48 protein-coding genes (2 of these 48 cut by a window edge) are annotated in these 57,671 nt (G+C 75.0%); 35 read left to right on the top strand and 13 right to left on the bottom strand.

Going from position 1 to position 57,671, the window contains the following annotated elements; translation table 11 throughout:
• Nucleotides 1-239, bottom strand: the start of a protein-coding gene (locus tag CP977_RS26175; protein WP_109184195.1) for a flotillin family protein. Its footprint begins 1,198 nt before the window's first position; 239 of the gene's 1,437 nt are visible here — the first part of the coding sequence; its start codon is at nucleotides 237-239; its stop codon lies off the left edge, out of view.
• A gap of 66 nt (nucleotides 240-305) precedes the next feature.
• Entirely contained in the window at nucleotides 306-797 is a 492-nt protein-coding gene (locus CP977_RS26180) for a hypothetical protein (RefSeq protein WP_062751801.1), read from the bottom strand.
• 382 nt (nucleotides 798-1,179) lie between these two features.
• On the opposite strand from CP977_RS26180, the gene CP977_RS26185 reads away from it, so the two are divergent.
• Nucleotides 1,180-1,605, top strand: a complete 426-nt coding sequence (locus CP977_RS26185) for a BlaI/MecI/CopY family transcriptional regulator (protein WP_062751800.1) — start codon at nucleotides 1,180-1,182, stop codon at nucleotides 1,603-1,605.
• 5 nt (nucleotides 1,606-1,610) lie between these two features.
• Nucleotides 1,611-2,567: a M56 family metallopeptidase gene (locus tag CP977_RS26190; RefSeq protein ID WP_152370904.1), complete on the top strand. Its 957-nt coding sequence runs from the start codon at nucleotides 1,611-1,613 to the stop codon at nucleotides 2,565-2,567.
• A 132-nt stretch (nucleotides 2,568-2,699) separates the two neighbouring features.
• Here the strand turns inward: CP977_RS26190 and CP977_RS26195 are convergent, their stop codons facing one another.
• Nucleotides 2,700-3,155, bottom strand: a complete 456-nt coding sequence (locus CP977_RS26195; RefSeq protein WP_062751798.1) for a tellurite resistance TerB family protein — start codon at nucleotides 3,153-3,155, stop codon at nucleotides 2,700-2,702.
• An 87-nt stretch (nucleotides 3,156-3,242) separates the two neighbouring features.
• On the bottom strand, nucleotides 3,243-4,490 hold the full coding sequence (locus tag CP977_RS26200; protein WP_152370905.1) for an SLC13 family permease: 1,248 nt from the start codon (nucleotides 4,488-4,490) through the stop codon (nucleotides 3,243-3,245).
• A gap of 293 nt (nucleotides 4,491-4,783) precedes the next feature.
• Between CP977_RS26200 and CP977_RS26205 the strand changes: the two genes are divergently transcribed.
• The 22 genes from CP977_RS26205 to CP977_RS26310 all read left to right on the top strand — a co-directional run bounded on the left by CP977_RS26205 (nucleotide 4,784) and on the right by CP977_RS26310 (nucleotide 31,984).
• Nucleotides 4,784-7,093 carry a collagenase gene (locus CP977_RS26205; protein ID WP_229991683.1) on the top strand — a complete coding sequence of 770 codons (2,310 nt, stop codon included), beginning with the start codon at nucleotides 4,784-4,786 and terminating at the stop codon, nucleotides 7,091-7,093.
• A gap of 113 nt (nucleotides 7,094-7,206) precedes the next feature.
• Entirely contained in the window at nucleotides 7,207-8,385 is a 1,179-nt protein-coding gene (locus CP977_RS26210) for an NAD(P)/FAD-dependent oxidoreductase (protein WP_062751796.1), read from the top strand.
• Nucleotides 8,382-8,702: a (2Fe-2S)-binding protein gene (locus CP977_RS26215; protein WP_062751795.1), complete on the top strand. Its 321-nt coding sequence runs from the start codon at nucleotides 8,382-8,384 to the stop codon at nucleotides 8,700-8,702. The genes CP977_RS26210 and CP977_RS26215 overlap by 4 nt, the downstream gene beginning before the upstream one ends.
• Nucleotides 8,683-10,161, top strand: coding sequence for an FAD/NAD(P)-dependent oxidoreductase (locus CP977_RS26220; RefSeq protein WP_152370907.1), 1,479 nt, complete (start codon nucleotides 8,683-8,685; stop codon nucleotides 10,159-10,161). Before CP977_RS26215 ends, CP977_RS26220 begins: the two co-directional genes overlap by 20 nt.
• A gap of 83 nt (nucleotides 10,162-10,244) precedes the next feature.
• Nucleotides 10,245-11,159, top strand: coding sequence for a dihydrodipicolinate synthase family protein (locus tag CP977_RS26225; RefSeq protein WP_152370908.1), 915 nt, complete (start codon nucleotides 10,245-10,247; stop codon nucleotides 11,157-11,159).
• A 45-nt stretch (nucleotides 11,160-11,204) separates the two neighbouring features.
• Nucleotides 11,205-12,209, top strand: coding sequence for a proline racemase family protein (locus CP977_RS26230; protein WP_109184201.1), 1,005 nt, complete (start codon nucleotides 11,205-11,207; stop codon nucleotides 12,207-12,209).
• Between the two features lie 80 nt (nucleotides 12,210-12,289).
• Nucleotides 12,290-12,976 carry a GntR family transcriptional regulator gene (locus CP977_RS26235; protein WP_062751791.1) on the top strand — a complete coding sequence of 229 codons (687 nt, stop codon included), beginning with the start codon at nucleotides 12,290-12,292 and terminating at the stop codon, nucleotides 12,974-12,976.
• A 143-nt stretch (nucleotides 12,977-13,119) separates the two neighbouring features.
• Entirely contained in the window at nucleotides 13,120-14,346 is a 1,227-nt protein-coding gene (locus tag CP977_RS26240; protein ID WP_183953360.1) for an aminotransferase-like domain-containing protein, read from the top strand.
• A 148-nt stretch (nucleotides 14,347-14,494) separates the two neighbouring features.
• Entirely contained in the window at nucleotides 14,495-14,926 is a 432-nt protein-coding gene (locus tag CP977_RS26245) for a cell division protein SepF (protein WP_062751790.1), read from the top strand.
• A gap of 55 nt (nucleotides 14,927-14,981) precedes the next feature.
• The gene (locus CP977_RS26250; RefSeq protein ID WP_062751789.1) at nucleotides 14,982-16,397 is read left to right on the top strand and encodes a hypothetical protein; all 1,416 of its coding nucleotides are present in this window, start codon (nucleotides 14,982-14,984) and stop codon (nucleotides 16,395-16,397) included.
• Nucleotides 16,394-16,804: a nucleotide pyrophosphohydrolase gene (locus tag CP977_RS26255; RefSeq protein ID WP_372460728.1), complete on the top strand. Its 411-nt coding sequence runs from the start codon at nucleotides 16,394-16,396 to the stop codon at nucleotides 16,802-16,804. The genes CP977_RS26250 and CP977_RS26255 overlap by 4 nt, the downstream gene beginning before the upstream one ends.
• 181 nt (nucleotides 16,805-16,985) lie before the next feature.
• A complete protein-coding gene (locus CP977_RS26260) occupies nucleotides 16,986-17,477 on the top strand; it encodes a DUF6099 family protein (protein WP_183953363.1) in 492 nt (163 codons plus the stop codon).
• Nucleotides 17,478-17,598: 121 nt separating this feature from the next.
• A complete protein-coding gene (locus CP977_RS26265; RefSeq protein WP_152370909.1) occupies nucleotides 17,599-18,522 on the top strand; it encodes an LLM class F420-dependent oxidoreductase in 924 nt (307 codons plus the stop codon).
• Nucleotides 18,523-18,539: 17 nt separating this feature from the next.
• Entirely contained in the window at nucleotides 18,540-19,454 is a 915-nt protein-coding gene (mmuM, locus tag CP977_RS26270) for a homocysteine S-methyltransferase (RefSeq protein ID WP_152370910.1), read from the top strand.
• A 143-nt stretch (nucleotides 19,455-19,597) separates the two neighbouring features.
• Complete coding sequence (locus tag CP977_RS26275; RefSeq protein WP_152370911.1) at nucleotides 19,598-21,088, top strand: 3' terminal RNA ribose 2'-O-methyltransferase Hen1; 1,491 nt, start codon at nucleotides 19,598-19,600, stop codon at nucleotides 21,086-21,088.
• Entirely contained in the window at nucleotides 21,085-23,652 is a 2,568-nt protein-coding gene (locus CP977_RS26280; RefSeq protein ID WP_062751780.1) for a polynucleotide kinase-phosphatase, read from the top strand. Before CP977_RS26275 ends, CP977_RS26280 begins: the two co-directional genes overlap by 4 nt.
• A 294-nt stretch (nucleotides 23,653-23,946) precedes the next feature.
• Nucleotides 23,947-24,612: a nucleotidyl cyclase domain-containing protein gene (locus CP977_RS26285; RefSeq protein ID WP_183953359.1), complete on the top strand. Its 666-nt coding sequence runs from the start codon at nucleotides 23,947-23,949 to the stop codon at nucleotides 24,610-24,612.
• A gap of 219 nt (nucleotides 24,613-24,831) precedes the next feature.
• Nucleotides 24,832-26,064 carry an arginine deiminase gene (locus CP977_RS26290; protein ID WP_062751776.1) on the top strand — a complete coding sequence of 411 codons (1,233 nt, stop codon included), beginning with the start codon at nucleotides 24,832-24,834 and terminating at the stop codon, nucleotides 26,062-26,064.
• A 141-nt stretch (nucleotides 26,065-26,205) separates the two neighbouring features.
• Nucleotides 26,206-27,246, top strand: coding sequence for an ornithine carbamoyltransferase (gene argF / locus CP977_RS26295; RefSeq protein ID WP_109184206.1), 1,041 nt, complete (start codon nucleotides 26,206-26,208; stop codon nucleotides 27,244-27,246).
• 121 nt (nucleotides 27,247-27,367) lie between these two features.
• On the top strand, nucleotides 27,368-28,771 hold the full coding sequence (locus CP977_RS26300) for an amino acid permease (protein ID WP_152370912.1): 1,404 nt from the start codon (nucleotides 27,368-27,370) through the stop codon (nucleotides 28,769-28,771).
• Nucleotides 28,772-28,862: 91 nt separating this feature from the next.
• A complete protein-coding gene (locus CP977_RS26305) occupies nucleotides 28,863-29,690 on the top strand; it encodes an enoyl-CoA hydratase family protein (RefSeq protein WP_062751771.1) in 828 nt (275 codons plus the stop codon).
• Nucleotides 29,675-31,984 carry a bifunctional salicylyl-CoA 5-hydroxylase/oxidoreductase gene (locus CP977_RS26310; protein WP_062751769.1) on the top strand — a complete coding sequence of 770 codons (2,310 nt, stop codon included), beginning with the start codon at nucleotides 29,675-29,677 and terminating at the stop codon, nucleotides 31,982-31,984. The genes CP977_RS26305 and CP977_RS26310 overlap by 16 nt, the downstream gene beginning before the upstream one ends.
• A 19-nt stretch (nucleotides 31,985-32,003) precedes the next feature.
• Here the strand turns inward: CP977_RS26310 and CP977_RS26315 are convergent, their stop codons facing one another.
• Together CP977_RS26315 and CP977_RS26320 are read right to left on the bottom strand one after the other, a co-directional pair.
• Nucleotides 32,004-33,512, bottom strand: coding sequence for a DUF4246 domain-containing protein (locus CP977_RS26315; RefSeq protein WP_062751767.1), 1,509 nt, complete (start codon nucleotides 33,510-33,512; stop codon nucleotides 32,004-32,006).
• 89 nt (nucleotides 33,513-33,601) lie between these two features.
• Nucleotides 33,602-34,165, bottom strand: coding sequence for a dihydrofolate reductase family protein (locus tag CP977_RS26320; RefSeq protein WP_109184209.1), 564 nt, complete (start codon nucleotides 34,163-34,165; stop codon nucleotides 33,602-33,604).
• A 260-nt stretch (nucleotides 34,166-34,425) separates the two neighbouring features.
• Between CP977_RS26320 and CP977_RS26325 the strand changes: the two genes are divergently transcribed.
• The 4 genes from CP977_RS26325 (at nucleotide 34,426) to CP977_RS26340 (ending at nucleotide 40,210) form a co-directional block, all read left to right on the top strand.
• The gene (locus CP977_RS26325) at nucleotides 34,426-36,219 is read left to right on the top strand and encodes a CoA transferase (protein WP_152370913.1); all 1,794 of its coding nucleotides are present in this window, start codon (nucleotides 34,426-34,428) and stop codon (nucleotides 36,217-36,219) included.
• On the top strand, nucleotides 36,216-38,045 hold the full coding sequence (locus CP977_RS26330; RefSeq protein WP_152370914.1) for a class I adenylate-forming enzyme family protein: 1,830 nt from the start codon (nucleotides 36,216-36,218) through the stop codon (nucleotides 38,043-38,045). Before CP977_RS26325 ends, CP977_RS26330 begins: the two co-directional genes overlap by 4 nt.
• A 247-nt stretch (nucleotides 38,046-38,292) precedes the next feature.
• The gene (locus CP977_RS26335; RefSeq protein ID WP_062751761.1) at nucleotides 38,293-39,549 is read left to right on the top strand and encodes a nucleotide sugar dehydrogenase; all 1,257 of its coding nucleotides are present in this window, start codon (nucleotides 38,293-38,295) and stop codon (nucleotides 39,547-39,549) included.
• Between the two features lie 121 nt (nucleotides 39,550-39,670).
• Nucleotides 39,671-40,210, top strand: coding sequence for an EF-hand domain-containing protein (locus CP977_RS26340; protein ID WP_062751759.1), 540 nt, complete (start codon nucleotides 39,671-39,673; stop codon nucleotides 40,208-40,210).
• 78 nt (nucleotides 40,211-40,288) lie between these two features.
• On the opposite strand, the gene CP977_RS26345 is transcribed toward CP977_RS26340, so the two are convergent.
• The 5 genes from CP977_RS26345 to CP977_RS26365 are packed head-to-tail and all read right to left on the bottom strand — an operon-like array spanning nucleotide 40,289 to nucleotide 46,310.
• On the bottom strand, nucleotides 40,289-40,741 hold the full coding sequence (locus CP977_RS26345) for a DUF6917 domain-containing protein (RefSeq protein ID WP_062751757.1): 453 nt from the start codon (nucleotides 40,739-40,741) through the stop codon (nucleotides 40,289-40,291).
• Nucleotides 40,738-41,820, bottom strand: a complete 1,083-nt coding sequence (locus CP977_RS26350) for a Gfo/Idh/MocA family protein (RefSeq protein ID WP_152370915.1) — start codon at nucleotides 41,818-41,820, stop codon at nucleotides 40,738-40,740. The genes CP977_RS26345 and CP977_RS26350 overlap by 4 nt, the downstream gene beginning before the upstream one ends.
• On the bottom strand, nucleotides 41,817-43,004 hold the full coding sequence (locus CP977_RS26355) for an Ldh family oxidoreductase (protein ID WP_152370916.1): 1,188 nt from the start codon (nucleotides 43,002-43,004) through the stop codon (nucleotides 41,817-41,819). The genes CP977_RS26350 and CP977_RS26355 overlap by 4 nt, the downstream gene beginning before the upstream one ends.
• A complete protein-coding gene (locus tag CP977_RS35365; RefSeq protein WP_308017214.1) occupies nucleotides 43,001-45,280 on the bottom strand; it encodes a M20/M25/M40 family metallo-hydrolase in 2,280 nt (759 codons plus the stop codon). Before CP977_RS35365 ends, CP977_RS26355 begins: the two co-directional genes overlap by 4 nt.
• Nucleotides 45,264-46,310 carry a Gfo/Idh/MocA family protein gene (locus tag CP977_RS26365; protein WP_204116694.1) on the bottom strand — a complete coding sequence of 349 codons (1,047 nt, stop codon included), beginning with the start codon at nucleotides 46,308-46,310 and terminating at the stop codon, nucleotides 45,264-45,266. Before CP977_RS26365 ends, CP977_RS35365 begins: the two co-directional genes overlap by 17 nt.
• Nucleotides 46,311-46,678: 368 nt before the next feature.
• Between CP977_RS26365 and CP977_RS26370 the strand changes: the two genes are divergently transcribed.
• Genes CP977_RS26370 through CP977_RS26395 form a run of 6 tightly spaced genes read left to right on the top strand, consistent with a single transcriptional unit; the run spans nucleotide 46,679 to nucleotide 53,852 of the window.
• Complete coding sequence (locus CP977_RS26370) at nucleotides 46,679-47,758, top strand: DegT/DnrJ/EryC1/StrS family aminotransferase (RefSeq protein WP_229991684.1); 1,080 nt, start codon at nucleotides 46,679-46,681, stop codon at nucleotides 47,756-47,758.
• Nucleotides 47,755-48,963, top strand: a complete 1,209-nt coding sequence (locus CP977_RS26375) for a DegT/DnrJ/EryC1/StrS family aminotransferase (RefSeq protein ID WP_109184217.1) — start codon at nucleotides 47,755-47,757, stop codon at nucleotides 48,961-48,963. The genes CP977_RS26370 and CP977_RS26375 overlap by 4 nt, the downstream gene beginning before the upstream one ends.
• A gap of 35 nt (nucleotides 48,964-48,998) precedes the next feature.
• Nucleotides 48,999-50,351, top strand: a complete 1,353-nt coding sequence (locus tag CP977_RS26380; RefSeq protein ID WP_062751753.1) for a protoporphyrinogen/coproporphyrinogen oxidase — start codon at nucleotides 48,999-49,001, stop codon at nucleotides 50,349-50,351.
• Nucleotides 50,348-51,961, top strand: coding sequence for an AMP-binding protein (locus tag CP977_RS26385; RefSeq protein WP_183953358.1), 1,614 nt, complete (start codon nucleotides 50,348-50,350; stop codon nucleotides 51,959-51,961). The genes CP977_RS26380 and CP977_RS26385 overlap by 4 nt, the downstream gene beginning before the upstream one ends.
• Entirely contained in the window at nucleotides 51,952-52,869 is a 918-nt protein-coding gene (locus CP977_RS26390; protein WP_229991685.1) for a class I SAM-dependent methyltransferase, read from the top strand. The genes CP977_RS26385 and CP977_RS26390 overlap by 10 nt, the downstream gene beginning before the upstream one ends.
• Nucleotides 52,866-53,852, top strand: coding sequence for a UbiA family prenyltransferase (locus tag CP977_RS26395; protein ID WP_062751751.1), 987 nt, complete (start codon nucleotides 52,866-52,868; stop codon nucleotides 53,850-53,852). The genes CP977_RS26390 and CP977_RS26395 overlap by 4 nt, the downstream gene beginning before the upstream one ends.
• Nucleotides 53,853-53,865: 13 nt before the next feature.
• On the opposite strand, the gene CP977_RS26400 is transcribed toward CP977_RS26395, so the two are convergent.
• Together CP977_RS26400 and CP977_RS26405 are read right to left on the bottom strand one after the other, a co-directional pair.
• A complete protein-coding gene (locus CP977_RS26400; protein ID WP_062751749.1) occupies nucleotides 53,866-54,693 on the bottom strand; it encodes a PaaX family transcriptional regulator in 828 nt (275 codons plus the stop codon).
• Between the two features lie 137 nt (nucleotides 54,694-54,830).
• Complete coding sequence (locus CP977_RS26405; RefSeq protein WP_152370918.1) at nucleotides 54,831-56,456, bottom strand: AMP-binding protein; 1,626 nt, start codon at nucleotides 56,454-56,456, stop codon at nucleotides 54,831-54,833.
• A gap of 192 nt (nucleotides 56,457-56,648) precedes the next feature.
• Between CP977_RS26405 and CP977_RS26410 the strand changes: the two genes are divergently transcribed.
• Nucleotides 56,649-57,671, top strand: partial view of an acyl-CoA dehydrogenase family protein gene (locus tag CP977_RS26410; RefSeq protein WP_062751745.1) — the 5' portion only. 168 nt of this gene lie beyond the right edge of the window; 1,023 of the gene's 1,191 nt are visible here — the first part of the coding sequence; it begins with the start codon at nucleotides 56,649-56,651; its stop codon lies off the right edge, out of view.

Here is a 57,671-nt window from a genome sequence, read left to right on the forward strand (position 1 = left end):
AGGGTGAACTTCTGCTGCACGAACGGCACGACGAACACGCCGCCGCCGACCACGACCTTCTGGCCGCTGTTGTCGGTGAAGACGCGCCCGGTGGCGGGATCGGTGGCCTTCTTGCCGCGCCGGCCGGTGATGATGAACGCCTCGCTGGGGCCCGCGACCTTGTAGCGCGTGACGACGACGAGACCGAGCAGAACGACGAGGACGACGATCCCGAGGACCGCTGTCAGTACAGGACTCATGGCGAAATCCCCTTGAGTGGAACGTGGGTGAAAAAGAAGCGGAACGAAAAAGGGAGACGGCCCGGGTCAGCGTTCGACGGGGCGGACGGTGACCGACGTCGAGGAGAGGACGGACTCGACCCACACCTCGGCGCCCCGGGCCACCGGCGCGGCGGCCTTCGCCGCGTACTTCACCGGCTGCCCGCCCAGATACAGCAGGACCTCGCCGTAGCCGACGGCCGGAATCGCCGTGACGACCGTGCCCGACGTCCCGGTCAGATCCTCGCCCCGGGGCGCGGGCGCGTCGTCCCGGAGCAGGGCCCGGCTGAACCGCCAGGTCAGCCAGCCGACCAGGGCGCCCGCCACGGCCCCGACGACGGTCGCGGTGACGACGCCCGCACCGGTGGCGCCGGTGGCGATGGCCCCGGTGAATCCGAGGGCCGAGACGAAACCGGCGATCACCGGGAGGGACAGGAATCCGTCCACCCCGATGCCGATGCTTTCCAGGACGCCGTCGAAAACCAGGGAGAGGGCCAGGACGACCAGTCCGGCGATTCCGAATCCGAGAAACCAAACCATGTCGCTGTGCCCCCTCGGCCCCCGTGATCGGCTCGCGCCTCCGCGCCCGCGGTTTCTCGCGTGCGCGTCCTCGCGCCGAGCCGTGAAATCATGTTCCCGCGTCGGGAAAGTACCCCATTGTCCCATGGCGTGGACCGGTGGAACATGGGTGTCGGTACCCATTGACGCCCCCGTGACGCCCCGCCGGTATTGCGGTGGCGAATTCTCCGATCTCTGCGAGGCTACCCGAATTCCTTTCCGCCGGGGAGAGTCGGGACGCCCCGGTACGACACGGGACGCACGGCTCCCCGCGTACGGTTCCCCCGCCCCCTCAGTACGATGGTCTGCCGGCCGGGCGGGCGGCGGAAGGGACCGCCGGGCGCGGCGGCGGAAGGGTGGCGGCATGGTGGACCGGAGCGGCGACGGGGCGGAGCCCTCGGCCCGCAGGCGCGGGCAGGGCGAGCTGGAGGCCCAGGTGCTCGCCGTCCTGCGCGAGGCCTCCGAGCCGGTGCCCGTGGCCTGGGTGCGCGAACGCCTCGGCGGCGGCCTCGCCTACACCACCGTGATCACCATCCTGACCCGCCTGCGGGCGAAGGGCGCCGTGGAACGCGAGCGCGACGGCCGGTCCTTCCGGTGGACGGCGGTCGCGGACGAGGCGGGGCTCGCCGCGCTGCGGATGCGGAAGGTCCTGGACGCGGAGGCGGACCGCCAGGCGGTCCTGGCCAGCTTCGTGACCGCACTCTCGCCGAACGACGAGCGACTCCTTCGTGAACTCCTCTCCCCGGAGGCCGAACTCCCCTCCCCGGAGGCCGGGGAGGAGGAAGGCTGACCGTCATGGGAGTCTTCGTCTTCCTTCCCCTGGTCCTTCCGCTGACCGCGTGGCCGGTCGCCCGCCTCGCCGAACAGCGGCTCCATCCCCGCACCGCGACCCGGCTGCTCGCCGCCGTCGCCGGTGTCTCCGCCGTGTGCAGCACGCTCTGCCTCGGCCTGCTCGTGATCGTGGGCACCGCGCAGCTCCCCGGCAACCCGCTCCCCGACAGCTGGTCGGACCCCGACGTGCGCGCGGCCGTCCCGTACGACGAGATCGCGGGCCGGGCGGCGATCCCCGCGCTCCTCGCCGTCCTGGTCTCCTGCGCCGTCGCCGCGTGGCGGCAGGCGCGGGTGCGCCGCCGGGCGGTGGGCGCGCTCGCCGGACTGCCGCCGACGTCCGTCGCGGTGCTGCCGGACCGCACCCCGTACGCGTACGCGCTCCCCGGCGGTCGCGGGAGCGGGCTTGCGCACGGCCGCGGGCGGGTCGTGGTCAGCACCGGCATGCTCGCCGGGCTCGGGTCCGCCGAGCGCCGGGCGCTCTTCGCCCACGAGCGGGCCCATCTGGACGGGCGTCACCACCGGCACCTGCTCACGGTCCACCTGGCGGCCCGGGCCAACCCGTTCCTGCGCCCGCTGCGGACCGCCGTCGCGTACACCGCCGAGCGCTGGGCCGACGAGGAGGCGGCGGCCGAGGTCGGCAGCCGCCGCACCGTGGCCCGGGCGATCGGCAAGGCCGCGCTGCTCGCCCCGCGCGCGCCCGCCGCCACGCTCCCGGCCCTGGCGGCGGTGGGGCCGGTGCCCCGGCGGGTCGCGGCCCTGATGCGCCCGGCCCCGATGGGCCGTGCCTGGCCGCCGGTGTGCACGGCCGCCGGCCTGGCCGCCTGGGGCGCCGCCTTCGGCACGACGGTGTCGGCGCTGTCCTCGGCCAACTCGGCGGTCACGCTGTACCTCGTCCTGCACGCGGCCACGACGTCGGTGTAGCCGGGCCCCGGCCCACCGGGGCCAGGGCCTGTCCGGCGGATCATGGCCGGGGCCGCGACGCCCGGCACGGCACCTTGCGAGGCACCGCACCAGACGCCGCGGCCTGTCCGACCCTGATCCGCCGGACAGGCCCTAGAGGTCGAACTCGTGCGGCGGCAGGTCGAGGGTGAAGCACGCCTCGCGCACCACGGCCTGCTCCGTCTTGTCGAAGTCGCCGTCGGCGCCGCCGATGACGATGCCGATCTGGACGACGGCGCGGGCCTCGGCCGGCTTCTTCTTCGCCTTGGCGATCTCCTGGAGGACGCCGACCTTGCCGAAGTCGAAGTCGGCGGTGAGCTTGTCCAGGTTGGCGTCGAAGCGGCGCTGGAGGTCGAGCGCGTCGAAGTTCTGCAGCACCTCGTTGGTCGCGATGAGCTGGGCGACCCGGCGCCGCTCGGCGGGGTCGATCGTGCCGTCGGCGGCGGCGACGAGGGCGCACATGGCCATGCTCGCGTCCCGGAACGCGCCGCTCTTCAGGTCGTTCTTCTTCGCCACCAGCTGGGTCTGCATCGTCGATGCGGATTCCTTGATGCGGTCCCACAGGGCCATGAGCACTCCAGACGTCGATTGCGTACTTCTACGTACGTGTAGAACTTAGCAGTGCCGCCGGAAGTTCCCGGGCCCGTGGGGAACCGGTCACGGGCCCAGGACCAGCAGCGAGAGCCACAGGGCCGCCGTCGAGGCGACCAGGGCGGCGGGGACGGTGAGCAGGCCGAGGCGGGTGAACTCCCCGAGGTCCACGGGATGGCGGTGGTGGTGGGCGATGCGGCGCCAGAGGAGGGTGGCGAGGGAGCCCGCGTACGTGAGGTTGGGGCCGATGTTCACGCCGATCAGGACGGCGAGCACCGCGCCGGGCCCTGACCCGGCCGCCAGCGGCACCAGGGCCAGGGTCGCGGGCAGGTTGTTGATGAGGTTGGCGAGGACGGCGGCGAGCGCGGCGGCGCCGAGCAGGGCCGGTAGCGAGGTGCCGTCGGGCAGGAGGTGGGCGAGGATGGTGCCGAGGCCGTTGTCGACGACGGCGCGGACGACGACGCCCAGGGCCAGGACGAACGCGAGGAAGGGCAGCGAGGCCGAGCGGACGAGGGCGCGCGGGGTGGTGTGACGGCGCGCCAGGGCCCGTACGGCGAGGACGGCGGCGCCCGCCGCGGCCGCCCAGGCCGGGTCCGCGCCGGTGGCCGAGGCGACGGCGAAGCCGGCGAGGGTCGCGGCCACGGTGGCCAGGGCGAAGAGCGGGAGTTCGACGGGCTCCGGCGGCTCGGCGGCCTCGGCGGGGGTGGCGAGGTCGCGGGCGAAGAAGCGGCGGAAGACCGCGTACTCGACCGCGACGGCGGTGAGCCAGGGGAGCAGCATCAGGAGCGCGAACCGGGTGAAGCCGAGGCCGGTGGCGGTGAAGGCGAGCAGGTTGGTCAGGTTCGAGACGGGCAGCAGCAGCGAGGCCGTGTTCGACAGGTGGGCGCTCGCGTAGACGTGGGGTTTGGGGCGGGCGCCCATCCGGGCGGCCGTCGCGAAGACCACCGGGGTCAGCAGGACGACCGTCGCGTCCAGGCTCAGTACGGCGGTGATCAGCGAGGCGAGGCCGAAGACGGCGCCGAGCAGCCGCTGGGGCCGGCGGCGGGACCAGCGGGCCATCCAGGCGCCGCAGGCGTGGAAGAGGCCTTCGTCGTCGCAGAGTTTGGCGAGGACGAGGACGGCCGCGAGGAAGCCGATCACCGGCCCGAGCCGCTCGGCCTCCTCGCGCACGGCGTCGGGCGTGACCGCCCCCACCGCGAGGACGGCACCGGCGGCGGGCAGCGCGAAGACCGCCTCGGGCAGGCGGAAGGGACGGGCGACGGCGCAGAAGAGCACCACGGCCAGGGCGAGCACGGACACGAACGAGACGAGCATGTGCCCGATCATCCGGGGTGGCGGGGGGCGCGGCGGCGCGAGGGTCCGACGGGCCCCGCCGGGTCGCGGGAGGCGCCGGGGCCGTCCGGCCCCGCCGGCCGGCTCCTCGGCGCCCGCGCCGGCCTGCGGCGGGGGAGGAATCTCGCCCGGTTTCCGCCCACCTCTTGTCAGTGCAATTTCACATTACTATGGTACTGCTCGCACCGCAGTTACCCTCGACGTCAACTCAGCGATCAGGCAAGCGAGTTGACTGGGAACCACCCCCACATCCCCCTCCCGACACAGGAGTTCCGGTGTCCCAGCACAGATCCGTGCGCACCACCCTGCTCGCCGCCGTACTGGCGGCCGGCCTGCTCGTACCGCTCGGGCAGACCGTCAGTCAGGCCGCGACCGCGGGAAGCGCGCCGCCCGCCGCCGAGGCGCGTCCCCACCCGTACGACGAGGTCGACCGCCTCGCCGTCGCGCCCCCGGCCGCCGCCGCCCCCGCACCCGCCCCCGGTGGCGCAGCCGCCGGCCGGACACCCGGGCCCGCCGAGACCGGCGCCGTACCGCGCAAGGCCGAACGGCGGGCCGCCGCCGCGCCCTGCACCCTCGACGGGGTCACCGGCCTGGCCCCCGAGCGGTTCGCCGACTTCCTCGCCGACCCCGCCGTGACCGCCGAGGACTGTCTGCGCGACCTCATATGGACCTGGGACACCCGGCTCGCCCCGGTCATGTCCGACGCCCACGTCCAGGCCGTCGCCCGGCGCGCCTCCTCGCTCGCCGCGAGCCACGACGGACGCAACTCCACCCACCTGGAGGAGATGTTCACCTACCTCCACGCGGTGGCCTACCACGACTTCTCGCGCGACGAGATCGACACCACCGACGCCCCGACCGTCGACGCCGTGCGCCGCGCCGTCGCCGACTACGGCACGGCCGCCCGCACCTTCGACGCCACCCCGGCCAACGCCGCCACCCTCCGCGAAGCCCTCTACGCGGCCAGCGCGCCCGGCCTGCGCCAGCACCAACTCGCCCTGATACCCAAGGTCCTGGCGACCATGGGCGCCGACCGCACCGCGACCCGCCTCGACCCGGCCTGGGCGAACGCCGCGCTCGCCGCCCTCTCCGTCAACTACCTCGGCGTCTACCCGGGCAACCGGGACGCCGCCTTCCACGCGGCCGTCGCCGCCGACCCCGCGTACCGCGCCGCCTTCAAGGCCTTCTCCGGCCACGGACACCTCAAGGGGACCGCCAACGCCTGGGTCGCCCGCGACGCGCTGAGCGAGTACGGCCGCTTCGGCCAGGTCGACGGCCTGCGCACGGGCGTCGTCGCCGACCTCGGCGCCCTGCTCGGCCCCGTCGAGACCACCTTCGGCACCGCGAGCGCGCAGTGGGCCTCGCTCGCCTCCTGGCTCAACTTCTACGACGCCTGCGCCCCCTACGGGGTCTGCAAGGAGGACATCGAGCGCCGGATCTTCCCGTACACCTACACGTACGACAACGGGGCCATCAAGGTCCGCACCGGCCTCCCGCGCACGACCGTCGACACGCTCTACTACGCCAGCAAGCGGGTCAAGGCGCAGTTCCACCGGGTCCTCGGCACCCAGGAGCCCCTGGCCGGCGACCCCAACACCACCCTGAACATCGTCCTGTACGCCTCGCGCGCCGACTACGAGCAGTACCACCCCATCCTGACCGGGATGGACACCAACAACGGCGGCATCTACATCGAGCGCGGCGCCACCTTCTACACCTACGAGCGGCGCGTCCCGCAGGACTCCACGCTCACCCTCGAAGAGCTCTTCCGGCACGAGTACACGCACTACCTGAACGGCCGGTTCGCGGTGCCCGGCTTCTTCGGCGAGGGCCCCTGGTACCAGAACGACCGCACCACCGCCATGGACGAGGGAACGGCCGAGTTCTTCGCCGGCGCCACCCGCGACAACGGCGTCGCCGTCCGCAAGTCGCTCGTCAGCAGCGTCATCTCCGACACGGCCGGCGGCGGACCGCGCATGACGGTGCGCCAGATCCTCAACGCCACGTACGACGGCGACGGATTCCGCTTCTACTCCTACGCCGGCACCCTCTTCGAGTACCTCTGGACCGAGAAGCCGTCCCTGCTGCGCGAGATGTACGGACACCTGCGCGGCAACAACGTCTCCGCGTACGACGCCTGGCGCGCGCGGCTCGGCTCCGACACGGCGCTCCAGCGCGGCTACGACGCCTTCCTCGACGCCCGGATCGCCGAGGTGGACCGCCTGTACGTGCCGGTCACCACGTTCACGCCCAACGACCGGCTGCGGGACTCCCGGGTCTCCGACGTCGCCGCCTCCTTCGCCGCCGCGACCTCCAACACCCCCGTCTGCGCGGAGACCGGCGCGCCCGGCGGACGCCGCTTCACCTGCACCGGCCGCATCACGGCCAACCTCGCGAACGCGGCCAGCGCGGACCAGGTCTTCAAGGACATGTCCGAGACCGTCGACTACTTCCTCCTCGACCGGGCGGGCGCGGCCTCGAACAACCTGGCCGACATGAACTGCTCCTTCGGTCCCGTCGACATCTGGACCGGCGGACGCGCGGGAACCTCCGGCTACAGCTGCGAGGGACCGCTGCGCGGCTGAGCCGCGCGCACCGGGCCCGGAGGGCGCGCGGTCGGGCGAACCCCGACCCCCGACGCCCTCCGGGCCCGGCCCCGGTCCTGTTCCTCCTCAAGGGAAGGTGGCACCTTACTTCCGTGTCCAAGAGCCAGAGCCCGGACGCCGTGATCATCGGCGCGGGCGTCGTCGGAGCCGCCTGCGCGTACTACGCCGGCCGCGCGGGACTCTCCGTCGCCGTCGTCGACCGGGGCCCCGTCGCGGGCGGCACCACCGGCGCCGGCGAGGGCAACCTCCTCGTCTCCGACAAGGAACCCGGACCCGAACTCGACCTCGCCCTGCTCTCCGTACGCCTCTGGCGCGACCTCGCCGTACTCCTCCCGCCCGACGTCGAGTACGAGGCCAAGGGCGGCCTCGTCGTGGCGTCCGACCCGACCTCCCTCAAGGCCCTGCGCGCCTTCGCGGAGGGACAGCGGGCGGCCGGCGTCGAGACCGCCGAGGTCCCCGGCGACGGGCTGCGTTCCCTCGAACCGCACCTCGCCGCCGGACTCGCGGGCGGCTTCCACTACCCGCAGGACTCCCAGGTCCAGCCCGCCCGCGCGGCGGCCCGCCTCCTCGCCGCCTCCGGCGCCGCCGTCCACCTCGGCGAGGAGGTCACCGGCATCCTCCGCACCCCCTCCGGCGCGGTGCGCGGAGTCCGCACGGCCCGCCGCGACCTCACTGCCCCCGCCGTCGTCAACGCGGCCGGGACCTGGGGCGGCGCGGTCGCCGCCCTCGCCGGTACGGAGCTTCCGGTACGGCCCCGGCGCGGCTTCGTGCTCGTGACCGAACCCCTCCCCAGGGTCGTACGGCACAAGGTGTACGCCGCCGACTACATCGCGGACGTGGCCAGCGGCTCGGCCGCGCTCCAGTCCTCGGCCGTCGTGGAGGGCACCCCCGCCGGGCCCGTGCTCATCGGCGCCACCCGCGAGCGCGTCGGCTTCGACCGCTCCCTGTCCACCGAGGCCCTGCGCCGGCTCGCCGCCCAGGCCGCCGCGCTCTTCCCGGTCCTCGCGGACGTGCGGGTGCTGCGCGCCTACCACGGCTTCCGCCCCTACCTGCCGGACCACCTGCCGGCGATCGGGCCCGACCCGCGCGTCCCCGGGCTGCTGCACGCCTGCGGCCACGAGGGCGCGGGCATCGGCCTCGCCCCGGCCACGGGGCTCCTGATCGCCGCCGCGCTCACCGGCGGCGCGGGGGAGGGCGTGGACCCGGCGCCCTTCCGGCCCGAACGGTTCGACGACACACCCGGCCCCGGACGACGGGAGAACACCCCATGAGACGACGCCGCACCCCGCGCGCCCTGGTCGGCGGCCGGGCCGAGGCCGCCTTCACCGTCACGTTCGACGGACGCCCGATCCCCGCGCTCGACGGCCAGTCCGTCGCCGCCGTCCTGTGGAGCGCGGGCATCCTGACCTGGCGCACCACCAGGAACGCCGGGGCGCCGCGCGGGGTCTTCTGCGGCATGGGCAGCTGCTTCGACTGCCTCGTCACGGTCAACGGGCGCCCCAACCGGCGCGCCTGCCTCACCCCGGCCCGCCCCGGCGACGCCGTCACGACCCAGGAGGGAACGGGCCGTGCCGACCTCGCCGTCTGAGCCGCCCGTGCCCGTCAGGGCCGCAGGACCGGGGTCGTACGACTCCGACCTCGCCGTCGTCGGTGCCGGGCCCGCCGGGCTCGCCGCCGCCGTGGAGGCGGCCCGGCGCGGACTCCGGGTGGTCCTGGTCGACGCCGGTGACCGGCCCGGCGGCCAGTACCACCGGCACCCCGCGCCCGGCCTCGGCGCCCGGCGGCCCGGGGCGCTCCACCACGACTGGCGCGAGTTCACCCGCCGTACGGCCGCCCTGGACGGCCTCGTCCGGGCGGGCCGGGTCGTCCACCTGCCCGGACACCACGTCTGGACGATGGTCCCCGAGGGCACCGGCCGGCGGCTGCACGCCGTGGCGGCCGGTGACGACGGCGACGCCGCCGCGACCGTCCGGGCCCGCGCGGTGCTCCTGGCCACCGGCTCCCACGAGCGCCAACTCCCCTTCCCCGGCTGGACGCTGCCGGGCGTGGCGGGCGCCGGGGGAGCGCAGGCGATGCTCAAGGGCGGGCTCGTCCTGCCCGGCCGCCGGGTCGTCGTGGCCGGCAGCGGCCCCCTGCTCCTGGCCGTCGCCGGCTCCCTCGCGGCGGCGGGCGCCCACGTCCCCGCCGTGGTCGAAGCCGGCACGTACCTCGGCTACTCCGGCTTCGCCCCGGCGCTCCTCCGCAACCCCGCCAAGCTCGCCGAAGGCGCTCTCCACGGAGGCGCGTTGCTGCGGCACGGCGCCAGGCTCCTCACCCGGCACGCGGTCGTCGCGGCCCACGGCTCCGCGCGCGTCGAGGCGGTGACCGTGTCGCGGCTCGGCCCCGACTGGCGCCCCCTGCCGGGCACCGGCCGCCGGATCCCCTGCGACGCGCTGGCCGTCGGCCACGGCCTCGTACCGCAGCTGGAACTCGCCACGGCCCTCGGCTGCGCGACCCGCACGGCCGCCGACGGGACGGCCGCCCTCGTCCTCGACGCCGAGCAGGCGACCTCGGTCCCCGGCGTCTGGGCCGCCGGGGAGACGGGCGGCATCGGCGGCGCCCGACTCGCGGTCGTGGAGGGGACGCTGGCGGCCGTCTCCGTCGCCCGCGCCCTCCTCGGCGGCGGGGCTCCGGGGCCGCGCGAGGCCGCGCTCCGGCGCCGCCGCGACCGGCTGCGCGCGTTCGCGGAGGCGATGGGCGCCGTGCACCGGCCCGGACCCGGCTGGACCGGGTGGCTGCGGCCGGACACCGAGGTCTGCCGCTGCGAGGAGGTGCCGGTCGCCCGCGTGACGGAGGCCGTCGACGCCCTGGGCGCGCGGGACGCCCGTACGGTCAAGCTGCTCACCCGCGCCGGCATGGGCTGGTGCCAGGGCCGGATGTGCGGCCCCGCCGTGGTCGCCCTCGCCGGGCACGCCTCCGGGGAAGGGACGGTCCCGGACCGGCGCCCGCTCTCCTGCCCCGTACCGCTCCGGCACCTGGCGGAGCTTCCGGAACCGTCCGCCGACTGAACGTCAGGAGCGGGCGGGCGCGGGCCTCTCGTGGGCCGCGCGCCCATCAATAAAATGTCACACACCACACAAGGGAGTCCTTCATGGCCCACGAACAAGCCCCCGTGCACCGCGACCGCCCCTGGCGCGGAATCATGGTCGCCACCGCCCTCCCCTTCCGCGCCGACGGCTCCGTCGACCACGACGCCTACGCGCGCCACGTGGCCCGGCTGATCGCCGAGGGCTGCGACGGAGTCGTCCCGAACGGCTCCCTCGGCGAGTACCAGACGCTCACCGACGCCGAACGCGCCCGCGTCGTACGGACCGCCGTCGAGGCCGCCGGGGACGGCGCCCGCGTCATGCCGGGCGTCTCCGCGTACGGCGGCGCCGAGGCCCGCCGCTGGGCCGAGCAGGCCGCCGAGGCCGGCGCCGGCTCCGTCCTGCTCCTGCCGCCCAACGCCTACCGGGCCGACGAGGCGGCCGTACGCGACCACTTCGCCGCCGTCGCCGCCGTCGGCCTGCCCGTCGTCGCCTACAACAACCCCCTCGACACCAAGGTCGACCTCACCCCGGCCCTCCTCGCCCGGCTCCACGCCGACGGCAGCGTCGTCGCCGTCAAGGAGTTCAGCGGGGACGTCCGCCGCGCCTACGAGATCGCCGAACTCGCCCCCGGGCTCGACCTGCTGGTCGGCGCCGACGACGTCCTCCTCGAACTCGCCCTCGCCGGCGCGGTCGGCTGGGTCGCCGGCTACCCCAACGCCCTCCCGCGCACCTGCGCCGCCCTCTACCGGGCCGCCGTCGCGGGCGACCTCGACACCGCCCTTCCGCTCTACCGGTCCCTCCACCCGCTCCTCCGCTGGGACTCGAAGACCGAGTTCGTCCAGGCGATCAAGCTCTCCATGGACCTCGCCGGACACCACGGCGGCATCACCCGGCCGCCCCGGCTCCCGCTCGCGCCCGAGCAGGAGGCCGCCGTGCGGGCCGCCACGGAGAAGGCCCTCGCGGGGGGCCACGCGTAACTCCGTACACCTGCTCTCCCTCAAGGCACCGACAGAAGGGGACCCATGCGCACCCGCCACGTCTACCACGCGGTGGACTCCCACACCGAAGGCATGCCCACCCGGGTGATCACCGGCGGCCTCGGGGTGATCCCCGGCGCCACGATGGCCGAGCGGCGGCTCCACTTCGCCGAGCACCTCGACCACGTCCGCACCCTCCTCATGTACGAGCCGCGCGGCCACGCCGCGATGAGCGGCGCGGTCCTCCAGCCGCCCACCCGCCCCGACGCCGACTACGGCGTCCTCTACATCGAGGTCTCCGGACTCCTCCCGATGTGCGGCCACGGCACCATCGGGGTCGCCACGGTCCTCGTCGAGACGGGCATGGTGCCGGTCGTCGAACCGGTCACCACCGTCCGCCTCGACACCCCGGCGGGGCTCGTGAGCGTCGACGTACGGGTCGAGGACGGCGCCGCGAAGGCGGTCACCCTCACCAACGTGCCCTCCTACTGCGTCGGCCTCGACCTCAAGGCCGACGTGCCCGGGTACGGCACCGTCACCTACGACCTCGCCTACGGTGGCAACTTCTACGCCTTCGTGGACCTCGACGCCCTGGGGCTGCCCTTCGACCGCGCCCGCAAGGACGACCTCCTCGCCGCCGGACTCGCCGTCATGGCCGCGATCGACGCCGGGCCCGACCGGCCCGTCCACCCGGAGAACCCCGCCATCGCCGGGGTCAAACACGTCTACCTGGCCGCGCCCGGCTCCGACGCCACCCGCTCGCGCCACGCCATGGCCATCCACCCCGGCTGGTTCGACCGCTCCCCGTGCGGCACCGGCACCAGCGCCCGCATGGCCCAGCTGCACGCCCGGGGACTCCTCGCCCCGGGCGCCGACTTCGTCAACGAGTCCTTCATCGGAACCGAGTTCACCGGCCGGATCGTCGGAGAGACCACCGTGGGCGGCCGGCCCGCCGTCGTCCCCACCGTCACCGGCCGGGCCTGGATCACCGGCACGGCCCAGTACTTCCTCGACCCCGACGACCCGTTCCCCGCGGGCTTCCTGCTCTGAAATCCTTCGGTGACGGTCGGACCGGACGGCGAAACGTGACATTGTACGATGCCCCTCCGTGACTTCTCGGAGGACGCACGATGGGTGACCTGAAGCAGTACGGCCTCGTCAGGGCGCAGGAACGGCTCCGCGACCAGGTCGGGCACGCCCTCCGCGCGGCCCTGATCGCCGGGGAACTGCGCCCCGGCCAGGTCTACTCGGCCCCCGGCCTCGCGGCCGACCTCGGCGTCTCCGCGACCCCGGTCCGCGAGGCCATGCTCGACCTGGCCCGGGAGGGCCTGGTCGAGCCCGTCCGCAACAAGGGCTTCCGCATCACCGAGGTCAGCGAGCGCGACCTCGACCAGTACACCGAACTGCGCACCCTCATCGAGGTCCCCACCGTCGGCCGGGTCACGCGCACGGCCTCGCGGGAGCAGCTGGAGGAACTCCGGCCGGTCGCCGAGGAGATCGTCGCCCGCGCCCGAGCCCACGACCTCATCGGCTACCTGGAGGCGGACCGCCGCTTCCACCTCGCCCTGCTCGGCCTCTCCGGCAACGAGCGGCTCGTGGAGACCGTCGGCGACCTGCGCAAGCGCTCCCGCCTCTACGGTCTGACGGGCCTGGACGAGGCCGGTCTGCTCGTCTCCTCCGCCGAGGAGCACGTCGAACTCCTCGACCTCATGATCGCCGGGAACGCGCGCGGCGCCGAGGCCTGCATGCGCCGCCACCTCGGCCACGTCCGCTCCCTGTGGGCCGAGGGCCGCGACGAGCCGGTGGGACACCGGTAGCCCCACGGAGCCACCCCGCGAAACCGGTCTCGAAACCGGTCCCGGGACCGGCTTCCGGACCGCCCCGGAGCGCGTCAACTCGGCCGATCGCGGCGGGAATCCCACGATCTGGACACCGCCCCGCACGTCTCTATGCTGACAGCATGCTTCCCGCCGACTCCACACCCGCGCACGCCGGTCCCCCCGCCCCCTCCGCGCCCGTGCCGGCCGTCGCCTCCCGCCTGGCGAACGTCGGCTCGTCGCCGGTACGGGACATCCTGGCGCTCACGGCACGGCCCGAGATGATCTCCTTCGCCGGCGGCCTGCCCGCCCCCGAGCTGTTCGACGTCGCCGGGATGCGGACCGCGTACGACCGGGTCCTCGCGGAGAACCCCCGGCAGGCCCTCCAGTACTCGACCACCGAGGGCGACCCGGAGCTGCGCGCCGCCGTCGCCGACCGGCTCACCGCGCGCGGACTGCCCACGGGGGCCGACGACCTGCTCGTCACCACCGGCTCGCAGCAGGCCCTCACGCTCCTCGCCACCGCCCTCCTCGAACCGGGCGCCGTGGTCCTCGTGGAGGACCCCTGCTACCTCGCCGCCCTCCAGACCTTCGCCTTCGCCGGGGCCCGCGTCGTCCCCGTGCCCACCGACGACCAGGGCCTCGTCCCGGAGGCCCTGGAGGAGATCGCGGCCCGCGAGAACCCGACCCTCCTCTACGTCGTCCCCACCTTCCAGAACCCCACGGGCCGCACCCTCCCCGCCGAGCGCCGCACCGCCGTCGCCGAGGCCGCGGCCCGCCACGGCTTCTGGATCGTCGAGGACGACCCGTACGGCGAACTGCGCTACGAGGGCGAGCCCGTTCCCTGGATAGCCGCCGCCCCCGCGGCGGCCGACCGCACCGTCCTGCTCGGCTCCTTCTCCAAGGTGATGGCCCCCGGCCTGCGGCTCGGACACCTGCGCGCCCCCGCCGGCCTCCGCCGCTCCTGCGTCATCGCCAAGCAGGCCGCCGACCTGCACACCTCGACCATCGACCAGGCGGCGGCCGCGCGGTACCTGCGCGACAGCGACCTCGACGCGCACGTGGCGGTGATCCGCGCCGCCTACCGGGAGCGCAGGGACGCCCTGCTCGAAGGCCTGCCGGCCGTGCTGCCCGAGGGCAGCCGGTGGAACAGGCCGGAGGGCGGCATGTTCGTCTGGGCGACCCTGCCCGAGGGGCACGACGCCACGGCCCTCCTGAGGACCGCCGTCGGACACGAGGTGGCGTACGTGCCGGGAGCGCCGTTCTTCTGCGGCGAACCGGACCCGGCCGCCATGCGGTTGTCGTTCACGACGCACTCGCCCGACGAGATCGGGGAAGGCCTCCGCAGACTCGCCAAGAGCTTCGTCTGACACGAACCGGTGATACGGGATCGGGGGACGGGCCCGGCGGGGGAGAGAGTGGGCCGACCGGGTGAGCTTCCGGACCGTCCGCCCGCCGCACCGCCGTCACGCCGTGTCGTTGTTGGGCCGAACGGGTGAGTAGCGGGAGGATGGACCCATGAGTAGGTACGAGAGGTACGACGTCACCGACGAGCAGTGGGAGGGCCTCGCGCAGGTCGTGCCCCTGCGCGGCCGTGACGAATGGCCGTCCAGGGTCGACCACCGCACGATCCCCGAGCAGTACGAGTCCGCCGAGCAGCGCCGCATGGTCGTGCTCCGCGTGCAGGTCTTCGCCGACGCCCGCGAGGTCGCCGAGTACCTCATCGCCCAGATCCCGGTGCTCCTCGATCTGACCGGCGCCGACACCGAGGTCGCCAAGCGGATCCTCGACTTCAGCAGCGGCGTCGTCTTCGGGCTCGGCAGCGGGATGCACCGCGTCGACCGGAACGTCTTCCTCCTCGCCCCGGCGGGCACGGAGGTCGAGGGCGCGGAGGGCGCGGACGAGGAGGAGGTCGTGGGAGGCCGGACCGCCGGCGTCCCCCGATCGTAGGAAGGTCCGCCCGACGTAACGGTTCGTCGGGGAAAGGGCTGCGTACGGTCCGGGCATGGACCTCACCGGCGGCTCCGCGCCCGCCCGCACGTCGAAGAACCGCCCCTCCGACCTCGTACCCGATCCCGACGCCGTCACCCCTTCCGGTTCCGGTTCCCCTTCCCTTCCCGTTTCCGGTGGCGCCGGTCCCTCCAGCGCCGCGCCTTCTCCCGGGCCCCGCGTCCCGGAGGCCCGTACCTCCGCCGCTTCCCGTTCCGGGGCGGGCGCTTCCCTTCCGCGCACCTCCCGGTCCCGTGCCTCCGTCCCCGAGGCACGGGGCCCGGTCGTGCCGGAGGCTCCGGACGCGCGGCCCGACGCCCGGCCCACCGTCACCGAACTGCGCCTCTCCGCGTTCGCCGGACACCGCTCCGCCGCGCACGCGCTCGGCCCCGTGACCCTCTTCACCGGGCCCAGCGGCAGCGGCAAGACCACCACCCTGCGGGCGTACGAGGCACTGGCCCGGCTCGGCGCGGGCGATCCGCTCGACGAGGTGTTCCCGGACGCCGCCGACCTCGTCCCCGAGCGCGCCCGGCCCGACGCGCAGGGCCGGCGCGGGTTCCGCATCGGCTGCACCGTCGACGGACCGTGCGGCCCCGTCCGCCTCGACCTCGCCGTACAGGCCGAACCCCGGCTCCGCATCGTCGGCGAACGGCTCACCGCCCGGGACCGCACCCTGCTCGCCACCGCCCTCCGCGACCCCGGGCGCAGCACCGTCCAGGCCGAGTGGCACACGGCGGGCGCCACCCCCGTGACCAGGGCCCCGCTCCCCGACGACCTGCTCGGTACGGCCCTGCTGCCGCTGCGGGTCGCCGGCAGGACCCCCGGGCAGCTGGAGGTCCTGGCCGCCGCCGAGCAGGTGGTCGTCGGGCTGCGGTCCGCCTTCGCCTGCGACCCCCGGCCCGAACGGATGCGGGCCCCCGTGCCGCCGGGCGAGGGGCGGCTGCGGCGCGACTGCGCCAACCTCGCCGAGGTCCTGCACCGCACCCACAACGACTGCCCGCGCCGCCACCACCGCCTGGCGGCCGTGGCGGGAGCGGGCTGCGCGGGGACCGTCACGGGCCTCGGGGTGCGGGAGCTGCGCGAGGGCACCGTCCGGGCGGTGCTCGAACGGGCCGGCCGGACGGCGACCCCGCTCGGCCGCCTCGGCGACGGCGAACTGCGCTACCTGGCGCTCGCGCTCACCCTGCTCACGGGCCCCGGGGTCCTGGAGATGGACCGCGTCGCCGAGGTGCCCGACGCCATGCAGGGCCTGACGCTGCTCGCCGACGGCCTCGACCGGGGCCTCGACCGGCGCCAGTCGGCCGAACTGCTGCGGCTCGCCGTGGAGATCGCCGGGGACGGGCACATCCGGGTGGCGGGCTCGGTGGGCGACCGGACGGCGGCGGAGGCGCGCCGGACGCCCGGGGTGACGGTGGTAGACCTGGGCGCGTGACGCACGAAGAGACGACGCGCGAAGAGACGACGGACGACGGTGTGACGGACGACGGTGTGGCGGGGCTCCGGCGCAGGCTGGTCGCGTTCGCGGCCGCCCGTGACTGGCAGCCCTACCACACGCCCAAGAACCTGGCGGCGGCCCTCAGCGTGGAGGCGGCCGAACTCCTGGAGATCTTCCAGTGGTTGACCCCCGAGCAGGCCGAGCGCGTGATGGAGGACCCGGAGTCGGCCCACCGGGTCGCCGACGAGGTGGCGGACGTGTTCGCCTACCTCCTCCAGTTCTGCGAGGCGCTCGGGATCGATCCGCTGGCGGCGCTCGCGGCCAAGATCGACCGCAACGAGCTCCGGTTCCCCGCCACACGGCGGGACGGAGGGGACGAGAGGGGAGGGAAGCGCGGGGAGTGAGGTGAAGAAGCGGCGAGAAAAGGCCCACGAACGAAGATCGTCACTCTTCGGAGTGATCGACTTTTCCCCATCAGGCCTCCTGTCCACAGATTTCCGAATTCCCCTGGTGTTTGGGCTCAGGTCGCCTCACTCTGGGTAATGACTGAGTGGGCGGCAAGTCGTAGGAACGGGGGCGGTGTTGATGGAAGCGGAGCGACTGATCGCGCTCGGCCGGCACGCGCTGGCGGAGAGCGGGACGGCACAGGACGTCGTGGCGGAGGCCTGGCAGACCCAGGCCCTCGCCCAGGCCGTGGGGAGCCGTCTCGCGCTCTGCGGGCCGCAGGAGCTGCGCGGCGAGGCGCGGGGACTGAGCGAGCTCGGGGAGTATCCGGCGGTGTGGGGCCCCGGAGGGCCGCGCGCGGCCCGGCTGACCGAGGTCGCGGACCCCCACCGGGCGCTGACCGCGCTGGGGGAGCTGCTGGGCGAAGTGGGGATCGCGCTGGTGGGCGTGGCCTGCGCCACCGACGAGGAGGGGTTGTACTGGCAGTGCATCGAGGCGATCGACGCCACCGACGAGTCGGGCGACCGGGTGCGCGGGCTGTTACGGCGTCTCGCCGTCCGCGACGGCGAGCGGGCCCGCCCGCCCGACCCCGCCCGGGACCGCGCGACCCCGCGACGGGAGCCGTCGTGCTGACGCCCCCGATCCGACCGGTCTTCCCGGAGCGCCGGGCGCGGGTCCGGCGGACGCGGCCGGGGCGGGCGGCCCGGGTGTCGGCCGGGAGGTTGACCCGCACCCGACGGTGCAGGATGGAGGCATGGATCTTCGCATCTTCACCGAGCCCCAGCAGGGGGCCGACTACGACACCCTCCTCATCGTGGCCCGTGCCACCGAGGAGCTCGGATTCGACGCCTTCTTCCGCTCCGACCACTACCTCAGCATGGGGTCCGCCGACGGCCTGCCCGGCCCGACGGACGCCTGGATCACCCTGGCCGGCCTGGCCCGGGAGACGAAGAGGATCCGTCTCGGCACGCTGATGACGGCCGGCACCTTCCGGCTCCCCGGGGTCCTCGCCATCCAGGTCGCCCAGGTGGACCGGATGTCCGGCGGCCGGGTCGAACTGGGCCTGGGCGCGGGCTGGTTCGAGGAGGAGCACAAGGCCTACGGCATTCCCTTCCCGAAGGAGAAGTTCGGCCGCCTCGAAGAGCAGCTGGCGATCGTCACCGGACTGTGGGAGACCGAGGTCGGCAAGACGTTCACCCACGAGGGGGAGTTCTACCGGCTCACCGACTCCCCGGCGCTGCCCAAGCCCCTCCAGGACAAGATCCCGGTCCTGATCGGCGGCCACGGCGCGACCCGCACGCCGAGGCTCGCCGCGCGGTACGCGGACGAGTTCAACATCCCGTTCGCCTCCCTGGAGGACAGCGAGAAGCAGTTCGGCCGGGTGCGGGCCGCCGCCGAGGCCATCGGCCGGTCGGCCGACGACCTGGTGTACTCCAACGCGCTGGTCGTCTGCGTCGGCCGGGACGACGCCGAGGTGGCCCGCCGGGCCGCCGCCATCGGACGGGACGTGGACGAGCTCAAGGCCAACGGCCTGGCCGGCTCGCCCGCCGAGGTCGTCGACAAGCTCGGACGGTACGCGGCCATCGGCTCCTCCCGGGTCTACCTCCAGGTCCTGGACCTGCACGACCTGGACCACCTGGAGCTGATCTCCGCCCAGGTCCAGTCCCAGCTGGACTGAGCGGGAGGTGCGACCCGATGCGACCGGCCCGCACGCTCGCCGACGCCCTCCGGGCGCAGGTCCTCGTCCTCGACGGCGGGCTCTCCCACCAGCTGGAGGCACAGGGCTGCGACCTCTCGGACGCGCTCTGGTCCGCCCGGCTCCTCGCCGACGGACCCGAGCGGATCGAGGAGGCGCACACGGCGTACGTACGGGCCGGGGCACGGGTCCTCATCACCTCCGGGTACCAGGCCACCTTCGAGGGCTTCGCCCGGCGGGGCCTGGACCGGAAGGAGGCGGCGCGGCTGCTCGCCCGGAGCGTGGAGCTCGCGCGGTCGGCGGCGGACGGCGCGGCGGAGGAGGTCTGGGTCGCCGCGTCCGTCGGGCCGTACGGCGCGATGCTGGCGGACGGCAGCGAGTACCGGGGCCGGTACGGGCTCTCCGTGCGGGAGCTCGAAGCGTTCCACCGGCCCAGGATCGAGGTGTTCGCGGCGGCCGGGCCCGACGTCCTGGCCCTGGAGACGGTGCCGGACGCGGCGGAGGCGGAGGCGCTGCTGCGGGCGGCCGAGGGGTGCGGGGTGCCCGTGTGGCTGTCGTACACGGTCGAGGGCGGGCGGACCCGGGCCGGACAGGACCTGGCGGAGGCGTTCGCGGTCGCCGCCGGGAACGAGCAGGTGGTGGCGGTCGGGATCAACTGCTGCGATCCCGCCGACGCGGGACCTGCCGTGGAGACGGCCGTCGCCGTGACCGGGAAACCGGCCGTGGTCTACCCCAACAGCGGGGAGCACTGGGACGCCCGGGCGCGGGACTGGCGCGGCGGGTCCGCCTTCGACCCGGGGCGGGCCGCCGCCTGGGTCCGCTCCGGCGCCCGGCTCGTCGGCGGCTGCTGCCGGGTCGGCCCGGACGCGATCACCGCCCTGGCCGAGACCTTGGCCGCCGATGGCAGGGACTGAGCCGGGGGCTTCCGGCGCGTCCGGTTCACGCGCCCGGCCCGTGTGCCCGGCTTGCGTGACCGGTCCGCACGCCCGGCCCGCGCGTCCGGGCCGTGCGGAAAATGCCTGGTGGGGCCGGTGCGGGCGGCACCATACTCGAAGACGTGTTCCTGACGATCAGTACGACCGGCACCCCGGAGCGACCCGCGACCGACCTCGGATTCCTGCTGCACAAGCATCCCGAGCGGGCGCAGTCGTTCTCGACCTCGCACGGCACCGCGCACGTCCTCTATCCCGAGGCGAGCGCCGAGCGGTGCACGGCGGCGCTCCTCCTGGAGGTGGACCCCGTGGCGCTCGTGCGCCGCGGCAAGGGCAAGGGCCGGGGCGGCGCCCCGGACCCCGCGCTCGCGCAGTACGTGAACGACCGGCCCTACGCCGCGTCCTCGCTGCTCGCCGTCGCGCTCGCCAAGGTCTTCAAGACCGCGCTGCACGGCGACTGCAAGGCGATGCCCGAGCGGGCCGCCGCGCCGCTGCCGCTGCGGATCGAGGTCCCCGCGCTCCCCGCCCGGGGCGGCGCCGCGCTGGTGCGCGCGCTGTTCGGCCCGCTGGGCTGGTCCGTGGTGGCGGCCGAACCGGTCGCGCTGGACGCCGAGTTCCCCGAGTGGGGCGACTCGCGGTACGTGCGGCTCGTCCTGGAGGGCGAGCTGCGGCTCGCGGACGCCCTCAACCACCTGTACGTCCTGCTGCCCGTCCTCGACGACGCCAAGCACTACTGGGTCGCGCCCGACGAGGTCGACAAGCTGCTGCGCGCCGGTGACGGCTGGCTCGCCGGACACCCCGAGCGGAAGCTGATCACCGAGCGCTACCTCTCCCGCCGTCGGGGCCTGGCCCGGGAGGCGACGGAACGGCTCGAACTGGTCCGGCTCGCCGAGGCCGAGGGCCTGGACGTCGAGGACGTCGACAACGCCGTGGACGAGACCACCGACACCGAGGAACGCCCGGTGCCGCTCGCCCAGCAGCGGCGGGACGCGATCCTGTCCGCGCTGGCGGAGGCCGGGGCGGCGCGCGTACTCGACCTGGGCTGCGGACAGGGCCAGCTGGTGCAGGCCCTGCTCAAGGACCCGCGCTTCACCGAGGTCGTCGGCGTCGACGTGTCCGTCCGCGCCCTGACCGTCGCCGCGCGCCGGCTGCGGCTCGACCGCATGGGGGAGCGGCAGGCCGCCCGCGTGAAACTGGTCCAGGGCTCCCTCGCGTACACCGACAAGCGGCTGTCCGGCTACGACGCGGCCGTGCTCAGCGAGGTGATCGAGCACCTGGACCTGCCGAGGCTGCCGGCCCTGGAGTACGCGGTGTTCGGCTCGGCCCGGCCCCGCACGGTCCTCGTGACCACGCCGAACGTCGAGTACAACGTGCGCTGGGAGACCCTGCCCGCCGGGCGCGTCCGGCACAGCGACCACCGCTTCGAGTGGACCCGCGAGGAGTTCCGGAGCTGGGCGGCCCGGGTGGCGGGGGAGTACGGGTACGAGACCGGGTTCGTCCCCGTCGGCCCCGACGACCCCGAGGTCGGCCCGCCCACCCAGATGGCCGTCTTCACCCGCACCACCACCGGAAACGACGAGAACACCGACAAGAACGAGAAGGAGGGGCAGGCATGACCACCGTCATCGAGGGCACCACCGACACCACCACCGGCCGCCGGACCCTGCCCGTCACCGACCTCTCCCTCGTCGTGCTCGTCGGCGCCACCGGCTCCGGCAAGTCCACCTTCGCCCGGCGCCACTTCAAGCCGACCGAGGTCGTCTCCTCCGACTTCTGCCGGGGGCTCGTCGCCGACGACGAGAACGACCAGTCCGCCAGCCGGGACGCCTTCGACGTCCTCCACTACATCGCCGGCAAGCGCCTGGCCGCCGGCCGGCTCACCGTGGTCGACGCCACCAACGTGCAGCAGGAGGCCCGGCGCCAACTCGTGCAGCTGGCCAGGACGTACGACGTGCTGCCGATCGCGATCGTCCTCGACCTGCCCGAGCAGGTGTGCCGCGAGCGCAACGCGGCCCGCCCCGACCGGGCCGACATGCCCGCGCACGTCATCCAGCGCCACCGCCGCGAGCTGCGGCGCTCCCTGCGCGGCCTGGAGCGCGAGGGCTTCCGCAAGGTCCACGTGCTGCGCTCCGTCGAGGAGGTCGAGGCCGCCGAGGTCGTCCGGGAGCGCCGCTTCAACGACCTGCGCCACCTCACCGGCCCCTTCGACATCGTCGGCGACGTCCACGGATGCAGCTCCGAGCTGGAGACCCTGCTCGGCAGGCTCGGCTACGTCGACGGCCGCCACCCCGAGGGGCGCACGGCCGTCTTCGTCGGCGACCTGGTCGACCGGGGGCCCGACTCCCCGGGCGTCCTGCGCCGCGTGATGTCCATGGTGGCCTCCGGCGACGCCCTGTGCGTCCCCGGCAACCACGAGAACAAGCTCGGCCGCTGGCTGAAGGGCCGCAAGGTCCAGCGGACCCACGGACTCGCCGAGACCATCGAGCAGCTGGAGGGCGAGAGCGCGGAGTTCCGGGCCGAGGTGGAGAAGTTCATCGACGGGCTCGTCAGCCACTACGTCCTCGACGGCGGCGACCTCGTCGTCTGCCACGCCGGACTGCCGGAGAAGTACCACGGCCGCACCTCCGGCCGGGTGCGCTCGCACGCGCTGTACGGGGACACCACCGGCGAGACCGACGAGTTCGGGCTGCCCGTGCGCTACCCGTGGGCGGAGGAGTACCGGGGCCGGGCCACCGTCGTCTACGGGCACACCCCCGTGCCGAACACCTCCTGGATCAACAACACCCTCTGCCTCGACACCGGAGCCGTCTTCGGCGGGAGGATGACCGCGCTGCGCTGGCCCGAGCGCGAACTGGTCGACGTGCCGGCCGAGCGGGTCTGGTACGAGCCGGCCCGGCCGCTCGCGACCGACGCGCCCGGCGGGCACCAGGGACGCCCCCTGGACCTGGCCGACGTGCACGGGCGGCGGACCGTCGAGACCCGGCACCACGGCAACGTCGCCGTGCGCGAGGAGAACGCGGCGGCGGCCCTGGAGGTCATGAGCCGGTTCGCGGTCGATCCGCGCCTGCTCGCCCACCTGCCGCCGACGATGGCGCCGACCGCCACCTCCAAGGAGGACGGCTACCTGGAGCACCCGGCCGAGGCCTTCGCCCAGTACCGGACCGACGGCGTCGAACGGGTCGTGTGCGAGGAGAAGCACATGGGCTCCCGGGCCGTGGCCCTGGTCTGCCGGGACGCCGACGCGGCCCGCGAGCGCTTCGGCGCCGACGGGGTGACGGGCGCCCTGCACACCCGTACCGGACGCCCCTTCTTCGACGACCCCGCCGTCACCGAGGAGGTCCTCGCACGGCTGCGGGCGGCGATCGGCGCCGCCGGGCTCTGGGAGGAACTCGACACGGACTGGCTGCTGCTCGACGGCGAGCTGATGCCGTGGTCGCTCAAGTCGGCCGGTCTGCTCCGCGCCCAGTACGCGGCGGTCGGCGCCGCCTCGGGCGCCGTGCTGCCCGGCGCGGTCGACGCCCTGCGACGGGCGGTGGAGCGCGGGGTCGAAGGGCTCGACGGACTGCTCGACCGGCAGCGGGAGCGGACGGCGGACGCGGAGGCCTTCACGGCCGCCTACCGTCGTTACTGCTGGCCGACCGAGGGCCTGGAGGGGGTGCGGTTCGCGCCCTTCCAGCTCCTGGCGGCGCGCGGGCGCTCGCTCGCGGCCGTGCCGCACGACGAACAGCTCGCGTGGCTCGACCGGCTCGTGGAGCACGACCCCACCGGGCTGCTCCAGGTCACCCGCCGGCTCGTCGTGGACACGGGCGACGAGGCCTCGGTCCGCGCCGGCACCGACTGGTGGCTGGAGCTGACCGGCGCGGGCGGCGAGGGCATGGTCGTCAAGCCGCTCGCCGCGCTCGTCCGCGACGCCAAGGGCCGGCTCGTCCAGCCGGGCGTGAAGGTCCGGGGCCGGGAGTACCTGCGGATCATCTACGGCCCCGAGTACACCCGCCCGGAGAACCTGGAGCGGCTGCGGCAGCGCTTCCTCGGCCACAAGCGGTCCCTCGCCCTGCGCGAGTACGCGCTCGGCCTGGAGGCGCTCGACCGGCTCGCGGACGGCGAACCGCTCTGGCGGGTCCACGAGGCCGTCTTCGCGGTCCTCGCCCTGGAATCGGAGCCGGTGGACCCGAGGCTCTGACCCGAAGCTCCGGGCCGGGCCTCCGACCCGGGCCCCGACCTCGCGGGCCCGGCGACGCACGGGGTCCGGGGCGGCGACGTACAGCCTCCGGGACAGGGGGCGCACGGGCCCGCGACAGGGGCGCAGGGGTGCCGGAAACGGCGCTCCCCTGCGCCCCCCGTGCTCGTTGACGCGTTTCTTCCGCACCCCCTAGCGTTCATCACCCCGTCACGTGACGGAACGTCAATCCCCTTGTTCGAAAAGGCGGACGACGTGCCCCTCCGGCCGGTGGCGGGGCATCGCGAGGGAGTCCGAGTGAGCAGTGCGGGAGCGAACGGGGCGGCGGACGGAGTCGTGGGCGGGATCCACCGGTTCGTCGTCTTCGGCGGCGTCTGCGGCTCCGGGTGCCCGGACGCGGCCGGGAGGGAACCGCACCGCGCGGCGCTGTACGCCGCCTTCGACGAGGCGTACGGCTCCGTCGGCGTCGAACCCGGCACGTACCACCAGGAGGACCGGGGCGACGGCGTCCTCGCCGCGCTGCGCCCCGGTACGCCGCCGTCCCTCATGGTCGGACGGTGGATCGACACCCTCCACGAGAGCCTGCGCGCCCACAACACGGGCCGCGACCGGCGGCTGCGGCTGCGGATCGGCATGGACGCCGGGCCCGTCGCCCGGGGCGGCCGGGGGGAGGGGCACGGGCTCGTCGGGCGCGCGGTCGACCGCGCCACCCGGCTCTGCGACAGCGCCCCGGCCCGGCGGATCATGGCGGAGGCGCCCGACGTCGACCTCCTCGTCGTCGTCTCCGACTGGCTGTACGGGAACGTGGTCGCCGAGGGCGGGCGGTACGTGGAACCGGCCCACTACCGGCCGGCCCGCGTCCGGTCCGGGGCGGCCGACGGGACCGACGGGACCGCCTGGTTCCACGTGCCGCGCAGGACCGCGCCGCCACTGCCGGAGCCGTACGGCAGACCGGTGGGCTGACGGCGGGGGCCACGGACCGGCGTCGGGCCGTCGCGGGGGGGACGGCCCGACGCCCCGGACCGGGGAGGAAGCCGTACCGCCGCACGCGCCGTCGCCGTACCGCGCCGCACGCGTCGGCCACGGCCGCACCCGCCGCACCGCGCCCACCGTGACCGCACCCGCGCCCCCTCCCGTGCCGAAACACGGGCCGCGCGGGTCCCCCTCCGTCAGGATGGACCCATGGGATTCCATGTCGATTCCGAGACCGGGCGGCTGCGCCGCGTCATCCTCCACCGCCCCGATCTGGAGCTGAAGCGGCTCACCCCGACCAACAAGGACGCCCTCCTCTTCGACGACGTCCTCTGGGTGCGGCGGGCCCGGCAGGAGCACGACGGCTTCGCCGACGTGCTGCGCGACCGGGGGGTGGAGGTGCACCTCTTCGCGGACCTCCTGAGCGAGTCGCTCAAGGTGCCGGCCGCCCGCGCGCTCGTCCTGGACCGGGTCTTCGACGAGAAGGAGTACGGTCCGCTCGCCGCCGACCACCTCCGGGCGGCCTTCGACTCGCTCGACGCCGTCGCGCTCGGCGAGGTGCTCGTCGGCGGGATGACGAAGCGGGAGTTCCTGGCGGCGCACCGGGAGCCGACCTCGGTCCGCTTCCACGCCCTCGACCTGGACGACTTCCTCCTCGGCCCGCTGCCCAACCACCTCTTCACCCGGGACACCTCGGCCTGGATCTACGACGGCGTCTCCATCAACGCCATGCGCTGGCCGGCCCGGCAGCGCGAGACGGTCCACTTCGAGGCGATCTACAAGCACCACCCGCTCTTCACCGGGCCCGAGGCGGGCCCCTTCCACCACTGGTCGGAGGGGCAGGCGGACTACCCGTCGACGATCGAGGGCGGCGACGTCCTGGTCATCGGCAACGGCGCCGTGCTCATCGGGATGAGCGAGCGCACCACCCCGCAGGCGGTGGAGATGCTGGCCCGGGGCATGTTCGCGGCCGGTTCGGCGCGCACGATCGTCGCGCTCGACATGCCGAAGCGGCGCGCGTTCATGCACCTGGACACGGTGATGACGATGGTGGACCAGGACACGTTCACCCAGTACGCGGGGCTCGGCATGCTCCGCTCGTACACGATCGAGCCCGGGGACGAGGGGCAGCCGCTGCGGGTGACCGACCACCCGCCGGAGCGGATGCACGACGCGATCGCGTCGGCCCTGGGGCTGCCGGAGATCCGGGTCCTCACCGCCACCCAGGACGTGCACGCGGCCGAGCGCGAGCAGTGGGACGACGGGTGCAACGTGCTCGCCGTGGAGCCGGGGGTGGTCGTCGCGTACGAGCGGAACGCCACCACCAACACGCACCTGCGCAAGCAGGGCATCGAGGTGATCGAGATCCCCGGCAGCGAGCTGGGCCGGGGGAGGGGCGGCCCGCGCTGCATGAGCTGTCCGGTGGAGCGGGACGCCGTCTGAGGGGCGCGGGGGACCACCGGGCGGCCCGGCCTCCGTACGGGAGGGGGCTGTATATAAATGTTGAAGTGCGTATAGACTTCCAGGGTCCCCGATCGTCGTCCCCGATCGCCGTCCCCGACCGTACCCACAGGAGCGCGACCCATGGCCACAGACCTCATCGGCCGCCACTTCCTCAAGGAGCTGGACTTCACCGCCGAGGAGTTCCGCGGTCTGGTCGCGCTCGCCGCCGAGCTCAAGGCCGCCAAGAAGGCGGGCGCGGAGGTGCGGCGGCTGCGCGGCCGGAACATCGCCCTGATCTTCGAGAAGACCTCGACCCGCACCCGCTGCGCCTTCGAGGTCGCCGCCGCGGACCAGGGCGCCTCCACGACCTACCTGGACCCCTCGGGCTCCCAGATGGGCCACAAGGAGTCCGTCAAGGACACGGCCCGCGTCCTCGGCCGGATGTTCGACGGCATCGAGTACCGGGGGGACAGCCAGGCCGCCGTCGAGGAGCTGGCCGCCTTCGCGGGCGTGCCCGTCTTCAACGGCCTCACCGACGACTGGCACCCCACGCAGATGCTCGCCGACGTGCTCACCGTGACCGAGCACACGGACAAGCCGCTGGACGCGGTCTCCTTCGCCTATCTCGGCGACGCCCGCTTCAACATGGGCAACTCCTACCTGGTCACCGGCGCCCTGCTCGGCATGGACGTCCGGATCGTCGCCCCGAAGACGTACTGGCCGGCCGAGGAGGTCGTCGAGCGGGCCCGCGAGCTCGCCGAGAAGAGCGGCGCCGTCGTCACCCTCACCGAGGACGTGGCCGAGGGGGTCCGGGGCGCCGACTTCGTGGCCACCGACGTGTGGGTCTCCATGGGCGAGCCCAAGGAGGTCTGGGACGAGCGGATCGCCGCCCTCGCCCCGTACTCCGTGACCATGGACGTGCTGCGCGCCACCGGGAACCCGGACGTCCGGTTCCTGCACTGCCTGCCCGCCTTCCACGACCTGGGCACCGCCGTCGGCCGCGACATCCACGCCCGGCACGGCCTGACCGAGCTGGAGGTCTCCGACGAGGTCTTCGAGTCGGCGCACTCGGTCGTCTTCGACCAGGCCGAGAACCGGATGCACACCATCAAGGCGGTCCTGGTCGCCACGATCGCCGGGACCGGAACGGGTGTCGGTACCGGGGTCGAGGCCGGGTCATAGCATTGCGCCCGATTGGGTGAATATGCACGGTGCGGTTTACGATCGCACGGTTCAGGGGGGTCCGGGCGGGTAAGCCCGGACCCCCCTCACGTGTGTCCGCACCAGAAACGAGAACCCCCGCATGCCCCCGTCCGCCCCGCGGATCAAGACGCCGCAGCAGCTCATCGCCGAGTCCGGCGCCGACCTCGAAGGCCACGGCCTCAAGCGCACCATGGGCCTCTTCCAGCTCATCTGCTTCGGCGTCGGCGCGATCGTGGGCACCGGCATCTTCGTCGGCCTCTCCGACAGCGTCGCCGAGGCCGGCCCCGCGGTCGTGGTCTCCTTCGTCCTCGCCGCGATCACCTGCGTCTTCACCGCCTTCTCCTTCGCGGAGCTGGGCAGCGCGATCCCGGTCTCCGGCTCCTCGTACTCCTTCGCCTACGCGAGCCTCGGCGAGCGCGCCGCCTTCCTCGTCGGCTGGTGCCTGCTCCTGGAGTACGGCGTGTCCGTCTCCGCCGTCGCGGTCGGCTGGAGCCAGTACCTCAACGAGCTCCTGGAGAGCCTGACCGGCTGGCAGCTGCCCGCCGCGCTCTCCGCCGGGCCCGGCGAGGGCGGCGTGGTCAACCTGCCCGCCGTGGTCGTGATCCTGCTCGCCGCCACCCTGCTCGTGCGCGGGGTCCGCGAGAGCGCCCGGGCGACCGCCGCCATGGCCGTCCTCAAGATCGGCATCCTGGTCGTCTTCTGCGCCATCGGCTTCTCCGCCTTCCAGGACGGGCACCTCTCGCCGTTCACGGGCAGCGGCGCCGCCGGCATCACCGCCGGCGCCTCCGTGGCCTTCTTCTCGTACATCGGCTTCGACGCGATCACCACGGCCGGCGAGGAGGTGAAGAACCCGCGCCGCAACATCCCGATCGCCATCCTCGTCTGCATCGGGATCGTCACCCTGCTCTACTGCGCGGTCGCCCTCTCCGCGATCGGGGCGATCGGCGCCGACGCCGTCGCGAACAGCCCGGCCGCCCTCTCGGTCGTCGTGGACGAGGTCACCGGCTCGTCGGTCGGCGGCGGGATCGTCGCCTTCGGCGCGGTCGTCGCCATCGCCTCCGTCGTCCTCGCGGTGATGTACGGCCAGACCCGCATCCTGATGTCGATGTCCCGCGACGGGCTCGTCCCCCGGGTCTTCGAGCGGGTCTCCCCGAAGACCTCGACCCCCGTCGCCAACACCTGGATCGTCGCCGCCGTCTTCGCGGTGCCGGCCGCCTTCGCCCCGCTCGACGTGGTGGTCGACCTGACCACCATCGGCACCCTGGCCGTCATGGCGGTCGTCAACCTCGCGGTGATGGTGCTGCGCCGCCGCGCCCCCGAGCTGCCGCGCTCCTTCCGGGTGCCGCTCTTCCCGCTGAGCCCGGTGCTCGGCATCGGCTTCTGCCTGTACCTGATCTGGGGCACGGGCTGGACGACCTGGCTCCAGTTCGCGGTCTTCCTGGTGGCGGGCGCACTGCTGTACGCGGTCTACGGCCGCCGCAACTCGCGGCTCGCCGCGCGGTAGGGGCACCACCGGGCGACCTCCTATCGCGTACTCGTGACGACAGTCACATTACGGTGATACGCTCCGACGCGGAGGAAGGAGGCCGTTCCGGATGAGTCCCTTCACCGGCTCCGCGCCCCGCACCACCCGCTGGCGCCACCTGCGCCTGGACATCGACGAGGGCGTCGCCACCGTCACCCTCGCCCGGCCCGCGAAGCTCAACGCCCTCACCTTCGGCGCCTACGCCGACCTGCGCGACCTCCTCGCCGAGCTCTCCCGCGAGCGGACCGTCCGCGCCCTCGTCCTCGGCGGCGAGGGCCGCGGCTTCTGCTCCGGCGGCGACGTGGACGAGATCATCGGCGCCACCCTCGCCCTCGACACCGCCCGGCTCCTCGACTTCAACCGGATGACCGGCCAGGTCGTCCGCGCCCTGCGCGAATGCCCCTTCCCCGTCGTCGCCGCCCTCCACGGCGTCGCCGCGGGCGCCGGGGCGGTCCTGGCCCTCGCCGCCGACTTCCGGATCGCCGACCCCACCACCCGCTTCGCCTTCCTCTTCACCCGGGTCGGCCTCTCCGGCGGCGACATGGGCGCGGCCTACCTGCTGCCCCGGGTCGTCGGCCTCGGCCACGCCACCCGGCTCCTCATGCTCGGCGAGCACGTCCACGCCGCCGAGGCCGAACGCATCGGCCTCCTGAGCGAGCTCACCGAGGAGGGAGCCGCCGACGCCCGCGCCGCCGCCCTCGCCCGCCGCCTCGCGGACGGCCCCGCCCTCGCCCTCGCCCAGACCAAGGCCCTGCTCACCGCCGAACTCGACATGCCCCTGGCCGCCTCGGTCGAACTGGACGCGGCCACCCAGGCCCTCCTGATGCACGGCGAGGACTACGCCGAGTTCCACGCCGCCTTCACCGAGAAGAGGCCCCCGAAATGGCGGGGCCGGTAACCGCGCGAGGGGCCCGGGGCAGACCCCGCCCCCCGTCCCCCTCCCGCATCGCCGTCGTCGGCGGCGGCCCCGGCGGGCTCTACGCCGCCGCCCTGCTCAAACGGCGCGACCCCCGGCGCGAGGTCACCGTCTGGGAGCGGAACGCGCCCACCGACACCTTCGGCTTCGGCGTCGTCCTCTCCGACGAGACCCTCGGCGGCATCCGGGACGCCGACCCCGTCGCGTACGCGGCGCTCGACCGCGAACTCGTCCGCTGGGACGACATCGACATCGTCCACCGGGGCCGGCGCACCACCTCCACCGGCCACGCCTTCGCCGCCCTCGGCCGCCGCCGGCTCCTGGAGCTCCTGCACGCCCGCTGCGCCGACCTCGGCGTACGGCTCCGCTTCCGCGCCGAGGCCCCGCCCCCCGCCGCACTCGCCGCCGCCCACGACCTGGTCGTCGCCGCCGACGGCGTCCACAGCCGCACCCGCGAGACGTACGCCGCGCACTTCCGCCCCCGGATCACCACCCACCGCTGCCGCTACATCTGGCTCGCCGCCGACTTCGCCCTCGACGCCTTCCGCTTCGAGACCGCCGAGACCGAGCACGGCGTGCTGCAACTCCACGCCTACCCCTACGCGTCCGGCTCCTCCACCGTCATCGTCGAGGCCCGCGAGGAGGTCTGGCGCGCCGCCGGCCTCCACACCCTGGACGAGGCCGCGTCCACCGCCCGCTGCGCCGAACTCTTCGCCGGGGCGCTCGGCGGCCGGAAGCTGCGCGCCAACAACTCCGCCTGGACCGCCTTCCGCACGGTCGTCAACGAGCACTGGTCGTACGGCAACACCGTCCTCATCGGCGACGCCGCCCACACCGCGCACTTCTCCATCGGCTCCGGCACCAAACTGGCCGTCGAGGACGCCCTCGCCCTCGCCGACGGCCTCGACGCGCACCGCACCACGGCCGACGCCCTGGCCGCCTACGAGGCCGGGCGCCGCCCCGCCGTCGCCTCCACCCAGCGCGCGGCCGCCGCCAGCCTGCACTGGTTCGAGGAGCTGGCGGGCCGCGCCGACCGCCCGCCCCGCCGCTTCGCCTTCGACCTCCTCACCCGCAGCCGCCGCGTCACCCACGCCAACCTGCGCCTGCGCGACCCGGCCCTCACCGCCGCCGTCGAGGACGACTTCGGCTGCCCGCCCGGCACCCCGCCCATGTTCACCCCCTTCCGGCTGCGCGGCCTGACCCTGCGCAACCGGATCGTGGTCTCCCCCATGGACCTGTACGTCGCGGAGAACGGCGTCCCCGGCGACTTCCACCTCGTCCACCTGGGCTCCCGGGCCCTCGGCGGCGCCGGACTCGTCATGACCGAGATGGTCTGCGTCAGCCCCACCGGCCGCATCACCCCCGGCTGCACCGGCCTCTGGACCGACGAACAGGCCGCCGCCTGGAGCCGCGTCACCGACTTCGTCCACACCAGCGCGCCCGGCACCGCGATCGGAGTCCAGCTCGGCCACTCCGGCCGCAAGGGCTCCACCCGGCGCATGTGGGAGGGGATCGACCGGCCGCTGCCCGAGGGCAACTGGCCCCTCGTCGCCGCCTCACCCCTCCCGTACCGGCCCGGCGTCAACCAGACCCCGGCCGCCCTCGACCGCGCCGGACTCGCCGCCGTCCGCGAGGAGTTCACGGTCGCCGCCCGGCGCGCCGCCCGCAGCGGCTTCGACCTCCTCGAACTCCACGCCGCCCACGGCTACCTGCTCTCCGGCTTCCTCTCCCCGCTCACCAACCACCGCACCGACGCCTACGGCGGCGACCTCGAAGGACGCCTCCGCTTCCCCCTCGAAGTCCTCGACGCGGTACGGGAGGCCTGGCCCGACGACCGGCCCCTGACCGTCCGCATCTCGGCCACCGACTGGGCCGAGGGCGGCACGACCGCCGAGGACGCCGTCGCGACCGCCCGCGCGCTCGCCGCGCACGGCGCCGACGCCATCGACGTCTCCACCGGCCAGGTCGTCCCCCACGAGACCCCCGCGTACGGCCGCTCCTACCAGACCCCGTACGCCGACCGCATCCGCAACGAGACCGGCGTCCCCGTGATCGCGGTCGGCGCGATCTCCTCCTGGGACGACGTCAACTCCCTGCTCCTGGCGGGCCGCGCCGACCTCTGCGCCCTCGCCCGCCCCCACCTCTACGACCCCCACTGGACCCTCCACGCGGCGGCCGAACAGGGCTACGAGGGCCCGGCGGCCCCCTGGCCCGACCCGTACCGCGCGGGCAGCCGCCGGCCGCCCACCGGCCGCCGCGACCAGGAGGCCCCCTGAGCCGGGGTCGCCGCGACGCTCAGTGCTCGCAGAGGGAGAACTCGCGCTCGTACAGCTGCTCGTTGTGCTCGTCCACGAAGAACTTGCGCTCCTTCATCAGCTCCTCGCGGTACCCCTCGGCCTGCGCGCGCGTCATGGTCGAGGTGTCGGACCACGGCTGCTGCGGCGGCACGTCGGACGTCGAGACGATCCGCTCCGACGGGTCCACCAGGAAGAACGCGAGGATCTTGCGGTGCCCCGGGCGGGCGGGGTCCGCGAGGCGGAACGGGGCGACGCGGTGCTGGAGGACGTTCGGAAACGCCAGGCAGCGGCCCGCCGGGGTCGCCACCGACCCCAGCACCTGGTTCAGCGCGTCCTCGTCCTCCAGGCCGTAGACCTCGCGCAGGCCGTCGTCGTCGTTCTGCTCGTAGTCCGGGTCGTCGAGCGCCGTCCGGAAGCCCAGCCGGCTCTCGGTGATGTTCTCGCTGTCCCAGTAGAAGAGGCCGGTCGAGACGATCCGCTCGTTCAGCATCCCCTCGACGTGCCAGGAACCACCGGCGTACTCGGGCTCCTCCGGCGTCAGGTGGATCGTGGCGAGCTTGACGATCACCTGGAGGCGTCGGCCCCGCAGGTCGACCCGGGCGGACGCGTCGGGCAGCGCGGGCGGGGTGAAGTCCGGGGCGTCCGGGACGACCGGGCGGCGGTTCTCCCACCAGGCCTCGTAGGCCTCCTCCCACGCATTGAGGGCTTCGCGGTGCGCCTCGGCGTCACCGTAGGAGTCCTTGCGCGGGTACTCCGGCTTCGAGCCGTACCACCCGTAGGGGTCGGCCTCGACCCGCGGGGGCCGGGGGTGGCGCAGATCGGTCAGCACGTTCTCGAACAGCGGGCGGAAGCGCGCGAACAGCTCCGGCAGCACGGCGGCCAGCTCGCGATGGGCCTCGGGGTGCAGGTTGTTGACGTACGAGAGGAAGGCGGCGCCGCCTTCCTCATCGACCTCGACGTCCGTGGGAAGCCACTGGAACCGCTCCGAGAACTCGTGCTTCGAGTAGCTGTTCGTCGGGTTCCGCCAGGCCTCCTCCGGACCCCCGCTCACGTCCCTCACCAGGCAGAACAGCGAAGGGTGCACCAGGTCGAGGACCTGGCCGTCCGATCCGGGGTGCCAGTCCCTCTCCGCCTCCGGGACCTCCTCCAGGACCCGGACCGCCTCGCGCAGCCGGGACCGCAGCCCGTCGTCCACCAGCGCGTCCGACTGCCACACGCCGTCGACGCCGGACACCTCGACGCCGGTCCGCCCGTCCCGCAGCGCGGCGTAGTGCGCGAGCTCGGCGAGGACATAGCGGACCTGCGCCTCGGTGAGCCCCTGTGCGACCGCCTCCCGCGACCACCGGGCGGCGATCTCGGGGTCGTTCATCTTCTCGAACCAGTCCGGCTTCTCCCGGATGTGCGCGCTGCACTCGATCATCTGGAGTTCCCGCAGCGTCCGGGGCGTCGCGAACGGTATGGAGCGGGAGGTCTGGAAGGGCAGCGGGAAAGCGGACAGGCCGGACAATGCTCTTGTTCCTCACGGTCGGTGGGCGATGGCGGGAACAATACTTCGACGGTCCGACATCGCGGCCGCGGTCCGGCGGACGGGGCTCCTCAGCGCACCACGCGGTGGCGGAGGTAGACGACCTTCGCCCCGAAGGTACGGGTCTCCACGAGTTCGAGGTCCACCCGCCGTTCGTCCCGGGGGAAGAACGGGATGCCGCCGCCGACCAGCACCGGATGGACCATGGCCCGGTACTCGTCGATCAGCCCCGCCGAGGCCGCCTCGGCCGCCAGCGTCGCGCCCCCGATCGCGATCTCGCCCTCCCCGGGCTCGGCCCGCAGCCGCTCGATCTCCTCCGCCACGCTCCCGGAGGCCAGCCGGGCGTTGCCCCGCACCTCCGTCAGGGTGGTGGAGAACACCACCTTCGGGAGCGGATTCCAGAGCGAGATCCACTCGCGCGTCGGGGCGTCGAGCGACGGGTCCTGGTCGGCGGTCTCCCAGTACAGCATCGTCTCGTACAGCCGCCGCCCCATCAGATGGACGCCGACCCCCCGGATGTCCTCGATCCAGAAGCGGAAGACCTCCTCGTCGGGCCCCGACCAGTCGAAGCCGCCGTCCGGCCCGACGATGTAGCCGTCCAGGGAGACGCCCATGGAATAGGTCACTCTGCGCATCGGAAAGCCTCCTCGGTGACGGGGTTCCGACAGTACGGCCGCCGGACGACGGGGGACGCGACGCGACGCGCGGGAGTCCGCCCGGGACACGCCCGGACCCGCCCGTCCCGTTGAACAACCCTGCGAACCCTCCCCGGTGGGGATGAAGCGCCGTCGCCGCCGTGCCCCCGGTCGCCCTCCCGCTGTTCTTCCGGCGGAAAGATCGTTCCGACGCCGGGAGAGGGCGCGATGCAGCGAGGCGGGGAAGGCGGTCGGCGCACATGAGCCCGTACCAGGAGGCCGGGCCCCGGACGCCGCCCGCCGCCACCCGCACCGCCCGGGCGGTGGCCGGGGACCTGCTCGACCGCACGCTCGACGGCCTGCCCGACCGGGTCCCCACCGTCTGGGAGGTCGGCGGCGCAGGGCCGGTCGGCGTCGACGCGGGCGACGAGCGCGCGGTGCAGGCCGCCTGCGGCGTCATGCACGTGCACGGCCGGGCCACCGGCGCCCCCGCGCCGCTCGCCGCCGACTACGTCTCCACGGTGACCGGCGTCCTCGTCGCCCAGGGCGCCACGGCGGCCCTCCTCGCCCGCCGCCGGGGCCGCCCGCCGCTGCGGACCCGCACCTCGCTCGCCCAGGGGGCGCTCCTCACCGTCACCCAGTACCTCGCCGCCGCCACCGCGGACGACGGCACGGGGACCCGGGTCACGGACGACGGGACGGGGCTCGCCACCCTCACCACCGCCGACGCCGTACGCGTCGAGATCGAGACGCTCGACCCCGAGGCCTGGGCCGGGTTCTGGCACCGGCTCGGCGTGCCGCCCAGGACGGCGGGACGCGGCTGGCAGCCCTTCCAGACCCGCTTCGGCACGGCCGTCTGCCCCCTGCCCCCGGAACTCCGCGCCGTCGTACGGGCCCACCCCCTGGAGGCCGTACGGCGGGCGGGCGCCGAGCACGGCGTGTCGGTCGCCGCGATCGGGGAGGCGACGACGGCCCCGCCCGGCCTCGCCCCCTGGACCCTCGCACCGGCCCCTCCCGCCGGTCGGCCTCCGTACTCCCCGGCCCCGGCCGACCCGTACGCCCTGTTTCCGCGTCCCCCGGCCCCGGCCGACCCGGGCGCCCTGCCGCTGGCCGGCCTGCGGGTGGTCGAGTCCGCCCGCCGCGTCCAGGGACCCGTGGCCGGGCACGTGCTGCGGCTGCTCGGCGCCGAGGTCGTCCGCGTCGAACCCCCCGGCGGCGACCCCATGCGCGGCCTGCCCCCGGTCGCCGGGGGCTGCTCGGTCCGCTTCTCCGCGCTCAACCACGGCAAGTCCGTGACCGAGGCCGACCTCACCACCCGCCCGGGCCGGGAGACCGTACGCGAACTGGTCTCCCGCGCCGACGTCTTCCTGCACAACTGGGCCCCCGGCAAGGCCGGGGCCCTCCGCCTCGACGCCGACGCGCTGCACGCCGTCAACCCCCGTCTGGTGTACGCCTCCGCCTCCGGCTTCGGCACCGCCCTCGGCCCCGTCCCGCCGATCGGCACCGACTACCTGGCCCAGGTCCACGGCGGCCTCGCCGCCGCGCTGCGCCCCGCCGGGGAGCCGCCCGCGCCCTCCCTGATGACCGTCACCGACGTGCTCGGCGGCCTGGTCCTCGCCCAGGCCGTGCTCGCCGGCCTCCTCGCGCGCCAGGAGACCGGCCGGGGCTGCCGGGCCGCGTCGTCGCTGCTCTCCGCGGCGGCCCTGGTCCCGCGCCCCGGCCGGCGCACGGCCCTCTCCCCGCTGGACCGCCCGCTGCCCACCGCCGACGGACTGCTGTACCTGGGGGCCGAGGCGCGGGCCCTGCCCCGGGAGGTGGCCCGGACCGTCGGTGCCACCGGACCCGCCACGGCGGGGGAGCGGCTGCGGGCCCGTACGACGGACGCGTGGCTGGCCGAGCTGCGGGCGGCCGGACTGCCGTCCGTCGCCGTCCGCACCGACCTGGCGGACCTCGCGACGGACCCGGCCTTCGCCCGCGCCGTCCTGCCGCCGGACGAGCGCCTCCCGTACGCGCGTCCCGCCGCGCCCTGGGAGTTCACGGAGGAGATCCGATGACCACGGCCCCCACCACCCACCGGGCCCCCTGGCGCTCCCGCAACGGCCTGGAGTTACCCGACAGGGTCCCCCGCGCCGACCGCGCGGCCTGGGAGGCCCGGGGCCTCTGTCCCGACGCCGACCTCTTCACCCTCTTCCGGGAACACGCGCTCGCCGCCCCCGGCCGCGACGCGGTGGTGGACGAGCGGGGGGCCCTCTCCTACGGCGAGCTGTACGCGGAAGTGCTGCGCGTCGCGGGCCTGTTCGCGGAGGCGGGGCTCGGCCCCCGGGACGTGATCGCGCTCCGGCTCCCCAACGGGCGCCTCGCGGCGGCGGCGGAACTGGCCGTCTACGCCCTCGGCGCGGTCGCCCTGCCGTACCCGCTCGGCGGCGGCGTCCGGGACACCCTCTCGCTCCTCGCCCGCTCCCGGGCGGGCGGAGCCGTACTGAGCGAATCCGAGGACCTCGCGGCGACAGCTGAACTCCCCTGGTTACGAGCGGTGTTCACGACCGGCCCGGACGCCGCGCCCGGGGTGCGGCGACTGGACCGCGCACCGGAGGACGGACCGTTCCGCCCGTCCGGCCCGCCCGCCGAGTCCACCGCCCCGGCCCGCATCCTGGTCTCCTCCGGCTCCGAGACCGAACCGAAGATGATCGCCTACAGCCACCAGGCCATGGCGGGCGGCCGAGCCGCCTACGTACGAGCCCTCGCCGACGCTCCGGCCCGTACTGGGCCCAGGACCCCCGCCGACTCTTCGGCCCGTGCCGGCGCCCCGGCCTTCACCGGCTCCCCGGCCGGCCCCGCGACCCCGCCCGGATTCCCGGTCGTTCCCGGCCCTTCGGCGGAGCCCGAGCCCCCGGTCGCGCCGCCCCGGCTCCTCGTTCTCGTCCCGCTCGCCTCCTCGTACGGCTCCCTGGGCGTTCCGGTCGGGCTCGCGGCGCTCGGGGGGACCCTGATCGTGCGCGGGCGGTTCGACGCCGCCGACGCGCTCCGGGCGACCGTCGAGCACCGGCCCACGCACCTCTTCGGGGTGCCGACCATGCTGCGGCGGATGGCGGACCTGCCGCGCCTCCCGGGCGAGGACACCTCGTCGCTGCGGGCCGTGGTCTCCAGCGGCGCCGCGCTCCCCGCCTCCACCGCGGCCGCCTGCCTCGAGCGGTTCGGCGTACCGGTCGTCACCGTGTACGGCTCGTCGGACGGCGTCAACTGCCACACCGCCGCCCCAGGCGCCCCCGCCGGGGACACGGCGGGCACCCCCGACCCCGCCGTGGCCGTCCTCCGGATCGTCCGGCCCGACGGCACCCCGGCGGACACCGGGGAACCCGGGGAGATCCAGGCCAAGGGCCCCATGACCCCGCTCTGCTACGTGGCCGCCCCCGACCTCGACGCCCGCTACCGCACCGCCGACGGCTGGGTCCGCACCGGCGACCTGGGGGCGCTCGACGGGAAGGGGCGGCTGCAGGTCCTCGGACGGCTCAGGAACGTGGTGATCCGGGGCGGCCACACCATCAGCCCGGCCGAGGTGGAACAGGAGCTGGGCACCCATCCGGGGATCGCGGAGGCGGTCTGCGTACCGGTGCCGGACGAGGAGTTCGGGGAGCGGCTGTGCGCCTGCGTACGGCCGGTGCCCGGGGCGCCCGCGCCCGCGCTGGGCGACGTGACCGCGCACCTCGCCGCCCGGGGCCTGGAGCGGCGGAAGTTCCCCGAGTACCTGCTCGTCCTCGACCGGATGCCGCTGCGCCCCACCGGCAAGGTCTGCCGCCGCACCGCCGCCGCCCGCGCGGCGGCCGCCCTTGGCGTCGATACGCCACCGGGTGCCACGGTTTTCGCCGAACGAAGCAGATGATTTCACTCGTCCAGGCGAAATGGTTCATCTATGGCGCCAAGGCGTCGAAACGCGTGCAATCCTGTCACCAGCAAGCGGAATCCCTGATTCAACTTCCTTTGCGGCAGAGGCCCTTCGACGGGCCCGCCCCCGTTCACGGAGAACTCTCTTGCGCCGTTCCCTCGTCGTCCTCGCCCCCGTCCGCAGCGGCTCCCGCACCTGACGGACCGGATCACGAGGGAACCCACACCGGACACATGGGGGAAACATGTTCACAGAACTCGCCGTGGTCGGCCTCGGCTACGTCGGTCTCCCGCTGGCCCGCCGGGCCTGCGAGGCGGGCCTGACGACCGTCGGCCACGACATCGACGCCGCCGTCGTCGCGGGCCTGGAGGGGGGCCGCTCCCACATCGGGGACGTCCACGACGCGGACGTCGGGGCGATGCGGGCCGCGGGCTTCCGCGCGAGCACCGACCCCGGCGTCCTCGCCGGCGCCCACACCGTCGTCGTCTGCGTGCCGACCGGCCTCACCCCGGCCGGCGAACCGGACCTGGAACCGCTGCTCGCGGCCGTCCGGACCGTCGCCCGCCACCTCGAACCGGGCACGCTGGTCTGCGTCGAGTCCACCAGCCACCCGGGGACCACGGAGGAGATCGTCCGGCCCCTCCTCGAAGCGAGCGGGCTGCGCGCCGGCGAGGACTTCCACCTGGCGTACTCGCCCGAGCGCATCGACCCCGGCAACCGCCACCACACCCTGCGCACCACGCCGAAGGTCGTCAGCGGCTCCACCGAACTCTGCGCCAAGCACGCCGCCGCCTTCTACGAACGCCTCGTGGACGAGGTCGTCGTCGCCGCCGGGACCCGGGAGGCGGAGATGGCCAAGATCCTGGAGAACGCCTACCGGTACGTGAACATCGCCCTGGTCAACGAGGCCGCGGTCTACTGCGACCGGGTCGGCATCGACATCTGGGACGTGCTGCGCTGCGCGGACACCAAGCCCTTCGGGTTCTCCGCGTTCCGCCCAGGCCCCGGCGTCGGCGGCCACTGCATCCCCGTCGACCCCCGCTACCTGATGACCCGCGCCGCCGAACAGGGCTTCACCTTCCACACCCTGGGCGCCGCCCGCGCCGTGCTCGACGCGATGCCGGAGCACGTCGCGGGGCGCGCCCGCGACCTGCTCGCCGCCACGGGCAAGGACCCCGCGCGGGCCCGGGTGACGCTGCTCGGCGTCGCCTACAAGGCCGACGTCGCCGACACCAGGGAGTCGCCCGCCTACCCCGTGGCCCGCGCCCTGCGCGCCCTCGGGGCCCGGCTCGCCCACCACGACCCGCACGTCGAGCGGTTCGAGGTGGACGGCGACCCCGTGCCCCGGCAGCCGTCGCCGGAACGGGCCCTCGCCGACAGCGACCTGGTGGTGCTGCTCCAGGACCACTCCGCCTACCGGGAGGTCGACTGGGACCGGGCCGCCTGCCCGGTCCTCGACACCCGGGGAACGGCGGAGGGCCGGCGCGTGGTGCGCCTCTGACGCCGCACCGCGCCCCCACGGACTCCCGGCCCGGGACGCGCCCGCGCGTCCCGGCCGCGGGACAAGCGCGTCCGGACGCCGTCCGGACGTCACACGAGGAAAGAAACAAGGAGAACGACCCATGACCATGGCCATCGACAACGTCGCCCAGGAGCGCCTGTCGAAGCGTTTCGACAAGTGGGACGCGGACGGCAACGGCCTGCTGGAGCCCTCGGACTTCACCGCCGAGGCCGCCGGCATCGCCCGTGCGTTCGGCGAGTCCCCCGAGTCGCCGAAGGCCACCGCGCTGCGCGACGGCTTCGTCGCCATGTTCGAGGAGCTGGCCCGTCGGGCGGGCGTCGCGCCGCAGGGCTCGATCGACCGCGCGCAGTTCCTCCAGGCCGCCGGTGAGGTCGTCCAGGGTGGCGCCGCCACCTTCGACCCGGTGTTCTCCCCGGTCGCCAAGGGCATCGTCGGCCTGGCCGACCGCAACGGCGACGGCGTCATCGACGGCACCGAGTTCGCCACCTGGCTCAAGGCCCTCGGCCTCGGCGAGGCGCAGGCCCGCGAGGCCTTCAAGCAGATCGACGCCGACGGCGACGGCACCCTGTCCGAGCAGGAACTGCTCGCCGCCGTACGCAAGTTCCACCTCGGTGAGCTCGACGTCGAGCTGCTCGGCTGAGACCGGCGCCTGACCCGACAGCGGCCGGCCGGCGTCCCCTCCAGGGGCGCCGGCCGGCCGTCGTGGTGTGCCGCGTCGTCAGTCGGCGGGCGTGAAGACCACCGGGGTCTCCGGCGCGAGCGCCAGGGACCGGCCGGTCAGCAGCCGGGGCGCGTGGATCACGATGTTGTAGTGGTTGGGCAGGTGGCAGCCGTCGAAACCGAGTACGGTCCCCACCGGCTCCCCGCCGATCAGGACCGTGTCCCCCCGGTCCACGACCCCGCCGAGGTCCAGCTCCACGAAGCCGAGGAAGCCGACCCGGTCCACCCGGGCGCCCGGCTCGTCGGTCCACCGGTCGGTGGTCAGCAGCTCGTGCACCTCGCCCCGGCGCACACAGCGGGCCGCGAACGGCTCCAACTCCATGCCCCGGTCGGTGCGTTCGTGCAGCAGCACCTTCACCAGGGTTCCGCGCACCGCCCGCTTGGCGCCGTTCTCGTGCAGCCCGGAGTCGAGGGAGGGCGGGGCCGCGGGGAGCGCGGGGGAGGAGGTCATCGGGACTCCGATCGACGGACGGCGCGCGGCTCGTGCGGTTCACGCGGCCTGTGCGGTTCGTTCGGCTCGTGAGGGGTACGGGGCCGGGGCGGGCCGGGCGCCGCCGCCTCCGCCGCGTACACGGCGGCGACCAGTTCGAGCGCGGCGAGGCCGCCCTCGACGGCCCGGGAGGGGTCGGGCAGGGAGCGCAGCCGGGCGAGGTCGCGCAGGACGCCCTCGTACTCGTGCCACAGCGACTCCTTGAAGCCGGGGCGGCCGTCCAGCATGTCCGCGTACAGCTCGGTGCCGTCGTCGAGGCGTACGAGCACGTCCTTCACCTCCCCGGGGTACGACCAGTCCAGCTCCACCCGGCCCCGTCCCCGCCCGTCCGGACCGGCCAGCTCGACCACGGCCTGCCGGTCGGTGCCGGAAGCGTCCCGGACCACCTCGGCGGCGACGACCTCCGAAGGCCGCTCGCCAAGGACCAGCCGTACCAGGTCGAAGGCGTTGGGCCCGTTGTCCGCGACGCAGCCGCCGCCGCAGCGGGCCGGGTCCAGGTACCAGGTGTCCGCGCCGATGTGCTCCTCGATCCGCTCCAGGTACCGCACCCGCACGGACTCCACCCGCACCTGGCCGCCCGGCGGGGGAAGCCGGTCCAGGAGGTCCAGGACGCGGTCGTTGTAGCGGCGGTGGAACGCCGTGAAGAGGGGGACGCCGTGCTCCCGGGACAGCGCGGCGAGCCGCCGCCCGTCCGCCGGGTCCAGGGCGAGCGGCTTCTCCACGCACACCGGGACGCCGGCCCGCAGCGCGTCCGCGCACACCTCCGCGTGCGCGTGGTTGGGCACCGCCACGACCAGGGCGTCCAGGCCCCCGGCGGCGAGCAGGACCCGGTGGTCGGTGTGGCAGGCGACCCGGCCGCGGTGCGGGGCGAGGGCCTCCTCGCGCAGGTCGCAGACCGCGGCCACCTCCCACCCGGGCAGCCGCTCGGCCGCCGCCAGGTAGAAGCGGGAGATCACCCCGAGCCCGGCGATCCCCAGGCGCAGGGGCCGGCCGTCCTCGGTGTGCGGTGCCGCGCCGCCGTCTCCGCCGGCCGGCGTCATCGGCTCTCCTCCCCGGTGGCCGGGGCGGTCGCGGTGACCGGGAGCCGTGGGTCCGGGACCGTCGCGGCGGCCGGGAGGCGCAGGCCGAGAGCGGTCAGTTCGGCGTGCAGCGGGGCGGGCAGCGGAACGCCCGAGGCGCGCCGCTCCTCGGCGCGCTCGGCCTCCGGGTGCCCCGGGTAGCGGACCGGCTCCCCGCCCGGGAGCGGAGGACAGTCCAGTACCGTCCCGAACATCTCCCGGGCGTCCCCGGCGAAGCCGTCGCGCAGCGCGTCGGGGGCGACCGCCAGGACGAGGAAGCCGATGTCGTCGTCGCTGCCGCCCGGCCTGCCGTCCCCCTCCAGGGCTGCCGGGGCGGGCCCGGTGGCCGCCCCGGGCAGCAGGGCGGCAAGGAGTTCCACGGCGAGCCCGAGGCCGAACCCCTTGAACGCGCCGGTCGCCGGGGTGCCGCCCAGCCAGCCGAGCCAGGCCTCGCCCCGGTCGTACGCGGACGCGTCCCGCACCGGGCGCCCGGCGTCGTCGGTGAGCCAGCCCTCGGGGGCCTCGCGCCCGTCCCGGGCGGCCGTGCGGACCCGTCCGGTGGGGACGACGGTGGTGCTCATGTCGAGGACGAACGGGCGCCCCTCGGCCGCCGGGGCCGCCACGCTCAGCGGATTGGTCCCGAGCAGGGCCGCCGCGCCGAGCGGCGGACGGGCGATGCGCTGGCCGCCGCAGTTGGAGGCCACCACGCCGATCATGCCCCGGTCGGCGGCCCGCCGCGCGTGGACGCCCGCGCAGCCGAAGTGGGTGGCGCCCCGCACCGACACCAGGCCGATGCCGTGGCGGGCCGCCCGTTCCGCCGCGAGGTCCATCGCCTCCGACGCGGCCCACAGGCCGAGCGCCCGCCGGTGGTCCAGGAGCACGCAGGCCCCCAGGTCGCGCAGGACCTCCGGCTCGGCGGCCGGGTCGGCGCCGCCGGACTCCAGGAGCGGCCGGTAGAGCCGGCCCAGGTTGAACACGCCGTGCGAGTCCATGCCGGTCAGGTCGCCGTAGCAGAGGGCTTCGGCGGCGAGCCGGGCCCGGGCCTCCGGGACCCCGAGCCGTACGAAACAGGTGGCGGTCTCGCCGAGCAGCGTCTCGTACGGGACCGTCACCTCCCTCCGTACGTCGCTCCGGGGTGCGGCGCCGTCGGGCAGCGTGGACGTCATGCGGTTCCTGCTTTCTCGGTGAGGTCGGTCGGTACGGGCGTGGGTGCGGGCACGGGGTGACGGGCCTCGTCCCGCCGCCGTACGTCGTCGGCGAAGGCGGTGAGCAGCGCGGCGGTGCGGTCCGCGAACGCCTCCAGGTCGGCCAGGTCGACGAACTCGCCCGCCGCGTGGGCCCGGTTGGCGTCGAGGGAGCCCGGTCCGAACACCGTGGTGAAGGAGTCCGGCAGGCCCTCCGCCCAGATCGCGTCGCAGGTGAAGGCCGGTTCGTCGTCCGGCCACCGGTCGACGCCCGCCTCCGCGAAGAGCTTGTCGCCCCACTCCGGCTGGGGGCCGAGCGCGGGCAGGCCGTGCTTCTCCCACTCCAGGCGGGTGATCCGGGCGGCGTCTTCGGCGGTCCGCGCGAACGGCGGCGTGCCGGAGAACCGGGCGGTGAACTCCCGCAGTCCCGCGTCGAGGGCCCGGACGAGCGCCCGCTCGGCGGCGGCCCCGGCCTCCGCGGTCGCGTACGCCAGGTTGAGCAGCAGGCTGCCGGTGCCGTGCACCTTGTTGTGCAGGGTGCCGGTGTGCAGCCCCGCCACGCAGACCGTGAACGGCGGTGCGCCGGACGCGTCCCGGCCGAGGGCGGCCGCGAGGTGCTGGGCGAGGAAGCCGAGCAGGACGGTGGCGTTGTGCCCGGCCTCCGGCCGGTCGTCCACGGCGTCCTCGCCGGCGACCGTGATCCGGGCGGTGGCGGCGGCGGTCGCGCGGGGCAGGTGGCGCAGGCCGGTCGGCTCGCAGAACACGTTGAGCCGGCCCGTCCACCCCGCCTCCACGAGCGGCCGGGTGCCGAAGGTGCCGAGCGCCCCGCCCTCCTCGCCCGCCACCGCCTGTACGAGCACCGCGACGTCCCGGCCGATGTCCGGGCGGGCCCGGGCGGCGGCCGCGACACCGGCGAGCAGCGCCACCGCGGGCCCCTTCGCGTCCACCGCGCCCCGGCCGGTGAACCGGGTCCCGTCGAACGCGGGGGGCTCGCCGCCGGCGACGGTGTCCAGGTGCACGTTGAACATCACCGTGCGCTCCCGGGGAAGTTCGGGCCCCAGCCGCAGCACCAGGCTCGGCTGGTCCGCCAGGAACGCCGGGTCGGCGGCGACCGCGCGCCGCACGGGCGCCGGGGTGTCCTCGCGCAGGACCGCCGAGGGGTCCGGGGCGCCGAGGCGCACGGCCCCGAACCCGAGCCGCTGCGCCGCCGTCGCGTACGACCGCAGGGCGGCGGCCGTCAGACGAGGCGCGCCGGGGCCGGTCTCCAGCGGCCCGGCGGTGGGCGTGTGCAGTAGATGCAGCAGCAGGCCCGTGTCGACGGCGGGGCGCGCCGGGGTCTCCGGGACGGCGGTCGGGGCGGGAAGCGGCAGGGCCGCCAGGCGGCGGGCCGCCCGTACGAAGGGACCGGCCGCGTCCTCGCCCCGCACCCCCTCGTGCGGGACCACCGCCAGGTGCGGTTCCAGTGAGTACGCGCCCCGGTAGCCGTACTCCTCCAGCAGGCGTACGCAGTCGGCGACCCGGGCGGTGCCCTCGCCGGGCAGGGTGTAGACGGCCTCGCCGGGCCGGTCGCCGGGCAGCGCGTCCTTGACGTGCACGTGGGCGACGTACGGCAGCAGCTCTGCGAGGAGGGCGTGGGCGTCGTACCCGTACGGGACGCCGTTTCCGGTGTCGAACAGGACGCGCAGCGCCGGGCTGTCCACCTCGGCGAGGAGCCGGAGCGTCCGGGCGGCGTCGGAGCCCGCCCAGCCCGCGCAGTTCTCGTGCAGCAGCTCGACGCCGAGGGATTCCGCCCGGCGGGCGAGCCGGCGCATCCGGTCGATCGCCCCGGCCGCCCACTCCTCCTCGGGGAGCCCGCCGTCGGTCCACGACATGACGCGCAGGCTGCGGCAGCCGAGGATCCTGCCGTACGCGGCGAGCCGTTCCAGCTCCTCCAGGTCGGCGGAGAAGGGGCCGGTGACCGGGCGGGCCCAGTTGCCGATCCGGGAGTCGAGGCAGACCACGCCGAGGCCCGCCGCGTGCAGCCGACCGGCGGCCTCCCGTACGGCCGGCTCGGGCAGGTCGGCGAGGGCCGTGCCGTCCAGGGAGCGCAACTCCAGCGAATTCCAGCCCAGTTCGCGGGCGACGGCGATCTGCCCGGCCAGGCCGGGGGCGGCCTCGTCGCCGATGCCGGTGATCCGGCCGGTCAGGTCGAGGGGACGGGTGTACGCGGGGGAGTAGGCGTGCTCTGCGTACGCGGGGGACTCAGTGGACCGCGACACGGGGAGCCTCCTCGTACCGGCCCTCGACGGTCTCCTCCGCGCAGCGCCGCTTGGCCGCGTCGAGCAGCCGGACCGCGTCGGCGTGCAGGGCGAAGTCCTCCTCCCAGGAGGGGTCGTCGGCCGGGGCCCCGGCGAACCGGGTGTAGGCCCCGAGCAGGAACGCGGCCAGCGCGTCGTCGCGGAACACCTCGCGCCGCCCGTCCACGACGAGCTGGACGTGGTCGTCGGCGTCGCTCGCGGCGAAGTGGGCGACGGCGGTGCCGCGTTCGAAGGCGAGGAGGGCCCTGCGCTCCCGTACGGGCGAGGTCAGGTCGGAGAAGAGGCGGGTGCGCACCCCGCTCGCGTGCCGCAGCTCCAGGAGCGCGGAGCCGAGCCCCGGGCGCACCGTCCCTCCGATCCGCAGGTCGGTCAGCCGGGCCCCGGTCGGCTCGGCGGGACCGGCCAGGGAGAGGACCAGGCCGAGGGAGTGCGGCAGCTCCACGTCGAACGCCGTGGGGTGCCCGTCGTCGGCGCCCAGCGAGCGGGCGAAGCGCGGCTTGTGCTGGGTGACGTCGACGCGCAGCAGCCGCCCCAGGCCGCCCGATTCGATCAGGTCGCGGAGCCGCCCGGCCAGCGCCGAGGCGGGCCAGTGGGCCACCACCGCGAGGCGGAGGGCGTGGCGGGCGCGCAGCTCCGTCACGGCGGTCAGCTCCCCGGCGTCGGCGGCGAGCGGCTTCTCCACGATCAGGTCGCGGTAGCCCGCCCCGCACAGCTCGGCCAGGACGGCGGACCGGCCGGCGGGCGGGGTGCAGACGTGGACGACGGCCCGGTCGGGCGGCAGCAGCTCCCGGGCCTCTTCGAGGGACGGGGTGACGGTGACCCCGTCCGGCACCGGGGCCCGCTCTCCGGGCCGGGGATCGACGGCGACCACCGGCCCCCGCCACGCGTCCGGCGAGCGGTCGAGGGCGGTGCGCAGGGCCCGCAGGTGCAGCCCGGCCCCGGAACGGCCCAGTCCGACGATCAGGGGCTGTCGGATCGGGGGCTGCTTCATGCGGTTGTTCCATCCAGTGGTTCGGAACCCGTGCGTACGGGCGGGTGCGGCGAAGAATCTCGCCGTGCCGAGCGACACCGGTCAAGGAAATCGGAGGTGTTGTCACCGGAAAGTATGAAGTTCCTTTGAGGCTTTGAGACTTCATTCTTCCGGCTGTTAGATTCACCGGGCAGACTTTCCTCAGGCGGGGTCGGGCCCGCCCGTCATATTTTCGCGGGCCGCCGACCTGACCTCAGTTGACACCGACCTCAGCCGAAACCGGCGCGCCGTCGGCCGAGAAGAATTGTTTCCGCGTGACGTTATCCAGCATTCCCTTTTTCTCCCAGGCGAAGACATTCGAAAAGATCTGGCCGGACCTCCGGGCCGGGGTGGACGAGATTTTCGCCGACGGCAAGTTCTCGCATTCGCGGCAGGTCGGCCGCCTCGAAGAGGCCCTGGCGGACTACACCGGGGCCCGGCACGTGATCGGGGTCAACAGCGGCACCGACGCCCTGGTGCTGCTCCTGAAGGCGTGCGGGCTGCGCCCCGGGGACCGGGTCCTGGTCCCCGCGTACTCCTTCGTCGCCACCGCCACCTCCGTCGTCCTGGCCGGCGGGCAGCCCGTCTTCGCCGACATCGATCCCGACACGTACGCCATGGACCCCGGCCGGATCGGGGACGCGGCGGACGGCGCCCGGTTCGTGATGCCGGTCCACCTCTTCTGCCGCATGGCCGACATGGCGGCGCTCACCGCCCTCGCCGCCGACCGCGGCCTGACGCTCGTGGAGGACAGCGCCGAGGGCATCGGCATGCGGCAGCACGGCGTCCACGCCGGACTGCACGGACGCGGCGGGGTCCTCTCCTTCTTCCCCAGCAAGACCCTGGGCGCGCTCGGCGACGCCGGGGCCGTCCTCACCGACGACCCGGACCTCGCCGAGCGCGTGGCCGCGCTGCGGCACCACGGCCGGACGGGCCGCACCCTCGCCCACTTCCCCGGCATCTCCAACGAGACCCGGTACGTCGGCCACAACAGCAAGATGGACGACCTCCAGGCCGCCGTCCTGCTCGCCAAGCTCACCGTCCTCGACGAGGACGTCCGGCACCGCGCGGCCCTGGCCCGCCGCTACGACGAGGGGCTGCGGGGGACACCCGGCATCACCCGGCTGCCCGCCGTCACGGGCGCCCCCGACGAGGTCTTCTACGTCTACCTGATCGAGACCGAGCGGCGCGACGCGCTCGCCGCCCACCTCCAGGAGCGGGGCATCGGCACCGAGACGTACTACCCCCGGCCGCTGCACCTCCACCCCTGCTTCACCGGACTCGGCCACCGGCCCGGCGACTTCCCCGTCGCCGAGGCCGCCGCCGGCCGCGCCCTCGCCCTGCCGCTGTACGCCGACCTCACCGAGGCCGAGGTCGACCGCGTCTGCGCGACCGTCCGCGCCTTCCACACCGGGAGGGTCCCCGCATGACCACGACCAGCACCCACGAGGACCCGGCCGTCGGGGACGGCCCCGCGACCGGCGGCCGCGTCCCCTTCTTCCCGCCCGACCTCTTCCACGAGGACCGCGACGCCCTCCTGCGGCTCCTGTACGAGATCGGCACCGGCGCGGACCAGAAGTTCATCCTGGGCGACCGCACCCGCCGCTTCGAGGACGCCCTGCGCGACCGGCTCGGCGCCGCCGACGTGGTCGCCTGCTCCAGCGGCACCTCCGCCCTCCACCTGATCCTCACCGCCCTCGGCATCGGCCCCGGCGACGAGGTCGTGGTCCCCGCCCTCGGCTGCGCCCCGCTCGCCGCCGCCGTCCTGCACACCGGCGCCGTCCCCGTCTTCGGCGACGTCGACCCCCGCACCCTCACCCTCGACCCCGAGGACGCGCGGGCCCGCATCACCCCCCGCACCAAGGCGCTGATGCCCGCCCACATGTTCTCCGTCATGGCCGACATGCCCCGCTTCGCCGCCCTGGCCGCCGCCGAGGGGCTGCGCCTGGTCGAGGACTCCGCCGTCGCCCAGGGCGCCGTCCTCGACGGCACGCCCGCCGGACTGTGGGGGGACGCCGGGCTCTACTCCTTCGTCCAGGTCAAGTCGTTCGGCATGCCCGGCGAGGGCGGCGCCGTCGTCACCCGGGACGAGGAGACCGGCCGCCGCGTCCGCATGCTCCGCAACCACGGTCAGGACGGCGTCCACCGCGGCCTGCACCACGTGATCGGCGTCAACAGCCGCTTCGACGAGATCCAGGCCGCCTTCCAGCTCCACCGGCTGCCCGGCCTCGACGCGCGCCTGGAGCGCCGGGCCCGGATCGCCGCCCACTACACCGAACGCCTCGCCGGCCTGCCCGGCCTCACCACCCCGCCGCCCGGCACCGACGGCCGCTGTTACTACGTCTACACCCTGCTCGCCGACGACCGGGACGCGCTGCGCGACCACCTGGACGCCGAGGGCGTCGACACCCACGTCTACTACCCGGCGACCCTGCCCGACCAGGCCGCCTTCGCCCCCGTCGCCGCCGCCTCCTCCGTACGGACCGGAGCCGACCCCGCCGGACCCGACTGGCCGCACGCCCGCGACGCCGCCCGCCGGCAGCTCTCGCTCCCCGTCCACCACCGGCTCACCGACGCCCAGGTCGAACACGTCGCCGACACCGTCCGCGCCCACGCCCTGCGCACCCGCGCGTGACCACGCCGCCCCCACCCCCCACGGAGTACCCCCGCATGACCCCTGACCTCGACGTCGCCGTCGTCGGTGCCGGACTCGCCGGTCTCGCCGCCGCCCACGAACTGCGCCGCAGCGGCCACGAGGTGTGCGTCCTCGAAGCCGCCGACGCCCCCGGCGGCCGGATGCGCAGCCTCCGCCGCGACGGCTACCTGATGGACACCGGAGCCGAACAGATCTCCGCCCGGGGCTACCGCGCCACCTGGCAGCTCATCCGCCGGGCCGGACTCGCCCCCGACGACGTGCCCCGCATCGGCCGCCCCATGGCCGTCTGGCGCGGCGGACGGCCGCACAACGGCGTCGGCGAACCCCGCGCCGTCCTCACCGGCGCCGGACTCGTCCCCGCCGCCCGCCCCTCCCTGGCCCGTTTCCTCGCCTGGAGCGGCCGGCACCGCGCCGCCCTCGACCACGACCACCCCGAGGACACCCCGCTCGGCGCCGACACCGTCGCCGCCCTCGCGCGCCGCCACCACCCCGACCTCCACGACCACCTGCTCCAGCCGCTCTCCGGCGCCTTCTTCGGCTGGGACGCCGAACGCAGCGCCGCCGCGCCCCTGGTCGGCCTGCTGCTCGCGGTCGGACCGGTCTCGGCCTGGCGCACCTACCGCGGCGGCATGGACCTGCTCGCCACCCGCCTCGCCGCCGGCCTCGACACCCGCTACGGCCGGCGCGTCGAGGAGGTCACCGACCACGGCGACCACGCCCGGCTCACCGTCGACGGCACCGCCCTCACCGCCCGCGCGGTCGTCCTCGCCGTGCCCGCCCCCGTCGCGCTGCGGCTCACCGACGGCGCCGACCCGGACGCCACCGGCTACCCGGCCGCCTCCACGTACCGGCCCATGTACAAGGTCAGCTGCGCCCTCGACCGGCCGCTCGCCCCGCGCGGCGGCGCCTACGCGCTGCTCACCCCGGAGTGCGAGGAGCCGGTCCTGTCCTGCCTCATCGCCGACCACCTCAAGTGCCCCGACCGCGCCCCCGCCGGACGCGGCCTGATCAGCCTGCTCGCCTCCCCGCGCCGCATCCCCGAACTGGTCGAAGCGGGCGAGGAGGAGGCCGCCCGCCGGCTCACCGCCGCCGCCGAACGCTACGTACCCGGCCTCGGCGCGTCCCTCACCGCCACCCACGTCCACCACTGGCCGCAGGCCATGCCCGAACTCACCCCCCGGGCCCTCGCCCTGCGCGGCGCGTTCCTGCGCCGCCCGGCCCGCGCCGTCGAGTACGCCGGGGACTGGGTCGCCGCCCGCCCCTCCAGCGAGGGCGCCGCCCGCTCGGGCGCGCTCGCCGCCGCCCGCGTCCTCGCCCACCTCGCCCCTCGCCGGGGCCGCACCCTCCGGCAGGAGACCGCAGCATGACCCCCCACGACCTGGGCGTCCTCTTCGACGAACTCGCCGACGCCGGCACGTCCACCCGCTTCCACCTCGACCGCCCCTTCGACCTCACCCCGGGACCGGCCGGGGCCGACGCCACCGAGTGGACCGTCCCCGAACTCGCCCTGCTCGTACGGGAGACGGCGGGCGCCCTCGCCGCCGCCGGGGCCGGACCCGGCGACCGCGTCGCGATCGTCAAGGCGAACCACTGGGACTACGACCTGATCGCCTGCGCCGCCATCCGCACCGGCGCCGTCCCCGTCAAGCTCTCCGACCACCTCCCGCCGGCCGCCCTGCGCGTCCTCCTGGACCGCTGCGCGCCCCGCGTCCTGGTCACCGACCTCGACGTCCTCGGCCGCGACCCGTCGGCGGACCTCGCCGGTACGGCCCGTACCACCGTCGTCCTCGGCCCCGGCGGCGAACTCCCGCCCGGCACCGTGCACATCGACGACCTGGCCGGACACCCCGACCCCGGCCCGCACCCCCGCGACGACGACGCGCCCCTGGTCGTCGTCCACACCAGCGGCACCACCGGCGTGCCCAAACTGGTCGCGCACACCACCCGCACCCTGGTCCACCACCTCGCCCGCTTCGAGACCCGGCCGGTGCCGCGCATCGGACTGCGCCGCGACGACACCCTCTTCAACGCCAGCTCCTACGCCCACGGCCGCACCATCTGCTGGACCGCCGTCGCCCCCGTCCGCGCGCCCCGCCACATCACCCTCGACTCCACCGGCCGCCCCGAGACCGCCGACCTGCTGCTGCGCGCCCATCCGCCCACCGTCGTAGAAGCCCTCCCGGCCCGCTACGTACGGCTTCGCCCGCTGACCCGCCGCCTGGACAACCCCTTCCGGGACGTACGGACGTACATCAGCACCTACGACGCCGTGCACCCACCGGTCGTCCGGGCCTACCTCGGGGCGAGCGCGCGGCGCGGGCCGGTGTGGATGCAGGGCTGGGGGCAGAGCGAGACCGGCCCGCTGACCTTCGCCTTCCACACCCGCCGCTCCGTGGCGCGGGCCGCCGACGGCGCCCCGACCACCGTGCGCGACCTCGGCCGGCCCGTCCCCCTGAAGACCCGCCTGAAGGCCGTCGACCCCGACACCTTCCGGCCGGTGCCCCCGGGCACCCCCGGCCTGATCCTGTGCCGCACCCGGGCCCTCGCCCCCGACTACCCGGGCGAGCGGGAGCGCTGGGAGGCCAAGGTCCACGACGGCTGGTGGAACACCGGGGACGTCGGGACGATCGCCCGCGACGGCAGCGTCCGGCTGCTCGACCGGGAGGTCGACCACCTCCCCGGGTTCAGCTGCCTGCGGACCGAGGACGTCCTGGAGGACCGGCTGCCCGAGGCCCTGGAGTGCGTCGTCCTCGCCCGCCCCGACGCGGCCCCGCTGCCCGTCGTCGTCACGGAGGACGGCGTCCTCGAACCGGCCCGCTGGAAGGAGGCCGTCGCGGGCCTGCCGCTGCTCGCCGACCCCGTCGTGCTCGGCTGGGACGAGGTCCCGCGCACCGGCACCGGGAAGGTGCGGCGCGTGCCCCTCCTCGAACGCCTGACGGGCAGCACGGAGACCTGCGGGACGGGCCGGTGGACGTGAGGCCGGGGACGGTGGACCCGGTGGACGCCGACCCGCCGGAACCGACGGCGGACCCGGTTCCGCCCGCCCCCGCCCCCCGCGGCTACGTCTTCGACAACGACAGCCCGCACAGCGCCCGCCACCACGCCAGTCTCGAAGCGGCGCTCGACCCCCTGACGCTCGGTCACCTCCGGGACGCGGGCGTGTCCCCCGGCATGCGCTGCCTGGAGATCGGGGCCGGCGCGGGCAGCGTCGCCCGCGCCCTGCTCCGGTTCGTCTCGCCCGGCGGCACCGTCACCGCCACCGACCTCAAACCGGGCCGGATCGCACCGGAACCCGGCCTGACCGTCCTCGCCCACGACGTGGTCGACGACCCGCTGCCCGGGAGCGGTTACGACGTCGTCGTGGCCCGCCTGGTCCTCCAGCACCTGCCCGAACGGCAGGCGGTCCTGCGGCGCCTCGCCGACGCGCTCGCACCCGGCGGCCTCCTCCAGGTCGACGAGTTCGACGCCGGACACGAGCCGTGCCTGCTCGCGCCCTCCGAGGACGACGCCCGGCTCTACGCCCGCTTCACCGACGCCAAGGCGGCCCTGATGCGCGCCTCGGGCGGCGATCCGACCTGGGGCCGCCGGGCGGCGGCCGCGCTCCGCGACGCGGGCCTGACCGACCTCCGGATCCGGCCCCACGTGCTGCTGCGCGCCCCCGGGACCCCGGCCCTCGGCCTCCAGCTCCACCACCTCGCCCAGCTCGCGCCCCGGCTCCTCGACACCGGCTTCACGCGCGCCGAACTCGACCGGCTGGAGGCCCTGATGCACGGCCCGGGGTTCGCCGCCGCGACCGGCGTCCTCTACTCCGTACAAGGCCGCCGTCCGGCCCGGCCGGAGCACCCACCAGCACACCGCACCACAGACAGCCCCGAGGCGACATGACCGACTCCACGCTCACGACGACCACCGCGCCCGCCGGACCGCCCGCGCCCCCCGCCCCAGCGGAGGGCAGGCTCAAGACCTACGCGCGGCTCGGCAAGCTCGACGTGTACGACTACTACCTGGGCACCTTCATCGCCCTGTCCGCCGTCGTACCGCTCGCCGGCGCGCTCACCGGGCGCACCGCCGCGCTCTTCGGCGTCTTCCTCGTCGGGCAGGTCCTCCTCCTGATGGCGATGACCGCCTTCGACGACGTCACGGGCTTCCGCGACGGCAGCGACATCACCAACTACGGCCCCGACCACCCCCTGCGCAACGTGCGCCGCAAGCCGCTGGTGGCCGGGACGCTGACCGTCCCCGAGGCCCTGCGGTTCGCCTGGACCTGCGCCGCCCTCGCCGCCGCCCTGTTCGCGGTCACCGCGCTCCTCGCGCCGCACCGCCCGGCCTGGACCCCGATCGGGCTCGTCGTCCTGTGGGTGGTGACCCTCCAGTACTCCTACGGCGTCAAGCTCAGCTACCACGGCTTCCAGGAGGTCTACCTGGTCGCCCTGGGCTTCGCGCTCGTCATCCTGCCGTACGGCATGGTCACCGGCCGGGCCACCGGCCTCCTCCTGGTGCAGGCCGTCCTCTTCGGCTTCGGGCCGCTGATGTTCGGCGTCTACTCCAACACCAACGACGTCGACGGCGACCGGGCCGTGGGCCGTCCGACCGTCGCCGCCCTGGTCTCGGAGCGGGGCAACGCGCGGTTCATCGGCGCGCTGTCCCTGGCCGAGTTCCTGACGATCGCGGGCGCGAGCGCGACGGGGATCGCCCCCTGGTGGTTCGTCCTCCTGATGCTGCCGGCCTCGCTGCTGCGCCTCCGGCAGTACCTGCTCGGCTTCCGGAGCGGCGACATCATGCGGGCCCGGCGCACCGGCTTCGCCGTGCACCGACTGGGCGTCGTCCTGATGGTGGCGTCCCACCCGCTGGCGGCGGCCCTCGGGTGACGCGCCCGGCGCCCTACTCCCCGTGCTCGGCGAGGAAGGGCCGTACGAACTCCGCCCCCCGGTCCCGCAGCAGCTCGTGCAGGGCGGCGAAGACCTCCGCCGAGCGGCGGCCCGGCCAGTCGCCGGGAAGGAGCTCCGCCGGGAGGACGGGGTCCGCGTACGGCAGGCGGCGCCAGGAGTCGAGGGCGAGCAGATAGTCCCGGTAGGCGTCCCCGGGGTCGCCCGGCCTCTCCCGCCACGCCCGCAGGACCGGCTCGTGGGCGGTCAGGAACTCCTCGTGCAGGGCGGCGATGGCGGGCAGGTCCCACCAGCGGGCCGCCGCCTCCGCCGTCGCCGCGTACCCCAGGTGGTCGCCCCGGAAGAGGTCCACGTACGGGGAGAGGTCAAGGCGCTCCAGGGTGTTGCGGGTCTCCTCGTACAGGCGCGCGGGCGCGATCCAGACGCCCGGCGCCGCCGTCCCGAAGCCGAGGCGGGCGAGCCGGGAGCGCAGCAGGTGCCGCTTGTGCCGCTCGGCCTCGGGCACGGAGAAGACGGCCAGGACCCAGCCCTCGGAGAGCTTCGGCTCGCTCCGGGCGTAGATCCGGCGGTCGCCGTCGTCCAGGAGCCGGCGGGCGTCCTCCGAGAGGGCGTACCCGGCGGCCCCGCCCGCCGTCCGGCGCGGCAGCAGCAGACCGCGCCGCTTGAGCCGCGACACCGAGGAGCGCACCGAGGGCGCGTCCACGCCGAGGACGGCGAGCAGCCGGACGAGCGCGGCCACCGGCATCGGCGAGCCGTCGGACGTGCGCCCGTACGCGCCGTAGAGGGAGACGATCAGGGATCGGGGGGTGTGCTGCTCGGCCACGTGATCACTTTAGGCGGTGGGGGAGGGGGATGTGCACACGTCAGACGGGGTCACGCGGGGCGCGGACGCGGGAGCGGGTACGAGTACGGGTGCAGGCGCGGGTACGGGGGCGGGCGCGGGCACCGCCGGGCATCGGCTCACACCGCCTCCCGCAGCCGGAAGCGCTGGAGCTTGCCCGTCGCCGTGCGCGGCAGCGCGTCCAGGAAGACGATCTCGCGGGGCGACTTGTACGGGGCGAGGCGGGCGCGCACGAAGGCGCGCAGCGCGGCGGCGGTGCTCGCGTCGCGCGGCACCCCGGCCCGTACCACCGCGTACGCGACGACGACCTGGCCGCGCAGTTCGTCCGGGCGGCCCACCACGGCCGTCTCCACCACGTCGGGGTGGTCGAGGAGGACCTCCTCGACCTGGGGCCCGGCGATGTTGTACCCGGCGGAGATGATCATGTCGTCGGCCCGGGAGACGTAGCGGAACCAGCCGTCGGGTTCGCGGACGTACGTGTCGCCCGTGACGTTCCAGCCGTCCCGTACGTACTCCGCCTGGCGGGGGTCGTCCAGATAGCGGCAGCCGACCGGGCCGCACACCGCCAGCAGCCCCTCCCGGCCGTCCGGGACCTCCCGGCCCTCCCGGTCGACCACCCTGGCGCGCCAGCCGGGGACGGGACGGCCGGTGGTGCCGGGGCGGATGTCGCCGTCGGCGGCCGACAGGAAGATGTGGAGGAGTTCGGTCGCGCCGATGCCGTTGATCAGGCGCAGGCCCGTACGGGCGTACCAGGAGCGCCAGGTCGCCTCGGGGAGGTTCTCCCCGGCGGAGACGCAGCGGCGCAGCGAGCCGGTGTCCGGGGCGGTGCCCTGGGCCAGCTCGTCCAGCATGACCCGGTAGGCGGTCGGGGCGGTGAAGAGGACCGAGACCCGGTGCCGCTCGATCGCGGCGAGGAGCTGCTTCGGGCCGGCCTGTTCGAGGAGGACCGCGCTCGCCCCGGCCCGCAGGGGGAAGACGAGGAGCCCGCCGAGGCCGAAGGTGAAGGCGAGCGGCGGCGAGCCGGCGAAGACGTCGTCGGGCAGCGGGCGCAGGACGTGCGCGGAGAAGGTGTCGGCGACGGCCAGGACGTCCCGGTGGAAGTGGACGCAGCCCTTGGGGCGCCCGGTGGTGCCGGAGGTGAAGGCGACGAGGGCCACGTCGTCGGCGGCGGTCGGCACGGCCTCGTACGGGCCGGGACGGTGGGCGGCGAGGGCGAACAGGTCGTCCGGGCCGTCTCCGCCGAACGGGGTGATCCGGAGGCCGGGGATCCGGGCCGCGAGGAGTTCGTCGAGGGAGCGGGCGTCGCACAGCGCGTGGGTGCAGCGGGCGGCGTCCGCCATGACGGCCAGCTCGGGGGCGCGCTGCTGGGCCAGAACGGTGACGGCGACCCCGCCGGCCTTCATCACGGCGAGCCAGCAGGCGGCCAGCCAGGGGGTGGTCGGGCCGCGGAGCATGACCCGGTTGCCGGGCACGACCCCCAGGTCGGCGGTGAGGACGCGGGCGATCCGGTCGACCCGGTCCCGCAGCTCCCCGTAGCTCCAGACCGCGCCGTCGCCGTCGTGGAAGGCGGGCCGGTCGGGACCGAACCGCTCCACCGTGCGGTCGAGGAGTTCCGCCCCGCAGTTGAGCCGGTCGGGGTACGCGAGCTCGGGAAGTCCGTCGAGGAGGATCCGGGGCCATCGCTCCGGCGGCGGCAGCCGGTCGCGGGCGAAGGTGTCCAGGTGCGCCGAGGGTGTCAGCTCCATGAGTCCGTCCCCCTGTCGTGGTGGGGTCGCCCGCTGCTCCACGAGCGTATCGTGACGGTGACGACAGTCAACGGTTCGCGACAAGGGTGCCGGGAGGCGCCGGTACGAGGGCGCCGGAGGGCGGCGCCACGACGGAGGCGCCGTAAGGCGGCGCTGTGACGAGGGCGCCCGAGGGCGCCGGAGAGGGCCCGCATGCCCGCATTCTCGCTCGAACCGGAACAGACCACCTGGTGTGCGGAGCTCCGCGCGCTCGCCGCCGAACGCCTGAAGCCCCTCGCCGAGCGGGGCGAACCCGGCCGGGTCAACCGCCCCCTCGTCGCCGCCCTCGGCGACCTCGGACTCCTCTCCCGCCTCTTCGAGGCCGGCGCCCTCGACCTCTGCCTCCTGCGCGAGTCCCTCGCCCGGGTCTGCACCGAGGCCGAGACCGCCCTCGCCCTCCAAGGCCTCGGCACCCACCCCGTCGCCGCCTTCGGCACCCCCGCCCAACGCGCCCGCTGGCTCCCCGAGGCCGCCGCCGGACGGGCCGTCGCCGCCTTCGCGCTCTCCGAGCCGGACGCCGGCTCCGACGCCGCCGCGCTCGCCCTCGACGCCGTCCCCGACGGACGCGGCGGCTGGCACCTGCACGGCGAGAAGCGCTGGATCTCCAACGCCCCCGAGGCCGACTTCGCCACCGTCTTCGCCCGCACCACCCCCGGCGCCGGCGCCCGGGGCGTCACCGCCTTCCTCGTCCCCGCCGACCGCCCCGGCCTCGGCGGCGAACCCCTCGACATGCTCGCCCCGCACGCCCTCGGCACCCTCGTCTTCGACGGCGTGCCCGTCGGCCCCGACGACCTCCTCGGTGCCCCGGACCGGGGCTTCCGGGTCGCCATGCACACCCTGAACCTCTTCCGCCCCAGCGTCGGCGCCTTCGCCGTCGGCATGGCCCAGGCCGCCCTCGACGCGGCCCTCGCCCACACCGCCGCCCGCCCCGCCTTCGGTGGCGTCCTCGCCGACCTGCAGGCCGTCTCCCACCGGATCGCCGAGATGGCCACCCGTACCGAGGCGGCCCGCCTCCTCGTCCACGCGGCGGCGAGCGCGTACGACCGGGGCGACCCGGACGTGCCCCGGCGCTCCGCGATGGCCAAGCTCCTCGCCACCGAGACCGCCCAGTACGTCGTCGACTCCGCCGTCCAGCTGCACGGCGCCGCCGCCCTCCAGCGCGGCCACCTCCTGGAA

Origin of the sequence: Streptomyces cinereoruber, assembly GCF_009299385.1 — a bacterium.
Lineage (GTDB): Bacteria > Actinomycetota > Actinomycetes > Streptomycetales > Streptomycetaceae > Streptomyces > Streptomyces bikiniensis.

Coding starts and splice junctions, on each gene's coding strand:
- CP977_RS26180 (WP_062751801.1), bottom strand. CDS start 797: ATGGTTTGGTTTCTCGGATTCGGAATCGCCGGACTGGTCGTCCTGGCC.
- CP977_RS26185 (WP_062751800.1), top strand. CDS start 1,180: ATGGTGGACCGGAGCGGCGACGGGGCGGAGCCCTCGGCCCGCAGGCGC.
- CP977_RS26190 (WP_152370904.1), top strand. CDS start 1,611: ATGGGAGTCTTCGTCTTCCTTCCCCTGGTCCTTCCGCTGACCGCGTGG.
- CP977_RS26195 (WP_062751798.1), bottom strand. CDS start 3,155: ATGGCCCTGTGGGACCGCATCAAGGAATCCGCATCGACGATGCAGACC.
- CP977_RS26200 (WP_152370905.1), bottom strand. CDS start 4,490: ATGCTCGTCTCGTTCGTGTCCGTGCTCGCCCTGGCCGTGGTGCTCTTC.
- CP977_RS26215 (WP_062751795.1), top strand. CDS start 8,382: ATGAGACGACGCCGCACCCCGCGCGCCCTGGTCGGCGGCCGGGCCGAG.
- CP977_RS26225 (WP_152370908.1), top strand. CDS start 10,245: ATGGCCCACGAACAAGCCCCCGTGCACCGCGACCGCCCCTGGCGCGGA.
- CP977_RS26230 (WP_109184201.1), top strand. CDS start 11,205: ATGCGCACCCGCCACGTCTACCACGCGGTGGACTCCCACACCGAAGGC.
- CP977_RS26235 (WP_062751791.1), top strand. CDS start 12,290: ATGGGTGACCTGAAGCAGTACGGCCTCGTCAGGGCGCAGGAACGGCTC.
- CP977_RS26240 (WP_183953360.1), top strand. CDS start 13,120: ATGCTTCCCGCCGACTCCACACCCGCGCACGCCGGTCCCCCCGCCCCC.
- CP977_RS26245 (WP_062751790.1), top strand. CDS start 14,495: ATGAGTAGGTACGAGAGGTACGACGTCACCGACGAGCAGTGGGAGGGC.
- CP977_RS26250 (WP_062751789.1), top strand. CDS start 14,982: ATGGACCTCACCGGCGGCTCCGCGCCCGCCCGCACGTCGAAGAACCGC.
- CP977_RS26260 (WP_183953363.1), top strand. CDS start 16,986: ATGGAAGCGGAGCGACTGATCGCGCTCGGCCGGCACGCGCTGGCGGAG.
- CP977_RS26265 (WP_152370909.1), top strand. CDS start 17,599: ATGGATCTTCGCATCTTCACCGAGCCCCAGCAGGGGGCCGACTACGAC.
- mmuM (WP_152370910.1), top strand. CDS start 18,540: ATGCGACCGGCCCGCACGCTCGCCGACGCCCTCCGGGCGCAGGTCCTC.
- CP977_RS26280 (WP_062751780.1), top strand. CDS start 21,085: ATGACCACCGTCATCGAGGGCACCACCGACACCACCACCGGCCGCCGG.
- CP977_RS26290 (WP_062751776.1), top strand. CDS start 24,832: ATGGGATTCCATGTCGATTCCGAGACCGGGCGGCTGCGCCGCGTCATC.
- argF (WP_109184206.1), top strand. CDS start 26,206: ATGGCCACAGACCTCATCGGCCGCCACTTCCTCAAGGAGCTGGACTTC.
- CP977_RS26300 (WP_152370912.1), top strand. CDS start 27,368: ATGCCCCCGTCCGCCCCGCGGATCAAGACGCCGCAGCAGCTCATCGCC.
- CP977_RS26305 (WP_062751771.1), top strand. CDS start 28,863: ATGAGTCCCTTCACCGGCTCCGCGCCCCGCACCACCCGCTGGCGCCAC.
- CP977_RS26310 (WP_062751769.1), top strand. CDS start 29,675: ATGGCGGGGCCGGTAACCGCGCGAGGGGCCCGGGGCAGACCCCGCCCC.
- CP977_RS26320 (WP_109184209.1), bottom strand. CDS start 34,165: ATGCGCAGAGTGACCTATTCCATGGGCGTCTCCCTGGACGGCTACATC.
- CP977_RS26325 (WP_152370913.1), top strand. CDS start 34,426: ATGAGCCCGTACCAGGAGGCCGGGCCCCGGACGCCGCCCGCCGCCACC.
- CP977_RS26330 (WP_152370914.1), top strand. CDS start 36,216: ATGACCACGGCCCCCACCACCCACCGGGCCCCCTGGCGCTCCCGCAAC.
- CP977_RS26335 (WP_062751761.1), top strand. CDS start 38,293: ATGTTCACAGAACTCGCCGTGGTCGGCCTCGGCTACGTCGGTCTCCCG.
- CP977_RS26340 (WP_062751759.1), top strand. CDS start 39,671: ATGACCATGGCCATCGACAACGTCGCCCAGGAGCGCCTGTCGAAGCGT.
- CP977_RS26345 (WP_062751757.1), bottom strand. CDS start 40,741: ATGACCTCCTCCCCCGCGCTCCCCGCGGCCCCGCCCTCCCTCGACTCC.
- CP977_RS26350 (WP_152370915.1), bottom strand. CDS start 41,820: ATGACGCCGGCCGGCGGAGACGGCGGCGCGGCACCGCACACCGAGGAC.
- CP977_RS26355 (WP_152370916.1), bottom strand. CDS start 43,004: ATGACGTCCACGCTGCCCGACGGCGCCGCACCCCGGAGCGACGTACGG.
- CP977_RS26365 (WP_204116694.1), bottom strand. CDS start 46,310: ATGAAGCAGCCCCCGATCCGACAGCCCCTGATCGTCGGACTGGGCCGT.
- CP977_RS26375 (WP_109184217.1), top strand. CDS start 47,755: ATGACCACGACCAGCACCCACGAGGACCCGGCCGTCGGGGACGGCCCC.
- CP977_RS26380 (WP_062751753.1), top strand. CDS start 48,999: ATGACCCCTGACCTCGACGTCGCCGTCGTCGGTGCCGGACTCGCCGGT.
- CP977_RS26385 (WP_183953358.1), top strand. CDS start 50,348: ATGACCCCCCACGACCTGGGCGTCCTCTTCGACGAACTCGCCGACGCC.
- CP977_RS26395 (WP_062751751.1), top strand. CDS start 52,866: ATGACCGACTCCACGCTCACGACGACCACCGCGCCCGCCGGACCGCCC.
- CP977_RS26405 (WP_152370918.1), bottom strand. CDS start 56,456: ATGGAGCTGACACCCTCGGCGCACCTGGACACCTTCGCCCGCGACCGG.